Raw genomic sequence first — 56,340 nt, 5'->3', positions numbered from 1 at the left:
GGCTTTTATGTCATGATGCTGATTTTCTCCTATCTCGGCTCGTTCGGCCACGGATTGGGCATTATCAGCAATCCGCTTGACCTGATTCTGATCGCCATCGGTTCGCTCGGTATTTATTACTGGGCAAAATATACAGGACTGCCGAAGGCTATGATCGACAGTGATAAATGACGAATGCCGGAAAGAAGTATGGTCTTCTTTCCGGTATTTTTATTTTAAAGGATGACAAAAAAGCGAACACGCGATAAAATGAATGACAGTCATTCACAAAAGGAGGAACCCCTCTATTGGCAAAACAAAGCTCGGGAAAATACGAAAAGATCCTGCAAGCCGCGATTGAAGTCATTTCTGAAAAAGGATTAGACAAAGCATCCATTTCAGAAATCGTCAAAAAAGCCGGAACGGCCCAAGGGACGTTTTACTTATATTTTTCTTCTAAAAACGCACTGATATCCGCGATTGCAGAAAACCTGCTCGACAATACGCTGGACAGGATAAAAGGGAAAACGGACGGTTCTGAAGATTTTTGGACGTTGCTGGACATTTTAGTAGATGAGACATTTCACATCACCCGGCTTCATAAAGATATTATCGTTCTCTGTTATTCCGGTCTTGCCATCGATCATTCGATGGAGAAATGGGAAGCCATTTATCAGCCTTATTATTCCTGGCTGGAAGGCGTGATCAATACGGCCATTGAACAGGGTGAGGTCCACAGCGGCATTCATGTCAGATGGACGGCCAGAACGATTATCAACGTTGTCGAGAACGCGGCTGAACGGTTTTATATCGGCTGTGAACAGGATGTCGATCTTGAAGTATATAAAAAAGAAATATTCAGCTTTCTCAAAAGAAGCTTGCAGAAATGATTGGCGGAGACCGATCATTTTTGACTGCTGCAAAAATGACTGACATTCATTCATAACTAACTGAGGTGACTGTATCATGTATTGGCTGCTTGTATTGATAGCCGGACTGTTAGAAGTAGTTTGGGCGTCCGCCCTGAAGCATGCGGATTCGCTTTTTGATTGGATTGGTATTTTCCTTCTGATTGCCGTCAGCTTTCTGATGCTGATCCGCTCTTATAAAAAAATTCCGATGGCTGCCGCATATACCGTTTTTGTCGGAATAGGCACTGTCGGCACATTTGTAACGGGCGTCATTTTAGGCGAATCGTTTTCAATCGGGCAAATATTCTTTTTGGCTTTGCTGTTGTCCGGCATTTTAGGAATGAAGGTATTTACGAAAGAAACTGAAACAAGGGGTGAACATTAATGGCATGGCTGCTGTTATTTATTGCCGGAGCGGAGGAAGTTGTAGCGGCCGTTGCCATGAAACATATTGACGGTTTTAAAAAAAAGTGGCCGCTGATTGTCATGGTAACAGGCTTTATGCTTTCATTCTTTTGCCTTTCCGGAGCGATGCAGGTTCTTCCCACAGGTGTCGCGTATGCGGCTTGGACCGGCATGGGAAGCATCGGCGTTTCGGCCGTGGGCATACTTTGGTTTAAAGAAAAATTCAATCTGTCACAATTGGTGTCTCTGGGGCTTATCCTCATCGGTGTCATCGGCTTAAAACTGACAGCGTGACGGCCTGAGACAGCTTTTCAAATAAAAAACAAAGGACCCTAAGCGGGCCCTTTGTTTTTTTATGCTGTTTTGATCTGTTCTGCTTTCCCCGCTCCGACTCCGAAAATAAAAATCAGAACGGAGACTGCGATCAGCATGAATAACGGAACCGTCCAGCCGTGCGTGATGTCATGCAGCAAACCGAATACGAGCGGCCCGAACGCGGCAAGCAGGTATCCGAATGACTGGGCCATGCCGGAAAGCGCCGCGGCTTCATGAACATGCCGGGTCCGCAGGCTGAAGAACATCATCGCCAAGCTGAACGCACATCCTCCCGCGATTCCGATCAAAATGACCCATAGCGGAGTGAGAGCCGGGCTTCCGAAAAGAACGCCGGCAATGCCGATAAGGAAAAATAAAGCTGTCAGTCCGGCGAGTGCGCGCTGATTTTTCATTTTAGCGGCAGCGATCGGCACGATAAAAGTAATCGGCAGAACTGAGAATTGCATTAATGAAAGCATCCATCCCGCCTTACTTGAGCTGAGACCATTCTGCTGAAGAATTTCCGGCAGCCAAGCGATGACGGTGTAAAAAATAAGGGATTGCAGCCCCATGAACATCGTCACCTTCCAAGCAAGCGGAGACCGCAGCAGACTGCTTTTCTTCTCTCCGTTTGTCCCAGTCGTGCGGACGGGCAGTTCGCGTCCTCGCATTTGCGGAATCCACATGACGAACGCAATGAAAGAAAGGATAGCCCAGCAGCCGAGCGCGCCTTTCCAGCCTAACCCCGCTGAAGAGGCGATCGGCACGCTGATGCCGGATGCAATCGCGCCGCACAGATTCATAGAAACCGAGTAGACGCCGGTCATGATGCCTAAATTTCCGGGAAACTTATGTTTAATGAGACTCGGCAGCAGGACGTTGCATACGGCGATCGACAATCCCAACAGGATCGTTCCGAAAAAGAGAGTGCTGATTCCGGCGATGGAGCGCAGCAGAGTTCCGGCTGTCAGGACAATTAATGATGACAGTAACACAATCTCGGTCCCGAAGCGCCGGGACAATAAAGGAACAAACGGTGACAGACATGCAAAGGCCAAAAGCGGCACTGTCGTAATGGTGCCGGCAGCCGCATTGGTCATGCCGAGGCTGTCCCGAATTGAGGAAACGAGCGGCCCGACCGATGTCAGAGGCGCTCTAAGGTTGGCCCCTATCAATATGACTCCGATGACCAGCAATATCAGTTTTTTACGCTGACTTGCTTGCAGAATTTGATGTTCGTCTTTAATTTTCATGTTCATCCTCCATGTGTATTGTATCTTTAAATACTGTGATGTATTGGTTGACGGCCTCCATGGCCTGATCCGGTTTCTGTCCGATAATCGCGGCGGCAAGCTGGGTGTGGATCCGGATAGCAGGGGTGATTTCCAACAGGTTATGGACTGACGCACAAAGCGCCTCCGTCATATGCTCGTAAAGATCAGAAAGCATGTTGTTATGGGCCGCCTGTACAATGGTTTTGTGCAGCTTAATGTCGGCTTCGGCATACCGTTTTCGATCTTCATTTTGCAAGGCCGCTTCACATTCATCCAAGCATGCCTTCAGTGCTTTCAGGTCTTCGTCATTACGCCTTTCCGCCGCCAATCGTGCAGCTTCTCTTTCGAGTGCGTATCTGACTTCTAATGTTTCAAGCAAATTTGATTTTTTAATATGGCGGTAAAATGCCGCGCCGAGAACACTGGATGAGCTGACATACGTACCGCTCCCCTGCCTTGTCTGAAGCAGGCCGGCATGTACGAGCGCCCGAATGGCCTCACGCAATGTGTTTCGGCTCACATCAAATTGCTTCATTAAATCCAGCTCAGGGGGAATTCTCGTCCCGACCGGCCATTTATCCGATTGAATTAACGATTCAATTTGCGTCACCACTTGTTCTACGAGCGACAGTCTGCTTGTTTTGGATATCTCCATCAAAACACCTCTGAAATTTGTAGGATGATTCTATCATTGGGTAATATAACATAAAAGAAGCAAAGATGTAAATCAGCGGCAACAAAAAAAGAGTGAGTTTTTCTCTCACTCTTCGGCGCTTTTATGAACGTTTTATATTGACTGAGGTCACGACAAACTTGTCATGACGGTGGCGGGAAAATGAATATTCAAAGGGAGTGCCGTTGTCCAAAAAGCCTACATGCTCGACTTCAAGTATCGGGTCATCCGGCCGGCAGCCGAGATATTGCTGATCCATATCATCCGACTTGCACGCTCTGATTTTTCTGTGTGAGCCTGCGATTTTGAGCTGCAGTTCCCGCGTAATATGATCATAGATGGAATGGTTGAGCACCTCGTCATTAATGCCGGGTATAAGGCTCGCCGGCATGTACGTTTTTTCAAGAACGTACGGTTCGCCCTCAACAATTCTGAGCCTTACTACATAATAGACGGGAGTCTTTTCATCGATGGCCAAATGTGCGGCGACATCTTGAGACGGAAACTGCACTTCAAACCGGATGACCTTGCTCTTGATATTCTTTCCTTTTAACAAATTGCTCAAGCCGAGAATTTCGTTGCTGACTACGTGAACGTGCTCATCCTGCATGGCTGATTGAATGATAAACGTGCCGTGCCCTCTTTTTCTGAAAAGCATCCCTTCAGCCGCAAGTGTATCAAGCGCCCGCTTCATCGTCATCCGGCTGCACCCGAACTCCGCAGCGAGCGTCTTTTCATCCGGGATCGGCTGATCTATGTCATATACACTGCTTTTAATCCTCTTTCTCATTTCGTTGGCGATTTTTTCGTACTTATTCATCGGTTTCCTCCGGCTGTATAATGTTTGATCTGTATAGACTCCTTACGGTTATCATAAATTTTTTTCCCTGCTTCATCAATGACGTTACAGCCGCCGATATTGAAATTGAAAGGATTTCCTCGAATTTTCTATGGAATCTCCCTCACTATTATGGTAGAATTTTTGCAGAAACGGACACAACCGAATATTGCATACATTGTATAACCTCAATGATATGGTTTGAGGGTGTCTACCAGGAACCGTAAAATCCTGATTACAAAAATTGTCCCGTACACTTTTTGTAATCAGGATTTTTTATTTTCTAAAAAATAAAAAAAGGAGTATCTGTACATGAATTTTAAAGTATTTCTGCTTGCAGCATCTACCATCGCAGTCGGATTGGTTGAATTAATTGTGGGCGGTATTCTTCCGCAAATCGCTTCCGACTTAGATATATCCATCGTCAGCGCAGGGCAGCTGATCAGCGTGTTTGCGCTCGGTTATGCGGTATCCGGCCCGCTGCTTTTGGCAGTGACGGCAAAGGCTGAACGAAAGCGGCTTTATTTAATCGCACTGTTTATTTTCTTCCTAAGTAATCTGGTCGCTTATTTCAGTCCCAATTTCGCCGTACTTATGGTGTCACGGGTGCTCGCTTCCATGAGCACAGGGCTGATTGTCGTCCTTTCTTTAACGATTGCTCCTAAAATCGTGGCGCCTGAATACAGAGCGCGGGCGATCGGCATCATTTTCATGGGGTTCAGTTCCGCAATCGCTTTAGGCGTGCCTGTCGGTATTATCATCAGCAATGCCTTCGGATGGCGCGTTCTGTTCTTGGGAATCGGCGTATTATCTCTCGTTTCCATGCTGATTATCAGCGTCTTTTTCGAAAAAATACCTGCTGAAAAAATGATTCCGTTCCGTGAACAGATTAAGACGATCGGGACCGCCAAAATTGCCAGCGCACATCTTGTCACCTTGTTTACATTGGCGGGGCATTACACACTCTATGCCTACTTTGCGCCTTTTTTGGAAAGAACGCTTCATTTGAGTTCCGTTTGGATCAGTGTATGCTACTTTTTGTTCGGTCTGTCAGCGGTATGCGGCGGCCCGTTCGGAGGCTGGCTGTATGACCGTTTAGGGGCATTTAAAAGCATCATGCTTGTGACCGTTTCTTTCGCTCTGATCCTGTTTATTCTTCCGCTGACAACGGTTTCTTTAATCATTTTCCTGCCTGCGATGGTGATCTGGGGATTGCTCAGCTGGAGCCTTGCGCCGGCGCAGCAAAGCTATTTAATCAAAATTGCGCCTGAGTCTTCCGATATTCAGCAAAGCTTCAACACGTCCGCTTTGCAGATCGGCATCGCGCTCGGGTCAGCCATCGGCGGCGGCGTGATCGGACAAACCGGTTCTGTCACAGCAACAGCCTGGTGCGGCGGTTTGATTGTCATTATCGCTGTCGCGTTAGCTGTATTCTCTTTAACGAGACCCGCTTTGAAAAGAAAATCCGCATAAATGTGAGACCGCAAAAAAGCCAAAGGAGTTCCTTCGGCTTTTGCGGTCTTTTTATTTTGCGGCAGCAAGCTCGTCTTCTGTCACCCATTTATGATTGGTTACTTTTTGGCCGCCGTCAGTCGGTGTATAGTCGACCATATACACGGTTGTCTTTTTGGCTGAATCAATAACGGCTTCGGCGCCTTTCATGCCTTTCATATGGGATGCCTCGATCACGGCCTTGTCACCCGGTTTTAATGTTTTATCACCGGCGCCCTTCAGCTCTTCCTGAATGACCCATTTATGATCTTCGACGCGCTTTCCTCCCGTTTCCGGAGTGTAAGATACACTGTAAACCGTTGTATCATAAGCACCTTTTACGGTTCCTTGTGCATTTTTCATGCCTTTCATATGAGAAGCTAAAATCATGACGTCACTGCCGACTTTATAAGTCGGATTTTCGGCCTTCTTTAAACCTTTCGGCACCTTGGATGAACCTGAGTGATTCATGTCTTCGTGAGAGTGCGTTTCTTTGTCTTTCGCTTTTTCGCTTCCTCCTGAAGATTGGCTGTTGCATCCGGCAAGCGCCAGAACGGGGATCAGGAGAAACATGCTGAATAAAAATAGTCTCGCTTTCATTTCAAGAACTCCTTTGCCTTTTTGATTTTTCACTTTCCCTTTCGTTTTTTCAGTAAAACAAAAAGATGGCCTGTCATTTCTCCTAATTCTTCAAATCTCTCTTTATTGCCTTTCATCAGGTGAAATTGTTCACAAAATGTACACATTAATGGAGATGCAGTATAATTCAATTATCAGATAATAGGGGGAACTCATCATGAAAACGAAGGTTTTTGCGGTGGTATTGGGCGCTGTTTTAATGATTGCGGGGTTGGTTTTGGCTGAAGTTTCGCTTTATATGGAATACATCACAATGCTCGGAGCTATGATTTTTTCTTCTATATTTATGTCAGAGCCGAAAAGAAAATTTCGCGTCATCAAAGGGGTTTGACCTTTCTATTACCGCCGTCTTCTCAGGACGGCGGTTTTGTTTTGCATGTCACTCAATCTATCCGCACAGCCGTTTCTTCTGTGCCGTCCTGATATAAAACAAAATGCGGGGCTCTGTGTGCTTTATCACCTGCAAATTCAATTTCAAGCGGCAGCGCCCTGACAAAATAACGGGTTTCCGTCATTGGGAATAATTCGAATGGTGTCTGCCCGTCTATTGTAAGATACAATCGGTTTTCTTTTACCGCCACCGATGCATGTGTGTCATCCTGAAATGAGTAATTGCCGGTAAATCTGCTGTAAACCTCAGGATCGATATCTGCTTTTTTCTGATCTGCCGGACGTTTCGGAATCACGTATGGCTGATCAAATAAGATGTTTACAGCCGCAGCAATTACAGCTTGTTCAAATTGATACGATTGTTCCATATTGCTTAGATAAATCAATGTTTTATTCTGGTCAATATACCGGATCATCAGAGTTGAATAGCCCGGCCAGCCTCCGTCGTGACTGATAACCTTCCCTTTTTGCCGGCTGTTTTGAATCATCCAGCCAAATCCGTATCCGAATTGCTCTTCTTCATTCCAATAGCCCGGTGTAAACGCTTGATCTTTAGACTCTTTGCTGATGATTTCTTCCGTATAAAGAGCCTGATCAAACAGATATAAATCTCTTATAGCGGAGTTAACGGTTCCGTCACCTTGAATCCCATCAAGAAAGACGACATAATCGGTTTCCTCAAGTTCATCCGGCAGCACATATTCTCCGGAATGAACATCATACACATAGCCATATGCATAGTTCGGAATGTTTTCTTTACTCAGCCTTCTGTTATAAATCCGCGTATCGTGCATACGAAGCGGATGAAATACGGCTTGTTTCATAAATTCAGCAAAACTCATGCCTGATACAATTTCTATAATAACCGCTAACACCACATACCCCGTATTACTGTAAAGCCACTCCTTGCCCGGCGGGAAATAAGCATCCGGTTTATGCTGCTTAAGCATATTGATCACATCTTGATTAACGGCAATTCTGTCCCGGTCCCAATGTGTTAAGAACAACTCCATATAGTCCGGCAATCCTGACGTATGATGGAGTAAATGCCGAATGGTAATGCCCGGATAAGGAAAATCAGGAAGCCATCGCTCTATCATATCGTCATAACGCAGCTTCCCTTGCTGCTCTAAAATGATAACGCCCAAAGCTGTAAACGGCTTCGATACTGAGGCCAATTCAAAGACCGATTGGTCATTCAGCATCCTCTTTGTTTTCAGTTCTGCAGCGCCGAATGAACCCTGGTATAAGATGCGGCTGTTTTCCGCTACCAATACAGCGCCGTTTATTTCATGTCTTTCGTCTAAAGTGCTGAAAAGCTGTTCAAACGCTTGTTTTTTCTTATCGTTCATTTCACGAACCTCCATATACAAGCTGATTTACTCTTTTATACGAACAGCCGCTTTAGAAGTTTCAATATTTTTCCTTCTCGAAACACCAGTCAGTATACTGCCGTTCAGGCAGCCGCGGAGGTTTGATGAATGTCTTTTATTCACACAATACTGTGCAGGCTTCAAATTCAACATGCTTCTCGTCTTTATTTGCACCGGCAATTTCCATGGTCGAAAACATCGCGCAGACGACGGCTTTGTATTCGTTCATGACGGTTTGAATTTCAATCAGGAACCGTTCGGATGAAGCCGCATATTCCGTTACGTACTCTTTCATTTTGCCGATAATATCATCTGCCTGACGGCTGAAGCCGGCCGCCTCCAAGTCACTCTCAAACTGGTTTTTGTTGATCATATGAATATGCATTTTTTAAAGGCTCCTTTCAGCAGCATTTTGTGGTTATATCTACTGTAAAGGACAGGCTTGGATAAACTTTTAATAAAATATGAACAAAATATGAATTGGCTCATCGGCCTGACTGGCGGGCTTTCGGCTGTACTCCGTTTCATTTGGACTACATGAAAAAATGACTTCTTTACTCTGTTAAAAACAGCTCATATATGATCTAATACCAGTAAAATGTTTAGGAGGCGGCCTATGTCAGCAGCAGGAAATCGGCAAAAATTTTGGGTCATGGCGATGCTTATAGCGGTCTTTGCCGTGTTCGTTTTCTCTTTTTCTGAGAATCATTCACAAAAGGACTGGCACACGGCGGTTGACCAGGCGTCAGTGAATGTCTTCGGCCAGCAGATCTTTGAAAAAAACCGTCTGGCAAAAACACTCGACGCACGTGAGGCAGAATCTCTTCTGACTCTTGTGAAACTTGCAAATGAAGAACATCACATCATCTAAAAGCCATTATAAAAAGCCTGTTTCCCTTTGGCAGAGGAAACAGGCTTTTTCCATGTATTATTGAGCATGTTTTTGTTCAATAAACCGGTCGATCCGGGCAAGGACATCCTTCATGTCCGTACATTCTTTAAAGCTTTCATTAATGGCTTGAATGCCTTGTTTGTATTTTCCGTTATGCAGCACTTCTTCCGCGGCAAGCCTTACCTTTTCAGCGCTTACTTCATCTTTTTGCACTGTATAGCCTGCATCCAATTCAGTCAGGCGGCGCGCAACCATCGGCTGGTCTTTATCGTGCGGGATGACCACCAGCGGCACTTGATAATGAATGCCTTCATTTACACTGTTCATTCCGCCATGCGTGACAAACACGTCGGCCTGCTCCAGCACTTCAAGCTGCGGCACGTACGGAGCGATGATAAAGTTTTCCGGCGCCTGTTTGATTTTCGACAGATCGGCTTTTTCCCCGGCGGCAATGACTACTTTTCCTTCAAAATCTGAGAACGCGTCTATGCACAGATTGAAAAACGCTTCTGTGTCCCCGAGCACCGTTCCCATTGAAATATAAATGACTTTTTCATTCTTTAATGAGTCAATCGGGAAGTCGACGCGCCCTTTTCTCTTCGGAAAACTCGGACCGATAAATAAATACTCATCTCCGAATGTCTCACTTTCGGGCTGAAAATATCTGCTTGTATAGACGACGTTCAATTCACCTGTGTTGTTCATAAATTGAACCATGCTGTCAGGGGCGACACCGTATTTGTCTTTCATCTCGGCCAACAGCTCTTCACATTCCCTGTCCGGCTGAAACGGCACGCCCGATTCCGGATGGAGCGGCAGTATTTTCAGACGGTCTTCATTGAACAGGAAGGATGCTGAAGAAGAGATGCCGGGAATGTTGAGATAATCCCGCACCAGCTCTCCCGCACCGAATTTATCATAATAGACGGCGTCGAATTGAATGTCCTCTGCCAGCCGCTGCACAATATGTAAAATCTCCAGTGACGTTTTGATATGAACCTTTAAAAATGCAAGTATGCCGGACGGACTGCCGGGATCAATAGGTGTCATTCTGAGCAGATCGCTGTGAAGATGAACTTTCGCCCCTACTCCTTCCAGTCTGCTTTTGTATTTTTCCGTTGAGATATAATGAACGTGATCGCCCCGTTCGCTGAAAGCCTTTGTCATACCCAAAGTCGGGTTTACGTGTCCTTCTGCGGGAAAATTGATCATCAGAATATGTTTCGCCATTTTTCAAACTCCTTTGCCTTTTTTGCGTCTCTTCCATATCCATCATAAATGACGCGGAAAAAATCATGCAAGGAACATCCGTCAGGTCTTTATGACGGTTCGATGACATCGGCAAAAAAAAGACAAGGCTTTTCACCTTGTCTATCGTGATGATTCGTCTGTTTCTCCCGCTTTGAGCACGCCTTTCAGATGTTCTTCATCATGCTTGAGATGCTCCGTCATATATTGCACGGCTTTTGTTTTATCGCCCTTTTTTATTTCTTCAAAGACTTTCCGGTGCTCATGCAGGATAACCTCCGCACGGTCATCGCCTTTAAAATTAAGAACTCTGCAAAAATGAATCAGCACATTGACATGCTCAAGCAGCATGGCCAGCCGGCTGTTGCGGCTGAAATCCACAAGGAGCCGATGAAACGACTCGTTTAAGGAAATAATCTCAGTCTCTTTGACGCCTTTATTGATGGCTTCTTCCGTTTCCCGCAGCTGTTTTTCAATGAGGTCAATTTCACTCTCAGCCGCTTCATCAATAACCAGTTCGACCGCCAGTGATTCAAGTGACATTCTGATTTTATAAATCTCTTCAACATCCTTAACGGACAAAGAATAAATGACAAAGCCGTTTCGATCGTCTGCCGTCAAAAGCCCGTCCTTTTCAAGGAGCCGCATGGCTTCTCTGACCGGCGACCGGCTGACTCCGAAATCCTTGGCCAGCTGAGTCTCATTCAGCCGTTCACCCGGTTTAAAAATCCCGTCAAATATCATTTTTTTCAATTGGGAATAAAATTGCAGATAATACGGGATTGGCTTATCTAATTTAAAATTATCCATCTTTCCTACCTCTTCATACAATTTAGGCCTTATTGTTACCAAGATCATATAACAGTTTATCTATGGAAGCAACATTCCCGAGCTTGTCAGCATATCGGATGTGGCGTAATATGGAATTATGATGAACGACGGTCGACGGTCTGCCGTAAACCGAAAACAATTCATTCAGAGGTGACGGAAACATGAAAACATACAAGATTGCCAGCATACCGGGGGACGGTGTAGGGAAAGAAACAGTTCCGCAAGCGGAACGGGTGTTGAACGCAATCGCCGAATTACATGGAGGCATTGCCTTTGATTTCACTTCTTTTCCGTGGAGCTGCGAGTATTATTTGGAGCACGGGACTATGATGCCGGATGATGGATTAGAAACGTTACAGCACTTTGATGCTTTGTTTTTGGGAGCGGTGGGGAATCAAAAACTCGTCCCCGATCATGTTTCGCTGTGGGGGCTGCTCATCAAGATACGCCGGGAATTTGAACAGGTGATTAATGTGCGGCCGGCAAAGCTCCTGCCGGGAATCACTTCCCCCCTCGTTAACCCGAAGGATTTTGATCTGATAGTCGTCCGCGAAAACAGTGAGGGCGAGTACAGCTCTGTCGGCGGCAGAATCTATCAGGGTGAGGACGAAATCGCCATACAAAACGCGGTCTTTTCCCGCCGGGGTACGGAAAGAGTGATGCGGTATGCTTTCGAACTGGCGGCAAGTCGGCGGAAACACGTCACAAGCGCGACGAAATCAAACGGTATTATTCACTCGATGCCGTTCTGGGATGACATCTTTAAAGAGGTCAGCCGGGAGTACGCCGGGATTGAGACGGATTCCCAGCATATCGATGCACTGGCGGCCTTCTTTGTCACGCAGCCGGAACGCTTTGATGTCATTGTCGCTTCGAATCTGTTCGGAGATGTGCTGACAGATATCGGCGCGGCGATTATGGGAAGCATCGGAATCGCTCCCGCAGCCAACATCAATGTAAACGGCAAATATCCTTCCATGTTTGAGCCTGTTCACGGCTCCGCCCCGGATATTGTCGGAAAAGGAATTGCCAATCCTATAGGCCAAATATGGACGGCGAAATTAATGCTCGATTCATTCGGAGAAGAGGAACTGGGCCATCTCCTCTTACAATCTATTGAAACGGTCACAAACAGCGGCATTCTGACTCCTGATGTCGGCGGAAAACATTCAACGGAAGACGTCACTTCCGCTGTTATTTCTCAAATCAAGAACAGATAATACGAAAAAACCGCGGGCAGGAAAACTGCACAGCGGTTTTTTTCGTCTCAGACGGGACGGGCCGCGCAGAAACAGGCCGATTCACCTGTGAAGTCCGCAATACGGCCTGATTGATCCTTTTCTACAGAAAAAAACCGCTGTATATCACGAGGAGCATCCAGCATCTGTTTTTCCAGTAATACGGCTTTCTCTTCAGTCAGACCTGCCCGTTCACACCAGACGGTAAATTGAAATGGTTTCAAAAAGCAGACAGCGGATTCAATCCGGAAGCCGGCTGTCTCCAGAAAACGGAGCCATTCTGTTTTTTTCCACGCCCGAAAGTGGCTCTGATCCCGTTTCTTTTCAATGTCATTATAAAAATGGTCATATTCATCCTTTTCAGGTGCGGTATTGTCAATGAGAAGCAGTCTGCCGCCCGGTTTGACAACCCGAAACGCTTCATGAACAAAGGCTCTGACATCGGGAAAATGATGCGCCGCGATTCTGCATGTGACGATATCGAAAGCAGCATCGGAAAACGGCATCTTTTCAGCATCGCCTTTTTCGAATGACACGTTCGTCCATCCGTTTCCGGTTATAAATGCTTCAGCGGCGGCTAACATTTCTTCCGTGAGGTCATATGCGATAACAGAGCGTACGAGAGGAGCGAGAGCGTTAGCCGTATGTCCGCCTCCCGTCGCGATATCCAGCACGTCCATATGCTTTTCGGCACCGGAAGCTGAAACGAGATACGCCAAATCCTCTCCTGCAGTGTGTCCTGGACTAGTCACATATTTCGCGGCGTTTTTGGCAAATTGCCGCTGCGCCTGCTGTTTAATTGAATCCTCCATGATACTCGGGGCCCCTTTTCTTTCTGATTGCTGCCTTAATCAAAATAAACGGGTTCGTCCGGATGTTTGAGATATGCAAACATCCTTTCAATCTGACTTTCCGTATTGCGGGCTTCAGATAGCGGCGGCAGTTCCGTCTCCGCAAAAAAGCCTGCCGCGCTTGTTTCCGTTCCCTCCCTGAGCCGGCCGCCGATGATCTCGCATTTGATAAACACTTTGTAAACGTGGACGGCGGACGGCGGATGCGAATGGCATTTCTTATCCATTACAGCTAACAGTTTAACGGGCTTTACGTCGATTCCCGACTCCTCTTTTACTTCTTTGACAGCGGTCTCGCCCGGAGAAATCCCGATATCAGCCCATCCGCCCGGCAGCGCCCATCTGCCGTCGCTTTTCTCTCTTACCATTAATATGCTCTGATCTTTAAAAACTGCCGCTCTGATATCAACTTTCGGAGTGGGGTAGCCCATGTCACCGGCGAATACGTCTTTAATGATTCTTTTGTCGATGCCGGTATAATGCGCCATGATATCCACGCTTATTTTTCTTATTTCTTCAAATCTCTCAATATCATATATGTCTTTGGAATAAGCCAGCCCCGCTTGCGCCGTGGATTGAAGCTGTTTTGCCCAATCTAGCCATTTTGGCTCCATTTTTTCACCGCCCGTTATGTTAATTGACGAAACCCTGAGGGTCCGGGTATTGCACCTTGAGAGTACCGGTGCCCATGATCCGTTTCTGCTCCTTGTTTTCTGTTTATGGAGGGGCGAATCCTGCCGGGAAAACAGAAAAAAGCCATTCATTTGCTGAATGGCTTTTTTTATTTTCTATTTTTCTTTCATGACAAGAACGACGCCTGAAACAATAAGAGCCGCTCCGATCCAGAAGGTTCCTCCGATCGTCTCTCCCAGCAGCAGCCAGCCGAGCAATGTTCCGGAAAGCGGCTGAAAGAAGAAAAACAGACCGCCGCTTGCCACATTCAGCAATTGCAATCCGCGATTCCAAAGCATGAACGCGCAGGCGGTTGAGATCACACCCAAATATAAAAGTCCGCCCCATATCTCAGGCCGGGCAAGCTGAGACAAAGGAATCTCCTGAAGCGGGCCCGCTGTAAACGGGGTCAGGATGACAAATGCGACGCAAATGGAATACGTTGTGACCACAAGCGGTGAGTAATGGCCGGGAACCCGTTTCATCAGCACGGACATCAAAGCCCATGTCAGCGCCGCAGCCAGAAGCGAGAGACCGCCGAGCTGGCTCGACATATCGAGATCTCCGTTCCCCACAATGAGCAATACTCCGATCGTCGCCAGCCCTGTCGATATTCCTTTTTTCAGCGTTAACCGCTCTTTCAACATCAGCCGGGCAAATACAACCATAAATGCGGGAGTGGATGCCGTAATAATCGCACCCATCTGCGCGGTTGATAATTTCGTGCCGATTTCCTGCGTGACGATCGAAATCGTGTTGCCGATCAATCCGATCGCAGCGATCAGTAATAAATCACGTTTATGAACTTTCCAGGATTGGCGTGTAAACAAACTGAGAATCAAAAGCGAAAGAAGCGCCACCGCATATCTCAGCCATACCAGTTCAAGCGGCGGAATGACCGCTACCACAACTTTTACAACGACATACATACCGCCCCAGATACTGGCGGCCAATGCCAAATAAATCGAACCGAACAATGTATTTTTCAATTTGATGCACCCTCCGTTATCATATTAGGTCACGTTATATGCCCTAACGGAGAGAAGCGCAGTCACTTTCCTCCATTAAGGGCGGAGAAGTGCTGCCGGTACATCATGTTCAAATAAGGGCGCTAGAAACATATCGTGTTTCACCTCAATTGCAATCTGATTTTTCTCATTATACAAGGTTTGTTAAAAGACGTAAATGAACGGCGGCATCGGCTTTATGGATTGCGGACTTGCAGCTGGATTCTTGTGATCTGATTGTCAAACCCGTCCGCCACAACCTCATCAAGCATATATTCTTCATATGCATAATCGCCCATTTCCAGCCCATACTCTTCAATAAACTGCATGATGCTGCGGTAAGCCGCTTCCGCTTCATCCCCTATTTGGTACCCGACGGCATAAAGCCCTTTCGGCTTGATATGGAGGTCTCTATTCTCGATGCTTTCATCTGTCTTCATATAAAAATGGGTGTAGTTGTAGAATTCTTTTTTCAGAATCTGCTCCCGCGCAAACAGTCCGCCGACCGGATGCCCCTGATCGAGCTCATGTACCCGCATATAGCGGATCAATTCGGAAATGGCGGCAGTATATTGCCGTTCTGGCAAATGGAGTACGGGTCGTCCTATCATAAGTGTCTCTTCATCTAATCGCTGCAATGAGACGGAGGAAAAGTCTGTCTCCAAGGCTTGTTCGGTCAGCTTCACCTTTGTCTGAATCATCCCTTGCAGGTGCTCCAGCTTTTGGATTTTGCTTTCGATTTCTGAAGATCTCTCTTTTAAAAGCGTGATGATACCCTCAGGGGTTTTGTCTGTTAAGAGCGGTTTGATCTGCTTCAAGGGCACGCCGGCCTCCTTAAACAGACCGATGACCTGGAACAGTTCGAATTGATGATAGGAATAGTATCTGTATCCATTCGCTTTTTTGATTTCCGGAGAAAGCAGGCCGATCTCGTCATAATGGAACAGGGTTTGTTTTTTTACGTGGCACAGTTTTGCAAATTCACCCGTTGTGAAGTATTTTCTGACGTCTTCGCTCATAATGCCTCCTTGACTATACGGTAACCATATCCTTTATGATGATCATTGTATCCGAGAGAAGGCTGATTCACAAATGGCTTACGCAATGAAAGCTTTACCGTCTCAAAAAAAGCGGAAGAGGAGTATCAAGTATGACGATTGAAATCAGAGCAGTCACAGAAAAAAACCGTGCCGATATACTGGCGCTTCATGTAAGGGAAAGCCAGACTTCATTTATTGAAACCGCGGAAGAGTGCTTACAAGATGCTGAGGATTGCCGGCATTATCAGCCGGCCGGTCTTTATGTTAACGGGGAATTGGTCGGCTTTGCCATGTACGGATGGTTTCCGGAATATGATGAGGAAAATGAAAACGGCAGAGTGTGGCTTGACCGTTTTTTTATTGATGAACGCTATCAGGGACGGGGATTGGGCAAGCTGTTGCTTGATGCCCTTATCCGCCATCTCGTTCGAATATATGATTGCAGACGGATTTATTTAAGCCTGTTTGAAGATAACGTGCACGCATTGCGGCTTTATCAAAAATTCGGCTTCTTATTCAATGGAGAGCTGGACTCAAACGGGGAAAAAGTGATGGTGAAAGAGCTGTAAACCCTCTGTATAAAAGCGATTCGGCTTCTTGCCAATACCTTAAATTTGAGGTAACATAAAGATATTAGACGACGGTCGACGGACTACGGTCGATTATTAGAACCTGATACAGCGGAGCGGAACATGGTGATCAGGCATCTAAATGGAGGAGAAGATTGTGCTTATTATACTCGTTATGTTTCTTCTCGGGATTATTCTCGGGTTTATCGGCGCCGGGGGAGCCGGTTTTGTCATTGCACTTTTAACTATACTGTTTCACGTACCGATTCATACGGCTTTAGGCACCTCCCTCGCCGGAATGGCTTTCACAAGTTTATCGGGGGCTTTCAGCCACTACCGTGAAGGCAATATTCAGATGAAAATCGGTCTCATCGTCGGCGTTTTTGCGGCATTCGGTTCGTTTTTCGGGGCAAGGCTTACTTCCCTTATCCCCGCAGATTTGCTGCATTACTTGACGGCGGGCATGCTGTTTTTATCTGCTCTGCTTATTTTAGTCCGGTTATTTATTGTAAAAGAAACACAAGAAGATTCCGGACAGCAAAGCAATCTGAATATATGGGTGAAAGCCGTTGTACTCGGTGTCATCGCAGGAATCTTGTCCGGAACGTTCGGCATCGGCTCTGCCCCTTTTATCCAGATCGGCTTAATGATTCTTTTGCGCTTATCCATCCGCCAGTCGGTCGGCACCACCATGCTTGTCATTATTCCGCTTGCGGTCGGCGGAGGACTCGGTTATGTGACGGAAGGATTTGTCGATTATATGCTGTTGGTCAAAGTGCTGATCGGAACGATGTGCGGCGCATATGTCGGAGCGAAATTCACCAACCTCGTGCCGAAAGTCATTCTGAAATCAGCCATCTTTTTAACACCGGCCATCGCCGGTTTGATGCTTTTATTTTAAACTGAAACGGGAGGCGGCCGCCTCCCGTTTTTTTCTGTTCTTCACCTGTTTTCGAAGAGCTTTTTCAGCTTTGCTTCCGTTTCGGTATGATCTACCGGCGTATACACACTGCAGCGCAGATCACTGTTGCCCTGAACCTGAAATGAAGTCAGGTTAAAGACCATTTTTCCCGCCTTCGCATGGCGGAACTCAATTAATACTTCGGGTGCCGAGCTGACTTCGCTCTCATTCCACAGCGTATGAAATTCCGAATACGTTTTCTCCATTTCTTCTATAAACTGAGAATACCACGTATCCGCTACATACTGGCCGTAATACGTTCTGAAAATGGCGATGAATCCTTTCACAAAGTGCTCCCAGTTCACGGCTAAACTTCTTAATTCTTTTCTGGAAAACAATAGCTCTATGAGATTCCGCTTTTCAGGAGGAATTTGTTCAAAATCTAAAAATACGTGAGCCGCGGCCTGGTTCCATCCCACGATATGACACCGCCTGTCCGAGATAATGGTGGGGCAATAACGGAGCTCTTGCAGGATTTTTGAAAGCGACGGGCTGATAACCGCTTCTTCCTCCGCGGTAAACGGCTGCTTCACGCCCTCCTCAATGGCAAGCGCGTATAAATAATTTCTCTCATCTTTGTTCAGCTGCAGCGCATCGGAAACCGCGTCCAATACGGCTGCGGACACTTTAATGTCTCTGCCCTGCTCCAGCCACGTATACCACGTGGTGCTTACGCCGGCTAATTGCGCGACCTCTTCTCTTCGGAGTCCGGGCGTTCTTCTCCGTGTGCCCATCGGCAGCCCGGCCATCTGCGGAGAAATTTTAGCCCGCTGCGTTTTTAAAAACTCTGAGAGCGCCTGCAATCTTCCTTCTGGTATCATACCGAATCTCTCCTCTCTTACCCTGGTATTCATTATACTAGGATAATCTACAACTTGTAATAGGATAATTGCGAGTTACAATAAATACATACCGAAGGAGGAATGACCATGAAAAGAGTTGTGATCACCGGAATGGGAGTGATTTCACCTCTCGGCAATGATGTGCATACATTTTGGAAACACCTGACGGAAGGAAAATCGGGAATCTCTTTCATCGATTCGTTTGATGTCTCCGGCTCAAAGACAAAAATAGCCGGTACCGTCCGTGATTTTGACGCAGAAGAAAGATGGGGCAGAAAAGAAGCGAGACGGCTTGACCGTTTCAGCCAGTTTGCTCTAGCGGTAGCGGAACAGGCGCTTGAAAGCTCCGAGATTCAGCTCGATCAGATTGACCGTGAACGCCTCGGCGTGTACGTCGGCTCGGGAATCGGCGGCATCACGACTTTGATTGATAACGTTCATACTTTAAATGAACGGGGAGCGCGAAAAGTGAGCCCGAGCCTTGTCCCCATGATGATCTCAAACGCGGCCGCCGCTCAAATCAGCATCAGATTAGGCGCGCTCGGCCCCTCACTTTCTCCCGTCACCGCGTGTTCCATCGGCAATACGTCGATCGGGGAAGCATTCAACGCCATTCGGAATGATGACGCAGATATCATGTTTGCCGGGGGAGCGGAAGCGGCGATTACGAATTTGTCATTAGCCAGCTTCGGCAATGCCCACGCGCTGTCAGCGAGAAACGAAGACCCCGCCGCGGCAAGCCGGCCGTTTGACGCGGATCGCGATGGATTTGTCATGAGTGAAGGCGCGGGCATCTTAGTATTGGAATCATTGGATAGCGCAATCAGCCGAAACGCCCCGATCCTTTGTGAGGTGCTCGGCTACGGCGCGAGCTCTGACGCCTATCATATGGTGGCCTCCCATCCGGAAGGGACGGGTGCATACCTGGCGATGAAAAATGCTTTGAAAAAGGCGAACGTTTCAGCGGAAGACATTGATGTCGTAAGCGCCCACGCGACAAGCACAAAAGCCGGAGATCTTTCTGAAACATTGGCAATCAAAACATTATTCGGGGAGCTTGCGTATGACATTCCGGTTACGGCCAACAAATCAATGCTCGGCCACATGCTTGGCGCGGCAGGCGGAGTTGAAGCCATCGCTCTGACAGAAAGCCTGCGACACGGCATCATTCCGCCGACGATCAATCTGCAGCACCCTGACTCGGCATGTGATTTGGACTATGTGTCAGACGGGCCCCGAAATCAATCGTTAACGATCGGCCTTTCCAACTCATTCGGCTTTGGCGGGCATAATTCAGCGATCGTGCTGAAGAAATATGAATAGCGGGCATCAAAAAAAGGAGTGAATCATTTCACTCCTTTTTTGCTTTCTCCGGTTTTGTTGTTAAGGCGAAAAAAGCGATGGAACCGATAACGGATGTCGTGAACATAATTGCCCCCATCGGGACGGCCGTCGCTTCATTCATCCCCACAAGCGGCGACACGATGGAACCGAGAAGAAGCGGAAGCATGCCGAGCAGTGCGCTTGCGCTTCCCGCGCGGTGTCCCTGCTTTTCCATCGCCAATGTAAAGGTGCTTGTCAGCGTCATGCCGATCGTAATCATATAAATAAAAATGGAAATCACCAGTGCCGCCAGCGGCCCGTGAATGATCGTCATGACGAGCAGAACGGCAGTCGCCGTCATCGCTGTAATCACGCCGATTCTCAGCAGGCTTTTTTCGTGAATGATCCCGCCGAAACGCCCGATGATAAAGCTTCCGGTAATGATCGCCAGACCGTTTATGCCGAATAAAACACTGAATACCTGAGGCGATACTCCGTAAATATCCTGATACACGAAAGGCGTTCCGGAGACATACGCAAAGCTCCCGCCGTGAATAAAACCGACCGTCAGCGCATAGCCGATAAATGACCGATCCTTCAGCAGGCTTCCCATTGTCCGCACGGAATTTCCGATGGAGCTCGGAATCCGCTTTTCCGGCGGCAGGGTTTCTGTCAGCTTGAGCGCAATGATGAGAACAAGCAAAAACCCGATAAAGGTTAAAAAGAGAAAAATCGTATGCCATGATGCAAACGGAAGCAGTAAAATCGCGCCTCCCGTCATCGGCGCCACCATCGGCGCTACGGCGGTAATGACCATCAGCAGCGAGAAAAATTTAGAAAGCTCTCTTCCCGTAAACACATCTCTGACGATTGCACGGGATAAAACGAGTCCTGCCGAAGCGGTGAATCCTTGAAGAAAACGGGCAATCACTAGTGTTGCAATGTTCGGTGCAAGTGCGCAAAACAGAGAAAACAACGCAAATAAAAAAATACATAGTAATAACGGTTTTCTTCTTCCCTTCGCGTCACTTAACGGGCCGACAACAACCTGTCCGATTGTCAGTCCGATCAGACAAGCGGTTAAACTGAGCTGGACAAGCGATGCGCGGGCGCTTAAATCTTCAGCGATTTCAGGGAAACTCGGCAGATACATATCTATATTGAGCGGCCCCAGTATCGCAAGCATTCCGAGAAGAAAAGCCAGCGCAAGCCGCTCCTTACCAGTCGGATTATGCAGCATATCGTTCCCACCTTTCCTTTGTCAATCTCTCAAAACATTTGTATATTGTATCATAATTTTTTCTTTATTTTTAAAAGTTTTCAAAGGGCATAAAAAAACCAAGGGCTGCAACAGCCCTTGGGTCCGGGTCACGCGGTAAAAGGTTTTACGCGTGTTTTTCTTTAAATGCTTTTGCGTATTGATCAGCCGCTATAATGGCATCCGCCACGTCGTCAGCCGTCACGTCAAAAGCGGCATGAATTGTTTCTTCTTCAATCGTCGCGGCTTCTGCCACTTTCATAATGTCCTCTTTAGATGCGTCTTTCAATTTGATGTCTTCAAGTGTGACAGGCAGCCCCAAGCTGATATAAAACGCGATATACCGCTCAATTTCCTCAAGCGAACGTTTTTCCAGCGCCAATTGAACGAGCGTGCCGAATGCCACTTTTTCACCGTGGGTCAAGTGATGGATTTCACCTTCAAGCGCGGTAAATCCGTTATGAATGGCATGCGCCGCAGCTAAGCCGCCGCTTTCAAATCCCAGTCCGCTCAGAAGTGTATTGGCTTCAACCACCGCTTCCAATGCGGGCGTAACGGCTTTCGCTTTCACAGACTCATAAGCGAGACGGCCGTATTTGAATAATACCGCTTCACATTTTTCCGCGATAGCTTCTCCGGCGATTGTAGGAATTCCGCCTGCCATCGTTTTACCGCCATTGGCGATGACACTGCGCGCCTCTATCCACGTCGCCATCGCATCGGCAATCCCTGATGCTAAAAAGCGCGGCGGAGCTTCCGCGACGATTTTCGTATCGACCAGAACCAAGTCAGGATTCTTATGATAGAAACGATAGTTTTCGAACGCGCCTTGTTCAGAATACACGACAGACAGCCCGCTTGTCGGAGCATCCGTTGAAGCGGCCGTCGGCACGATAACGGTATAGCCGTTTATTTCATCTGATACGGCTTTGGCCGTATCAAGCGTTTTACCGCCGCCGACTCCGATGACAATAGTCGCGCCTGCTTTTTCTGCGATGCCGGCAATTCTTTTCATTTCTTCCTGGGAGGCTTCGCCGTTGAAAACCGCCTCTTCAGAAGAAATATTGCTTTTCTTTAATTCAGCCGTCACCTTGTGGCCCGCGATATCCCATACGGTTTTGTCCGCGATGACGACGGCTTTTTCACCAACGCCCTCCAGATGTCCGCCGATCGTTTCAATGGCGTTTTTTCCCTGCACGTATTTGGCCGGACTGATAAAAATTCGTTCCAATGTCATCATCCCTTCTTCGTTGTCTCTCATTACATTTCTCTTATTGATAGAGCAGAAATGAAAACTCTTCTGATATAATTCCTCGTTTTAACTTGATTTAAACCTCATATACACTGCAGAAAAATCAATTTTCACGGCATTGACAAGATGTGAAGGTGTCTATATAATCTTCGATATTGAAGCTGATCATTCTTTACTGAATGAACAAACGAGATTGTGAATGATTCGTCTTAAAAATTATTTAGTTCTTCTGGATAATTTTTGAGGCGTTTTTGTTTTATATATATTTTTGACTGCGGAGGAGGTTTGCACATGAAGAACATTTGCAAGGATATACTGATGATTATGGCCGGAGCCTTTCTTATCGCGGCGTCCGTGGAATTTTTCGTCATCCCGAATCATTTAGGGGACGGCAGCACCGTGGGAATCGCTCTCGTGTTATATTATCTTTTCCATATACCTGCAAGTATTACGACTCTGGTTGTAAATTTGATTTTTATCGGGCTTGCTTATAAATTTTTAACGAAAAAAACGATTTTATACACGATACTCGGGACGGGAATGACTTCTGTTTTTCTCAGCATCGTCAGCTTTATTCCGTTCGGCGTGCACGACATGGTGCTCGGGATTGTATTCGGCGCTCTGCTGATGGGAGCGGGGCTGGCATTGATCTTTATCGCTGACGGATCTACCGGCGGAACCACGCTTTTGGCGTATTTATTAAATTACACAAAGGGCTTTAACATCTCGAAAAGCATGTTTTATATGGATTGTGTCATCATTTTCGCATCCGTTTTAGCGATCGGCCTCAACCATATGCTGTATACGTTTATATTCGTTTATCTGTGCGCCAAAATCGTCGATATTGTCATTGAGGGTTTCCATAATAAAAAAGCCCTCACCATTATGTCTGACCAATACGAAGAAATCGCCAAAGCCATCACCTCCGAGTACGGAAACGCGGCGACGATTTTTTACGGATACGGCTATTACGGCAGCAAAGACAAGCGCATTATCTATGTCGTCATTAAAAAGAACGAATTGCTGAAAATCAAAAAACATGTTCAAAAAATTGACCCGAAATCATTTATCGTTATTCATGAAGTAAAAGAAGCTGTCGGAGGGCAATTCGGGTTTACAAACCTGCCCGCCGCCGCAAATGAAAAATAACCGCCTGCAGTGTATAGCTGCAGGCTTTTTTTATTCGGCTCTTCCCCGCTCAAAGGTTTTTACACCTTTCAATCGAAGTAGTAAATGAAACCTTTTTTGATGGAGGAACATAAAAAATGAATATCAAAACTGACAGGCTCGTCATTCGCACATTTGAACCGGAAGATTGGCAGGATGTCTATGCGTACACATCAAATCCGAATGTCATGAAATACATACCAGAAGGTGTCTTTACCGAAGATGATGCCAGGAAATTCGTTACTGAAAACAGCGGTGAACATGCCGGGAAGTTTCCCGTTTTATTGAAGGATGAGAAAACGGTCATTGGCCACATTGCTTTTTTTCAGTATTTTGGCGATCATACGTATGAAATCGGCTGGGTGTTTCACCCGGAATATCAGGGCAAAGGATATGCTTCAGAGGCGGCGCGAGCCGTGCTGGCATTCGGGTTTAACAAGATGAAATTACATCGGATCATTGCGACATGTCAGCCGGAAAACACGGCTTCGCACCGGGTGATGGAAAAGATCGGGATGAGACGGGAAGGCTTTTTTAAAAAATGCATCCCCCATGATAATGAATGGTGGGATGAATATTATTATGCCGTTTTAGAAGAAGAGTGGGAAGTCTCCAATCTGGAATAAAAAGGCTTATACCCTTTGCTTTTACAGATAAGTGTGTGCTACACTGTTCGTAACAAATACGAAGGGATGATGGGTGGACAATGATTAACTAATCTTATTTTGACCGTTTGAAATCAAATATTTCAAATCAGAAAAAATAGGATTAGTCTGCCCATTTTCTATACGATACGAAAGCTATGTAAAAATAGCTTATTTGATCATGCACAGGTACGGCTAATCCTTCCAAATCAATTGGGAGGATTTTTTTTGTCCTCCCTTAAAAGCGAGGGATTGACATATGAAAGAAATGTTAAAGTTAAGCGGCATCAGTTATGAAATCAACAGCGTTCCCCTTTTTGAACAGATCAGCGCGAGCGTTCAGCAAGGTGACATCATCGGCGTTATCGGTAAAAACGGCGCCGGCAAATCTTTATTGCTGCAATTGATATGCAATCAAAAAGCGCCGTCACAAGGACAGATCCAGATGATGCAAGATGTGAACGTATATATGGTGGAACAAGAAACGGAAGCTTATGATTCCGGCCATTCGGAGCCTGCGGAGGCAGCCTTGTTAGAAAAATGGAACGTGCCCGCACGCGCCTTTTCGCAATTGAGCGGCGGAGAAAAACTGAAAGCCCGTCTTGCCAAAGGTTTCTCCTCCTCAAGCAGCCTTTTGTTATTAGATGAGCCGACGAACCACCTCGATCAGCACAGTTTAGAAATACTGCTAAATCAGATCAAGAATTACAAAGGCACCATTATTTTTGTTTCGCATGATCGTGCTTTTATAGATGCAGCGGCGACAAAAATCTGGGCCATCGAAGGAAAGAAACTCATTGAGCATAAAGGGAATTATTCAAGCTATATGGAGGTCCGCAAACAGAGAAGGCTGACACAGCAGCGGGAATATGAGAATCAGCAGCATATGATCAGACGGATTGAAGCTCAAATGAACGAGCTGAGCGCCTGGTCAAAAAAAGCCCATGCCCAATCAACGAAAATAGAAGGATTTAAAGAATACCATCGCGTAAAAGCAAAACGCACGGACGCCCAGATTAAATCAAAGCAGAAGCGTCTTGAAAAAGAGCTTGAAAAAGCGAAAGCAGAACCGGTTGAAGCGGAGTATGAAGTCCGTTTTTCCATTGAGCACCGCAAAAAAGCGGGAAAGCGTTTTTTAGAAGTAAGGGATGTCTCAAAGTCATATGACGGCCGAACGCTTTTTAAAAACGTGAATTTCACTATGATGCACGGTGAAAAGATTGCGATTACAGGTCCGAACGGCAGCGGGAAAACAACATTATTGAAGGTCATCCTCGGTCAGGAAAAAGCGCAGGGCGGCATATGGATTTCTCCGTCTGCAAATGTCGGATATCTAACCCAGGAAGTATTCGACCTTCCGCTTGATAAAACCCCCGAACAGCTTTTTTACAAAGAAACGTTCGAAGCAAGGGGCAATGTTCAATCCCTCATGAAGCATTTAGGATTTACCGCAGCGCAATGGACGGAACCCATCGGCAAGATGAGCATGGGAGAGCGGGTCAAATGCAAACTGATGGCGTTTATTCTGGAGGAGAAAGATGTGCTGATTCTGGATGAGCCGACAAACCACCTTGATCTGCCGTCACGCGAGCAGCTTGAAGACACTTTGGCCCGATACGACGGAACGCTCATCATCGTATCTCATGATCGTTACTTTGTCGAAAAGACGACGGACATCCGGCTTGATATCTCAAACAGCAGCGTCCGAAAACAATGGAAAGAATCTCCCTCCGTCAGGGACGATGCTGAAGAACTGCGATTAAAGCTTGAAACCGAACGGCAGGAAGTCCTCGGAAAACTCAGCTTCATGACTCCGGCTGATAAACAATATCGTGAGCTTGATCAAAAATTCAAAGAGCTGACGGAAGAAATCAAGAAATTGAAATGAATGTAAAAACCCGTGATTGTCACGGGTTTTGTTTTGGAAAGCTCCCGTATCATGAAGAATAATTTCAAACTGATTTGTACAACCTACGTTCAGATTAATTATGAGCATGGTTCAGGGGGGCGAAGAATGGCCAAACGCATTGGAATTACGGGAAACATTATGGCTGATCAATCCGGCGCTTTCCCGGGTTATAATCGGGCATATGTCAATAATGATTATATTCAGTCTGTTTCTGAGGCCGGCGGTGTGCCGTTTATATTGCCGGTGATTCAAGAGACGGCGCTTTTAAAGGAACAGGTCTCTCATGTTGACGGGATCATTCTGTCCGGCGGCCAGGATATAGACCCGCTGTTTTACGGCGAAGAACCTTTACAGGCTTTAAGAAAGACCTTTCCTGATCGGGACGCCTACGAGAAGGAGCTGATTCTCACGGCGGTTGCTTTAGAAAAGCCGATTCTGGCCATCTGCCGGGGGATGCATATGTTAAACGTCACTTACGGGGGAACTTTATATCAAGACCTGACACACGCTTCGTTTGCTGACATTAAGCATGACCAAGAAAAAGATCCGCCATTAAAAACCCATCATGTTTCTTTTGAAAAAGGGACACGTCTCCATTCCTTGTTTGGCGATTCAGCGCGGGTGAATTCATTCCATCACCAGATCATAAAAGAGACGGCGCCTTCGTTTAAAGCCGCGGCTTATGCGAAAGACGGGGCCATTGAAGCGATTGAACGGACGGGTGAATTATTTGTCGTCGGCGTGCAATGGCATCCTGAAATGCTGACAAAAAAACATGAAGACATGAAAAAGCTTTTTTCTCTTTTCATGAATGCGGTCAGCACATAAAAAAAAGCAGATCATAACGATCTGCTTTTTCATTTTATTCTTCCGGTTTCTCCGGTGTTTTGCCTTGTGTCAGCTTATGGCCTTCGATATCCACATTCGGAATGATCTTATCCAGCCACTTCGGCAAGTACCAGGCCGCATGTCCCATCAGCTTCATGACACTCGGAATGATGGTCATTCTTACAATGAACGCATCGAAAAGAACACCGAAGGTCATTGCCAATCCCATGGATTTGATCATAGAGTCCCCAGCGAAGACAAATCCCGCGAAGACGAAAATCATGATCAGCCCCGCCGCTGTTACGACAGGCCCGCTATGCTTCAATCCGGCATGGATGGCTTGTACCGGATTTTTTGTTTTGACATATTCTTCTCTCATTCTGCTGACAAGGAATACTTGATAATCCATCGCCAGTCCGAAAAGAATACCGATTGCTAAAATAGGCAGGAAGGCGAGAATCGGGCCTTTTTCCGGAATGCTCAGCAAGCCGGTGAAATGTCCATCCTGCAGGACGAATACCGATAACCCGAGTGTTGCGGTCATTGTCAGCAAAAAGCCAAGAACGGCCGCAAGCGGCACGAGAAGAGAACGGAAAACGACGGTCAGCAATACAAATGCAAACCCGACAATAAGAATGGCGAATTCCGGAATGGCATCGTTTAACCGATCTGAAATATCAATGTTCACCGCGGTTGACCCGGTGACGAGCAGGCGGATGCCGTTTTTGTCTGACAGTTTCCGTATATCCTGCACTAACTCTTTCGTTGCCGTATCGTTCGGCCCGGTTTCAGGCACTGCCGTAATGATGGCATAGTGCCCTTTTTCGTTCGGCATGGCAGGGGTGACGCTCGCCACATTATGCAAGTTCTTCATTTCTTTCACGGCGTCTTGGAATGCTTCATTTTTATTGCCCTTAACATCTTTTGCATCGGCAACAATTGTCAGCTTGCCGTTAAAACCTTCGCCGAATCCTTTAGACAAAAGATCATAGGCGCGGCGATCCGGGGTGTCTTTCGCTTTCATTCCCGCATCAGGCAGCCCCAGCTCTAAATGCATGGCCGGCAGACTGATGACGGCTAAAAGAATAATGCTGAAAATGCTTAACAGAATTGGCCTCTTTGTAACAAAGCGCCCCCAGGCATTCGTGTCGGCGCTTTTCTTTTCTTTCTTCTTATTTGATGTCGGAATCATCCGTTTTCCTGCGACCGATAACACTGCGGGCACCAGCGTTACTGATGCCAATACAGCCATCAGCACACTGAGTGCCGCTGTCAACCCCATGGCAGACATGAACGGAATGCCGACAACGGTCAATCCGCAAAGCGCGACGATCACGGTCAGTCCTGCAAAAACGACGGCGCTGCCTGCCGTTCCCGCGGCTTTAGCGATCGATTCATTTTTTTGTACACCTTCGCCCAAAAACTGACGATGCTTCGTAAAGATAAACAGCGCATAATCAATCCCGACGGCCAGGCCGATCATTCCGGATAATGAGAGACTGACCGAGGCTATCGTAAAGAAATGTGTCCCGATTAACGTCAGCGCGACGCTTACGCCTAATCCGATCAGGGCCGTGACAATCGGCAGCCCCGCTATGACTAATGAACCAAACGTAATAGCCAGTACGACGAATGCCAGCACAACGCCGATAATTTCTGATACACCGCCGACTTCAACACCGGCCCCCGGCACATCACCGCTGAGCTCCGTCTGCAGGCCCTTGTCTCCTGCGGCAGACAGACTGTGTTTCATATGTGAAACAGACGCGGCCGAAATGTCATCCGCCGCTTTTTTATACGTAATATCGGCATATGCCACTGATCCGTCTTTAGAAATGGTTCCTGTCTCAAAAGGACTTGCAATCGAAGCGACTGAATGATCTGTTTTGATCTTCTTTAATGTCTCTTCGATCGCTTGTTTTTCTGATTTTGACGTCAGTTTTTTCCCATCTTCAGCACCGAAAATAACCCGTATGCTTCCTTTATCGGGACCCTTTGAAAATTCTTTTTGAATGATATCCATTGCCTTTTCAGAAGGTGTGTCAGGTATTGACATATCATCAGAAAAAGCAGGTTTTAACGAGATGGCGATCACAACCGAAGCGATCAGTATCACGAGCCACGCACTGATCATTTTTAATCGGTTGCGGGCAGACCATCCCCCTAATTTATATAAAAATCCAGACATCGAATACTCCTCTCCAATCATTACTTTCTGCCTAATTGTAGTTCACATTCACATAAAAAAAACGTACATAGGGGCATGTACGTTTGGGCAGTTTTTCATTATATATTCAGTTTCAGAATGCCTTTTTGCATGGCAATGGTGACGGCTTCCGTCCGCGAATCAGCGCCTAATTTGTTATAAATCGATGTTAATCTCGCTTTTACCGTCCGCTCTGAGATTCCTAAATCGAAGGCGATCGCTTTGCTTTTATGTCCTTTCGCAACGGCTTCTAGAACTATGATTTCCTTTTCCGTCAGCTGTGTTTCATTGGCATTTGCCCGTTCCATTTTCATTTCCCGGAAACGGCGCAAGATGTCCGGCTGCAGAAGCACTTCTCCCCTGACCGCCGCATCCATCGTATGAAATAAGGTTTCTGAGCTTGTGTCTTTCAGCAGATAACCGTTTGCGCCTGATTCGATGCCTTCTATCATCAGATGATCTTCATTATAGGTGGTCAGAATAATGATCGGCACATCAGAATGCTCTTTTATCTGTTTAATGGCTTCCAGCCCGCTCATTTCCGGCATGTACAGATCCATGAGAATGACATCGGGCTTTAGTTCCTCTGCGAGGCGGACGGCGGTTTTCCCGTTTTCCGCCTCTCCCGTTATGGTGTAATGTTCATTTGTTTCTATCAAAAGCTTCAGACCTTCTCTGACGACAAGATGGTCATCTGCTATTAACACTTTATACATGTTCTGCCTCTCCTTGAATTGGTATGATGATCTCAATTTGAGTCCCCGCTGATCTGGCGCTTGTTATACGGAAAATGCCGTTCATCATATTGACGCGTTCTTGTATCCCAAGCAGCCCGTAATGTCCGCTTTTTCTCATTTCTGTTCCGGCATCAAAGCCTTTCCCGTCATCTTTAACTGTTATGCGGACCTGTCCCTCTTCTTCCTGAACGGATACCCAGACATTCTTTGCTTCTGCATGCTTGGCGGCGTTTGTCAGGCCTTCTCCGATCATGTAATGGCAATTCTCCGCCGTATGAACGTCAAGCACATGATGCACGCTGTACTCTAAAAAACAAGACAGCCCGGAGGCTTCTGTAAAATGGTTGATTTGTTCAGTGATGCTTTCTTTTAAGAAGCCGATCTCTTCTGATTTGCTGCGAAGGTTGTCAATGGCCGAGCGCGCATCAGCCAATGTGCCCTTCACTCTGTCCATTGACTGGCTGATGATGTCTTTCGCTCTGTCAGTGTTATCTTTCGAAAGATGAACTTGCACCGCTTCAAGCTGCATATGCAAGCTGACCAGCCCTTGTGCAAGCGTATCGTGCAAATCCCTCGCCATCCGCTGTCTTTCATTTTGAAGCGTCAGCTGTTTCACTTGCCGGTGAGCGAGCTCTAATTTTTCAAGCGTCAGCTGTGTTTTTATTTTTTCATCAACTTGCGCGAAAAATGTTGCCGCATACGTGATAATCACGATCATGATGGGAGCGGCGATAACGATGAAACGTAGCAGATGATGCGGATGCTCCTGGTGCAGGGCTGCTATGGACATTAAAATGAAAAGATAGAGTATGAGCAGCGTTTTTCCCTTATCCGCCATTCCGATAATCTGCCCGATTAAAAAGGCATAGAGACCGACGACTACCGCGATATAACCGCCGGCCATCAAGTTAGCCGATGTATATATGATAAATCCCTGTATGATGAAATAAAGAAACGTTTTTTTCTTGACCCAGCGATGGGAATGCCAGTGCAGCACGGTAAAAATGACGATCAATATCGTGAATAACAGCAGCAAAAAAACCGTCCAGCTTTCATAAATGTACTGCAAAGAGACTGATGCGGCATATACCATAAAAATAAACGCCAGACCGGGCACCCGAAGCGCAAGCATATGCAATGAGCGTCTGTCACGGGAGACGTAGTCTTCTTGATGTTTTGTACCAAACAATCTCTGTCCACTTCCTTTTAGCCGACCGGCCTCACGAGGTTTTATTCTATTTGTCATCATACCATAAGTGCCTTATTCTCACCTTCCCCTTCTGTTCCTGCATGACGGGTGAAAGAAAAAACAGCCTGCGGGATTGTGCGCAAGCTGCTTTTGTTCATATCTTTTTTATGACCTTTCCCGGGTTTCAGCGGTCTCGTCTCCCGCGCGGCAAAACCGCCCGCGCATCAGAAAAACGTTCATGACACCAACAGCCGTTCCATGTGAACAAGAGGAAGCGATTGTGCTTCCTCCTTTTTTTGATGCACCTTCAGGCTTTTTATCCGCTTTTCTGATAAACAAATTTTGTAAGACTAGACCTCTTTTCTCAGGGGAAATTAACTACGTATTTCTACAAAGGGAGGTTTCAGACGATTATGGATAAGCGTGAATTAGCGGCTCACGAGTCGTTGGACTTACATGAAATCATTAACTTCAAGACGCTTTGTGTCGCGAAATCCAAGCTCATGCAAGGGCTTGTGTTTGATCAGGATCTGAAAACGTTAATGGAGAAAGATGTTCAGCAAGCCTCGCAAGACCTGGCTGATCTGCAGGCGGTTTATGAACGGGCATCTTTTCAGGCTCCTGTTCCTCAAAACCGGCCGACTTCGATCATCAATTGAAAGGAAGGTAAGCATCGTTGAATCATGACCATTTAGATCCAATCAATTCATTACACGTCCCTGAACTCGCAGATACGACATTCGCAATGGATTTTCTCATAAGGGCAAAAGAAGGCGTCAGAAATACCGCCGTCGCTTTGACAGAAACCGCTTCACCTGATGTAAGAGCTTTGCTGCGCAAACAGCTCATGCAGGGAATCACGATGCATCAGGAGATAACAGACTTGATGGTCAGCAAAAAGTGGTTTCACCCGCATGATCTGAGCGAACAGTATAAATTGGATCAGCTCTCTGCGAAAAATACCCTCATGGTCGGAAGCATGAACCTGTTTCCCGTTGAAACAAACAGAAAAGGGATGTTTGACCGCACACCTGATGAACACTAACACTGGAGGTATTACAGCATGAAGGCCGTAACGTATCAAGGAGTGAAAAACGTCGTTGTCAAAGACGTGCCTGATCCGAAGATTGAAAAACACGATGACATGATTATAAAAGTCACAAGTACGGCAATTTGCGGATCAGATTTACATTTAATCCACGGACTCATCCCGAATTTGCAGGAAGACTATATTATCGGGCATGAACCGATGGGCATTGTGGAAGAAACCGGTCCCGGCGTGACGAAAGTCAAAAAAGGCGACCGCGTCATTATTCCTTTTAATATCGCCTGCGGAGAATGCGTTTATTGTAAAAATCACCTGGAAAGCCAATGTGATCAATCAAATGAGAACGGCGATATAGGCGCTTATTTCGGCTATTCAGGAAATGCCGGCGGCTATCCGGGAGGCCAGGCGGAGTATTTGCGCGTTCCATTTGCGAACTTTACTCATTTTAAAGTTCCCGAAACATGCGAAGAACCGGATGAGAAACTGAGTGTTATTTCCGATGCGATGACAACCGGCTTTTGGAGCGTTGACAATGCCGGCGTAAAAGAAGGCGATACAGTTATCGTTCTCGGCTGCGGGCCCGTGGGCCTTTTCGCTCAAAAATTCTGCTGGTTAAAGGGAGCGAAACGCGTAATAGCCGTAGACTATGTCAACTACCGTCTCCAGCATGCGAAACGGACGAATAAAGTGGAAATCGTGAACTTCGAAGACCACGAAAATACGGGCAGCTACCTGAAGGAAATCACCAAAGGCGGCGCTGATGTGGTCATTGACGCCGTCGGCATGGACGGAAAAATGACGGATCTTGAGTTCCTCGCCAGCGGATTAAAACTTCAGGGCGGGGCGATGAGCGCATTGGTCATCGCGTCCCAAGCGGTGCGAAAAGGCGGAACGATCCAGATTACGGGTGTGTACGGCGGCAGATACAACGGGTTTCCCCTTGGCGATATCATGCAGCGAAACGTCAATATCCGATCAGGACAAGCTCCGGTCATCCACTATATGCCGTATATGTTTGAACTGGTGTCAACCGGCAAAATTGATCCGGGCGATGTTGTAAGCCATGTCATTCCGCTTAGTGAAGCGAAGCACGGCTATGAGATGTTTGACACGAAAACAGATGATTGTATTAAAGTTGTACTCAAACCTTAGAGAACGGAGGCTACAGAAATGACCAGCGCCTTACATGAATTACTCGAAATTCAGGAGATGGCTTCTTTTAAGTCACTTTGTCTGACGAAATCTAAAACCATGAAAGCGCTCGTATCCGATCCGCAGCTGAAAGAAATCATGCAGCAGGATGTGGATACATCAACAAGGCAATTGCAGGAATTTGCCTCAATTTTATCTGATGCACAGCATGAATGAGGAGATGAATGACGAATGAATCCGATTATTGAATACTTGACGGGAATGAATGCGCTGACAGACCAAATTGTCGCAATGGATTTATTGAATTCGGCAAAAAGCGGTGTGAGAAACTATGCGATGGCGGCGACGGAAGCCGGAACGCCTGAAGTGAAAGCGATCCTCACCCGGCACTTAGAAGAAGCCCTCGACATGCACGAGCAAATCTCACGCTATATGATGGAAAAAGGCTGGTATCACCCGTGGAACACAAATGAACAAGTCCGGCTCAATTTGCAAAATATTGATACGGCGCTCCACCTGCCCGTCCTATAAATCGTTTTGCTGCTGAGACAGCACCCCTGACTCAAGCTTCAGTATTTCAAACTGAGAGCTGCCTTTTACAGCGCCCAGGCAACGAAACTCCCGCGAATCAGCTCTGCAGCTTCTCCAGCCTTTCTTCGGGCTGTTATTAGGGCTTGCGGCGGTGAATACGTGCGTGGCGGCCGCCGGGTGGTTCGCAAATAGAGCGAAGAAGGCAGAACAATTTGTTCTGCCTTTTCATTATTTTCTGCCCCATAGGCACAAATACTTTGCACCCGATTCGAGCGATTATTCACGTAGCTTGAACTCCCTTAAACGCACTCATCACCAGATCATGCACATAAGAATCATTCACCTCATCACCTGTGATCAACAGGCGATAGAAAATCGGTCCGTAAATGAGATCGATGCTAACGTCAATATCAAGATTCTCTCTTAATTCACCTTTTTGAATTCCCTTTTCCAGAAGGCCTTTCGCTTGGAGGCGGCGGGGCTGGAAAAATCGCGTGCGATATTCTTCCGCCAATTTTACATCCAGCTGCCCCGCACCGATTAATTCCTTAATAACGGTTCCTTCCCGGCTCGTCAAAAACCTTGCTAAATTCGTGGCGTGGGTCAATATATCTTGCACTGTTGATCCTGTATCGGGCACAGGCAGTCTGTCCGTAGCGGTCGAAAGAAAGCTGTCCATGATAACGGCAGCCTTGTTTGACCACCATTTATAAATCGTTGCCTTACTCACTTTGGCACGCTCAGCAATTTTATCGACTGTCACCGCGTCAAAGCCATTTTCCAACAATAGGTCATACGCTGCAGAAAGAATTGCCTTATGTGTTCCTTCATCGCGCGGCCGTCCTCGTTTACTCTGCACATGAATCATTCCTTCCCGAATTATAAACGATACGTTCAGTATACTTAACCTGTATAAAAAAAGAAAACAGAAACCCATTTACAAAACTGAACGTTTAGTATATTATTTGTTTATAACAAAAAAACTAAACGTTTAGTTTACAAAATAATTTGAGGGAAGTCTTGATGAAACACAGACTCCAAAAGCCTCTGCGTAAAGGAGATGAATCAGCAAATCATTTATCAAGCATCATAAAAACCACTTAAAAAGGAGTTCATTCATATGGCTAAAGAAAACAAACAAACAGCAGATCAGGGAATTTCACCTGGTTTAACCCTTCTTCTCGCAACGGCATGCGGTATCATTGTCGCTAATCTTTACTATGCACAGCCCTTGGCAGGATTCATTAGTGCGGCAATCGGGCTTTCTCCAAGCAGCGCCGGACTGATTGTCACGCTGACCCAAATCGGATACGTTGCCGGCTTACTGTTTCTCGTCCCTTTGGGAGACATTATCGAAAACAAAAAACTTGTCGTTGTATCGCTCCTTCTAAGCGCAGCCGCTTTGACACTGACAGCATTTGCAAAGCATGGAACACTGTTTTTAGCCGCTGCGTTTTTCATCGGACCGGGATCAATTGCAGCCCAAGTGCTAGTTCCATTCGCATCATACCTTGCGCCAGACGCCGCACGCGGCCGGGTTGTCGGCAATGTGATGAGCGGCCTGCTGCTCGGTATTATGCTTTCCCGTCCGATATCCAGTCTGGTCGCTGATATATGGGGGTGGAATGCCATATTTGCTTTATCCGCCGCGTTAAGTGTTGTCCTGGCAATCGTCTTATCAAAAGTGCTTCCTGCCAGAAAACCAACAGCAAACACAAGCTACACCGTCTTACTCGGTTCAATGTGGAAGCTGCTGCGCACGACTCCGGTCCTACGCCGCCGTGCCATTTATCATGCGTTTGTATTTGGAGCTTTCAGCTTGTTCTGGACGACTGTACCTTTATTATTGTCCGGTCCTGCTTTTCATTTTTCTCAAAAGGCAATCGCGCTGTATGCATTAGCGGGCATTGCAGGTGCAGCGGCTGCACCGATAGGCGGCCGTCTGGCTGATCGCGGCCTGACCCGGCTTGCCACCGGAATTGCTCTCGGTGTTGTCATCGTTTCTTTATTACTCCCGCTCATGATTCAGAGCAGCTCCCCCGTCGGCATAGCAGTTCTGGTGGCCGCAGCTATCCTGTTGGATATGGGTGTATCTGCCAATCTCGTACTCAGTCAGCGTGCCATTTTTTCGTTGGCACCTGAATTTCGCAGCCGATTAAACGGATTATTTATGGCCATCTTCTTTCTGGGCGGTGCTATAGGATCATCAATCGGAGGATGGGCATACGCCTCAGGCGGGTGGAATATCACATTATGGATTGGAATCGCTTTTCCGGTCATCGCATTGCTTTATTTCACCACGGAGAAATAAGCCTTTCCCCAAAAATAAGCCGTCAGGACCAAGCTGACAGCTTTTTTTGGTGTATTCTTCTTTACATCCATCCGAACAAAAAATCCGGATTCATGAAAAGATGATATTGATTCTTTACGCCCCGCTCACATAGCCGGACTTCCAATTCTTTCAGCAGCGGTAAAACCATGTCATAATATGTTAAGAAATAATTGCGCCATAGGCAGGTGAACACATGAAGAAGTATTTATATAAACACCTTTTGTTAGCTCTCGTTTCGTCCGTTTGCTTTTTATTAGTCTTTTACGTGAGTTTAAAAATGACACAAGAGGACACACCGCCGTTGTCTTCTTACCCGTTTTACCTTTTTATTTATCTGTACATAGCAGCCGGATATTTGACGGTCGGCCTTGTTTTAGCTTGTATGACTGATATCTTGAAGAACCGCTGGACATTCAATAAACCGTCTACCATTCTATTGAAACTTATCGTTTACTTACTCATACCGTATGCTATTTTTCATTCTTTCTTCATTTTAATGGCGCCGTTGATTTATGTGCTGTTTGAGTCGTTATTCATCCTGAGAAAAGCTTCATAACCTGAAAAAACATACCGCATGCTGCCGGTATGTTTTTAATATGCTTGTCAGTTGTTCGCAGTGATCCGTTTGATGTTTTCTTCCATCAAGCCGGAAATGAGCTGTTCGTTTGTATGAGGAATCTGTTTGAGCTGTTGTACGACCAGCCCTTGTCTTGCGGCTGAATGATTTTGACTCAGCTTTGCTTTCCCCTCTATTTTGCTGATTTTGATTTTAAACCCTTTTACCCCTTTGTTCATGCCTGCCAGCAATTTCGCATCGACATCCTCTAATTTGTACGGGCTGTCGGGGCTTTCGTATTTCAATACGAGATCACTCATCGACTGCACGGTTTCTTCCTCATCCAAAAGCTCCGCCTCTCCGTAAACATGAACCGCCACATAATTCCAAGTGGGTACAGCCTGATTCGTCTCATACCATTTAGGCGAGATATAACAATGAGGCCCTTGAAAAACGGCTAACACGTTTTGGCCATCAATCTCTTTCCATTGGGGGTTCGGCAATGCAAAATGACCGTATAAGCATTCGTTATCCTTACTCATCATCAATGGCAGGTGGGTTGCATACGGCATGCCTTCCGCCGTTGAAAACAATGCTGCGAAACCATACTCTTTGATTACATCGCACGCTTCAGCTTCACTCAGCTGAAATGGAGCGGGAATATACATACAAAACTCTCCTCTCTGAACATGGATTGATAAAGCGCTTTCCGCTATAATAAGATATCAACTGACATTTAAAAAGATACAGTTTTGAATAAATACACATGTCAGAGGAGAACATCTGATGAAAAATATGATTTTCGCTTTCGGAAGCGACACCCCGAAATACAAACAAATTTACGAGCAATTTAAAACATTGATTGAGCAGGGAAATATTCAGGCAGATGAGCGGCTGCCTTCGATTCGGGAGCTGGCAGATTCCCTGCGGGTAAGCCGTAATACAACGCTGATGGCTTATGATCTTCTTTTAGCGGAGGGATACATTCGCGGAGAAACACGCAAAGGTTATTTTGCAAATGAAGTAGAACCTTCTATATTTCAAAAAGAAAACGATGTTGTTTACGCTGAAAAAACCGAATCAACTCAGCCGGTCCTGATTGATTTTCGCGCCGGGGCCGTCGATCAAAAGCATTTTCCTCTCAAAACATGGAGAAAATTATACAATCAAGTTTTGACATCAGAGAAAAGCTTTCTGTACGGTGAACCGTTCGGCGAGAGAGACCTGCGTGAACAAATTGCCGCTTATCTCTTGGAATCCCGCGGAGTGAAAACAGATGCGGATTCCATTATCATCGGCAGCAGCACCCAGCAGATGCTGATATATCTCAGCCGGATTCTGAAAGAGGATTTTTCGGGAATGATCGTTGAAGACCCCGGATTTGACGGTGCCAGAGCGGCATTTCAATTTCACGGGCTTTCTCTGGAAACGATGCCTGTCTATGAAAACGGAGCTGATTTTTCTCAATTACATGCAATGAAGGAAAAATTAATCTATGTGACCCCATCCCATCACAGCCCTTACGGCGTAAGCATGTCCATTCAGCAGCGCCAAACTCTGATCAATTGGGTGAATCATAGAGAGGGTTATATTCTTGAGGATGATTATGACAGTGAATTCCGTTATACACAGCAGCCGTTTCCCGCTCTTGCTTCCATTCAATCAGACCGGGTGATTTATTTAGGGAATTTCTCAAAATCCTTTCTTCCGGGCATCCGCATAAGCTATATGGTTTTGCCGCATCGCCTTTTGCACCGGTATAAAAAACGGTTTATTCATTTCGAAAGCACCGCTTCTTCGCTTAACCAGCTGACCATGGCTGAATTGATGAAGGCCGGTGAATGGACCCGCCATATTAAGCGCATGCGCATTGTTTACAGGCGAAAAATGCAGCACTTGATTTCACATGTAAAGCAGCAGTTCGGCGATCATGTGACGATCATCGGCGAGCAGTCGGGATTGTATATATTGGTGAGAGTTCACCTGAATTATACAGAAGAAACATTAATCGAACGCGCTTTTCAGTACGGAGTGAAGGTATATCCTACCGCCGTTTATTTCGTTGCCGAAAAACCCGAACCGCCGATCATAAAGCTAGGTTTCGCCCATCTCGATACGGATCAGATCACACAGGGCGTACAGCTTTTGAGAAATGCTTGGTTGTCATGAAAGAAAAAAGGCGCCGAACGGCGCCTTTTTTTATTTCGTATTTCTTGTGAATTTCGGCAGTCCAAATATGATGGCGGCGATGCCGCAGATTCCGATTAAAACGGGATAGAAAGAGTATGGCAGGATGCTGACTGGTGAAATATTCCCGAATTTCCCGGCTGATAACAGCTGCGCGCCGTAAGGAATCAATCCTTGAATCATGCACGAAAAGATATCCAGAATACTTGCCGATTTTCTGTTGTCGATGTTGAATTTATCAGCGATATTCTTTGCAATCGGCCCGGCTGCGATAATCGAGATCGTATTATTGGCCGCAGCCAGATTCGTCACGCTGACCAGTCCGGCAATGCCGGCTTCGGCTCCTTTTTTCGAACGGATTCGTTTCGTGATGAACTCCAGTAAAAAGTCGATCCCGCCGTTTTGTTTCATCACGCCGACCACCCCGCCGATCAGCATGGACAGGATGATCAGATCGCTCATTCCGGCAATTCCATCCGTAATCGCCTTAAAATAAGAATCAAACGTCAGGCTGCCGCACGCTAACCCTATGATTCCCGTCAAAATCAATCCGCCGAATATGACAGCCATCACATTAATACCGATTAACGCAAAAACCAACACGGCGATATAAGGAAGCACCTTAATCCAGCTGTAAGATGCAGTTCCCGTATGGACGGCGTGGCCTGCCGGAATAAAAAATAAGATAATAACAGTCACAATGGCAGCGGGCAAAACAATCAGAAAGTTCGTTTTGAATTTATCCCTCATTTGTGTTTTTTGCGTCCGGACTGCCGCAATGGTCGTATCGGAAATAAAAGAAAGATTATCTCCGAACATAGCTCCGCCGACCACAGCCGCAATCGGAATCGCGGCGGAGATGCCAAGCTCGCCGCTCAAACCCGCGCTGATCGGCGCAACCGCCGCAATCGTGCCCATTGATGTTCCCATCGATATAGAAATAAAACAAGCAATGATAAACAGCCCCGGCAGCAAAAACTGCTGCGGGATAAAGCTCAAAGCAAGATTGACAGTTGAATGCACCGCCCCCATCGCTTCAGCCGCTGAAGCAAAGGCACCTGCCAATATAAAAATCATAACCATAATGATAATATCAGGATGTCCCGCACCGGAAGCGAACCATTCTATTTTTTGATTGAGCGATTTCTTCCGGTTAAATAACAGCGCAAAAGCTGACGCAATGATCGCGGCAATCAAGATCGGCAATTTATAAAAATCTCCGGTCACCAGACCAGAGCCGACAAAAAGCCCTACGAATAAGACTAAAGGCAATAACGCCCAAGGGTTCTTTTTATTGTTCATCTGGGTAAACCACCTCTTTTCAGCATTAAAGTCGCTAATCACAGTCTAAGCAACATTTCACACTTTAAAAGTCTGCAGTAAAAAAGTCAAGCTGAAAAAAGGATAAGTAATGATTGATAAGATAGAAAAAGCTGTTTTGTTTCCTCTCTTTAGAAAATAAAAAAAACCAAGGCTCGTTTCCCTTGGTACATTTCATGCGGCCCGGCGTCCGGGACACCTTCTCTTCATTCAGAAATACATTCAGCTTTCAATCTGTTTTTAAGTTTCGCTTCATTTTCAAGGATATCTTCGTAATCCTCAATCTTCCTGTTTAATCGTTTTATGGTTTCATCAATTTCCCTCTGTTTCTCCGTCAGCCTTTTCCTTTCATTTATAAGGATGTTTTTTCGGGGTTCGATCGTATGATCGGCTCCTTCAATAAATAAAGCGGTATATTCAATCAGCGCCTCAATCGACAGCCCGGCATTTCTCATGCATTTTATAAATTGAATCCAATTCACATCATCTTCGTCATAATCGCGGATGCCGCTTTCATCGCGTTTTACCGGAGGAATCAGACCTATACTTTCATAATACCTAAGCGTCGCGGCTGATAACTCAACCTGCTTTGCAGCCTGCGCAATCTTCATATTCTTATCACCCGTCCTTCAAACCTTCATAAGCGTGCCATTATAGAATATCATTTCATAAAAAAATAAACCAAACTCCTTGACTTAAAGTCCGCTTTAACATTTAAAGTAAAATCGAACAGAGGATTCATCACTTTATCTTGGAAAGGAAGATAACCATGTGTAATAATCATCCGACTCGTGTATTAAGCGCTCCGCATGCAAAAGCTAAATTTGAACGGACGACGATTGAGAGAAGAGCATTACGGCCGCACGATATCCTGATTGATATTAAGTACAGCGGGATTTGTCACTCAGACATCCACAGTGCATTCGATGAATGGGGCGGCGGAATCTTTCCGATGGTTCCCGGGCACGAAATTGCCGGAGTTGTGGAAGCCGTGGGTGAAGAAGTCACCACATTTGCCGTCGGCGACCGTGTGGGTGTCGGCTGTTTTGTAGACTCCTGCGGGGAATGTGAATACTGCCTTAACGGAGACGAACAATATTGCACAAAAGGCGTTGTTCAAACTTATAATAACCTGGACTACGACGGAAACCCTACGTACGGCGGCTACAGCCAGAAAATAGTTGTCACTGACAGATTCGTTGTCCGGATTCCGGATCAGCTGGATTTGGATGCTGCCAGCCCGCTATTGTGCGCGGGCATTACCACCTATTCTCCGCTGAAACACTGGAATGCCGGCCCCGGCAAAAAAGTGGCGATTGTCGGAATGGGCGGGCTCGGACACTTAGCTGTTCAATTCGCGCACGCTTTAGGCGCAGAGGTCACCGTCCTCAGCCGCTCAATGAACAAAAAAGACGAAGCGCTTGAATTTGGAGCCGATCACTACTTTGCAACAAGCGATCCGGATACATTTACTGAGCTGGCCGGACGATTTGATCTTATTTTAAATACAGTATCCGCGAACCTTGACGTAGATGCCTACTTATCTCTGCTTCGAATTGACGGTACATTGGTAAATGTGGGAGCGCCAGCTAAGCCGGACTCATACAGTGTGTTCTCCTTAATCACGGGCCGCCGCAGCATTGCGGGTTCACTCGTCGGCGGTATTCCGCAGACTCAGGAGATGCTTGATTTCGCCGCCGAGTACGGCATTGCTCCTAAAATTGAAGTGATACCCGCCAATCAAGTCGACGAAGCGTACGAACGGGTTCTCCAAAGCGATGTCCGCTACCGTTTCGTCATTGATATTTCAACTTTATAATTCACATAAAAAACATACCAATATCTATTGGTATGTTTTTTTCAGTTCAAATTATTTTTTATTTCAGCAGCCAGCCGGGCACCGCTTTTATATAAACCAACTCGCCTATCAATTCAACGATCGTCTGTGTGACGATAACAGCGGCGGCTAATGAGGCCCAAGCATCCGGCAAGGCCAGTGCTAACGGAAGGACTGCGAGAGAATTTCTTGTGCCCGTGCTGAAGATCAATGCTCTTCCTTCGCCTGTATCCAGACGGAACGCATATGCGATAAACCGGGAAACAAACGGCATAATGAGCAGGAATAACAAATAGATTGGGATCACACGTATAATGATGTGAGCATCACTGATGACCTTGCCGATTTGTGTGGCGACGACCGCCAGTAAAACCAGAGCCATAAAAGGAACAGGCAGCCACGCCGTCCATTCCAACACCTTTTCTCCCGCCGGCTTCTTATCAGCCCATAATTGAGTCATCACCGCCGCCAGCAGCGGCACCGCTATTAAACATAAGAATGCTTCCAGAAACGGCCCCGCATGAACAGCTCCTATCACTTCTTTCCCGATAAACAGCCACAGGTATAACGGAAGCAATACCATCTGAACGGCGAACAAAACCGGCGTGGAAGCCAGTATTAATCTCTCATTTCCTTTGCCGAGCTGAGTAAAGACGATGACGTAATCAATACAAGGTGTAAGCAATACCAAACAAACCCCTAATAATATAGGAGGAGATTGAGGAAAAATGGCGGTTAACATCCATACAACGACAGGTACAGCTAAGAAATTACCGATCAGTAAAGCCGCCATAAACTTGAGGTTTGACATGGCTTCCCTCAGCTTCAAGAATGGGATTTGGGCAAACATGGCATACATGAGAACAGCGATAAGCGGTGATATCGTCCATCCCCAGCGAAGTCCTGAATCTTTCCCGGCGATCCCCGCTATTCCTCCGATCACAAGAGTCACACCATATATCCAAATTTGCTGTTTTTCTAATGTCTCTCTGGTTATTTTCATTGGCTGACACCTCTTCCCCGCCCATTATACCTTTTTTTCTGCCGCTCTTGCATTATGGTTCTGCCGGAATTAAAAAACACCAAGGGTCTGTGACACTTGGTGTTTTTGGAACGCGGCCGAGAAAAACAGGTTGAAAACCGTTAATCCTTGTAAATAACCCCCAAAAAGTATTTTTGACATACTGTTCCTTATCGAATAAAAGCATTCTCTTTCATTTCCAAAGCATCATCCAGCCATCTCGGGTGCATCGGCAAGAGATGTTCAGGTAATTCATGGATATCAAAATATCTGATTTCCATAGCTTCCTCTGTGGACTTTTTCAAAGTGCCGCCGATGACGTCACATTGAAAACAATTGGTAATAAAATGGCTGACTCTGCCGTCAGGGTATATAAAGGTTTGTGAACTCGGATCAGAATAAACGCCTATCATTTTAGAGACTTTCACCACTAATCCAGTTTCCTCTTCTATTTCTCTTATAATTGCTTGTTCAACTGTTTCACCAGGTTCCACATGTCCTGAAGGAATGCCCCATAAACCATTATCAGCACGCTTCATTAATAAAACGGAACTTGATTCTTTAATTATAATTCCAGCGACTCCGGCTTTCACTTGTTCTGTCCATTGGAAATCCGGTTTTTTCCGTACTTCTGCCTTTATTTCATTATCGAACAAGTCTTTCAGATCGCGGATCACAACATCCGGATTTCTAAAATCATGTTTTGCAGGAAATAAAGTATTTTGTTCAGAAACTAATACGGAAGTTATGCCTATTTGGTTTGCTCCGACAATATCTGTTTCAGGCGTATCCCCAATCATAACGCATCTCTCTTTATCTTCAAAAGACTCGAGTACTTTTTCAAATATTGAAGACGCCGGTTTTCCAATTATAATCGGCTCTTTAGCAGCTGCTGTTTTAACAGCCGCGACTATAGCGCCTGTCGCGGGAGCTGGTCCGTTAGCGGCAGGAAATGTTTTATCCCCGTTTGCAGCGATAAATGAAGCCCCGCAGCGGATGAGGTTTACTGCCTTATGCACATCCTGAAATGTAATATTTTGATCCCATCCAATGACAACAGCCTCCGCCTGATCTTCCGTAAGATCAATACCGGCCTTTTGAATTTCACTTTTAAGTTGGTCATTTCCCAATATATATGCCTTCTTTATTCCTTCACTGACAAGGTAATCAGCTGTTGCCCACCCCGCAGTAAACACTTCATCAATACTTGCTGAAATCCCCAGTTTATGAAGGCGTTTCACAATCGTTTCTCTTGTAACACAAGGATCATTCGTTAAAAAGCGAATGGCTTTCTTTTCTTCACGGAGTCGTTTTAAAGAGGCCACAGCTCCTGGTAAAGCTTTATCTCCTATATATATCACTCCGTCTAAATCAAATAAAAATACATCATAATTCTTGGAGATCATCGTAACACTCCTTAAGCGGTTGTCTCTTGGTTAATAGTTGAGCGATACGCAAAATGATTTGTAGGGCCTTGTCCTTTCCCGATTCCTAAGGGATGTTTAATGGCTGCTGAAATGAATTCCTTTCCAGTTGCCACTGATTCCGGTATGCTGTGCTGCTTTGCCAGCTCTGCAGTTATCACAGCTGAAAACGTACAGCCTGTTCCATGAGTATGCTTTGTATCAAAGCGGGGAGAAACAAATTCCTCGAAGTCCTCGTCAAAGTACAAAATATCACGGGCTTCTCCGTTCAGGTGCCCCCCTTTTACGACAGCACTTTTTGCCCCGTATACCTCCACTATTTCTTTCGCCGCATCACGCATCTGCTGTACAGTCTCGATTGATTTGCCGATGATTACTTCCGCTTCCGGAATGTTCGGTGTAATAACAGTTGTTTGGGGTATTAATAATTTCTTCAAATAATCAATGGCGTCCTTATGGAGCAGATGATGTCCGCTTTTAGCAATCATAACCGGATCCATCACATACGATTGAATATTTGCGTCTTTTAACTTTTCTGCCAGCAATTCAATAATTCCTATACTTGCAAGCATACCGGTTTTGACAGCATCCGGTTTTATATCATCCATGACACAGTCTATTTGCTGAGATATATTCTGAAGAGACATCTCCTCAAAACTTTTCACACCAAGTGTATTTTGTGCAACAACTGAAGTAATAACTGCCATTCCATATACCTTTTGTTCCTGAAATGTTTTTAAATCCGCGTGAATTCCCGCCCCTCCGGAAGGATCAGTCCCAGCAATCGAAAGCGCTTTATAAATATCCGTCAACTTACACTCCTCCTTCAGGCAGGTTTCACTGCTTTAAAAATGACAAAAGGCGGATATTCCTTTTCACATTTCCAATTATTAAATTGAAACTCTTTCTCTATGGCTTTTACATGCTCTTGGTCAATATCGTTTAACGTTGGTTCTGATAAAGTTACATTTTCAAAACCTGCATGAGTTAATAGTTTATAATACATTGACTTCGGCCAATGAAAATCATTTAAAATTAAATCTGCTTGTCCGGGAACATGGAGCCATTCATTTCTTTCTTCTCCGTAAGAATATTCTTTCCCCGGTATTCCATTGCGGAAGGTTGAAAATTCAATTCCGGTTGAATCAGGATTCGTATCGAGTATGACAAATGAAGCTCCTGGTTTTAACACACGAAAAATTTCATCTATGATACCTTTGATACGCTGGTCACTATCCGTATTAATAAAAACATAACAGGCCATTGCAGCATCAACTGAGTGATCTGGTAAGAAGGAAAGATTATCGTGTTCAATTAAATGATAGTCCACATGAGGATGTTGTCTTTTTGCCTTTGCTATATCTAACATCTTCCTTGATTCATCGACTGCGATCACATTGCAGCCTATTCTGTCAGCCAGCCTATAAGCTACCTTTCCTGGACCGCATCCGAAATCGAGCACCTTTTTAATCTCCGCTTTATCAAAAGTACGAAAAACAAACTCAAAACCTAACGTTTGTTCTAAAACGTCATTATAAGCATCGAATTTACCAGCAACACTGTCTTCTTTCCATGAAGTTTTCATTGAATTTCCTCCTTTTGCTCAGTTGAGAAATAATGAAACCACTTATTCCTGACGAAAAATTGATATACAGGAAGTAAACTTTGAAATAGAGAATGATCCATATCCCGTTTATATGCAATATACTGGTATATACTGAAAAGGAAAAGAATCTGTTTCCAGTAATCAGGTAAATCGAGCATTTCAATATCGTTTTTTGTCATAGAAATTTGATCTTTCCTAAGTAATTCTTCGTACTTTAAGACTGTTTCAATGGACGGCCAGTTATTTCCCTCAGGCATTTTCGGAAATTCAAATTCCGGAATATCATGGTGATTTTCAGCTTCTTCAAGCACCGTTTTCGCCCATTCATGATCTGAATCATAAATATGGATTGATCCCGCATTATGAAAATATTCTCCGACTTCTACACGCAGTTCTCTGGCCATTAATTCCTGCATGAAGGTAAATGAGAAAAGATCACTGATCATCCCGCGAAAAGCATCATTTGCACGCATGACAGAAGACATGTATAATTCGCCTTCCCTCACAAAAAACTGCAAACCGATTGTGCAGGAAACATCTATATTTTCTGAAACGAAGAGTTCCGAAGCATCGAATATTTGAATAAATGCCCTTTTTGAATCAATATCTTCTTGTGTCAAAAGATTTTTTATTCTATTCCATTGATTTAGTTTTGCATTTCCGAATTCAAATATTTTAGGCCCATACGCAGTGCCTGTTAATGTTTTTTTATTCATTGAGTATGAAGGCATTTTTTTATTGTAATAACTGATAAAATCTAAGTCGTTACTCCCCGATAAATACCATAGCACTTCAGCAAAATTAAACACGATATTGGTTTTTCTTGAGGATAAATAAGTGACACGTTCTATTGGATTTTCCAGAGTCAGATGGTAGTTCAATTGTTCTCTGCTTTTTTGTCCGCGCGGTGAATTGAAAAATTCAGGGTTGTGATAGATGTCATACAGCGTTTCCGTATATGCTTCATGAAAAGTTCTCTTTCTCATTGAGATTCCGCCTTATATGCTGCAAAGGTATTTTTAATGTTCTCTAATAAATCATCTGTATCTTTATAGCTGATGTACTCAACATCCGCCACTGCATTTAACCCTTGAATTAAGAAAGCATAATCCTTGTCCTTTTCTAGAAATAGCACGATCTTTTTTTTCAAGGCGGAAGCCCATCCAATTTCTATATGTGTTCCAGGAGAAGCGGGTGATCCGGGAAATGCTGCAAAAAGGTCGCAAGTACTTATTTCATCAAAATCAATTTTAGTGCATTGAAGGGGTGTCATGAAATCTTTCCCCCACCCTTCCCGCTTGTGAGCATTATGAACCAGCCATCCTTCATTCTCAAAAAAGGAAATTAATGATTCCAGCTTTCCCCTCTCATACGTACTCATCAATCCAGTTTTCTCATCTACTAAACTTTTAAAAGGCCCTGCCAGAAAAACTTTTTTAGTCGCCACTTCATATCACCCTTTCAAAATAAATAAAGCCACTTTCCCCTATGGAAAGTGGCTTAAATATAGATAAGATAAAGAATCTCTCTAATTTTTCACTTCCCTACGCTGGTATTAACCAAATCAGGTTCAAAGGGTCAGGACGTATTGTCTCTTCTCAGCTATTAAAGCTCCCCTAGTGACTTTTTATAAATATTTACTTTAATTCTATGCTATTCCATATAAATAGTCAAACAATGACTTTCCCTTCAATATTGCAGCTTACCCACTAGTTTTAAAACCTTCCGGCCTCTTTTTTCCTGCCAACGAATAAGGTGACCACAACACTGGCTAAACTGACCAAAGTCCCCAGTACGGCAGCAAGAATTGTCAAAAAGCCATTGGGGATCAGAAATCCAATCGGAATGAGCCCCGCAAACGTGAGGACGATAAAACATTGATAGACTCCGGATATGATTCTCACAACCAAACTGCCAAAAAAGGACATGACGAATGGAGGAATGAACAAACATAAGATGATTCCGAGTGAGATCAATAAAATCATAGGCTCGTCAAAAGAAATGACACGATCGCCGGGAGACTCTTCAGCAGCCGCGAATACAGCAAATATAGACATTATCAGCGTAAGAAAAACAAGAAAAAACCTTTTCAGCAACGTTATGACTCCTTTTTTTATAAAAACGGGTATCTTTTTTTCAATCACGATAACCATTTTATGTTATCAAATGAAATAATATGAAGTCAAACCGAGTTCTGCACCTGATTTATTGGTTCTTATTTTTTTGATAATTTCCATATAATTGTCCGCAAGCAGCATCTATATCAATGCCAAATTGACTTCTGACGGTCACGTTAATTCCTGCTGACTTTAATTTTTTATAGAAGTTTACAACTTGTTTCTCATTTACTTCTTCAAATCTCATAGGTGAACTAACAGTCGGGTTATATCTAATGATGTTTACATGGAACAAGTTCCCTCTCTTATATCTGCTTCTTAAAAGATTTACTACTTCATTCGCATGATCAATAGAATCATTAACTCCCGGCAGCATAATATAAGCAATATAAACTTTTCTTGAGGTCACACGTATATGCTCATCTAATGTGTCCATTACCTCCAATAACGGGTAGCGTTCATTAATCGGCATTAACTTGCTTCGCTGTTCATTAAAAGGAGAATGTAATGAAAACGTCAGGTTGACCTGCGGATAATCCTGAGTGATTTTTTTAATGCCCGGAATAATACCTATGGTCGAAATAGATAACCTGCGAGGGCTTAAAGCAAACAACTCCGGATTTGTAAGCACATGTAAAGCATCAAAAACTTGTACATTCGCTAATGCTTCTCCCATTCCCATAAAAGAAATACTGTCAATTGAATGTCCTTTTAAGTGAAAGTACAAAATTTGGTCAGTCATTTCATCTGACGTTAAATTGCGTTTTAAACCAATATCTCCTGTTGCACAAAATTTACAGCCAAAATGACAGCCGCACTGCGAGGATATACAAAATGACTCCCAACCGGCTTTATATTTCATATTAACCGTTTCTATTTTTTCGTCTCCTGAAATTTCAAATAAGACTTTTGTAACTTGCTCAGAATGCTGCACTTTTAAAGGAGCAATATTTAAAATTGACTCTCCGAACTCCTCTATTAACAATTTTCTCAAGGATTTAGGAAGAACCGTTATTTCATTGAAATGATTTATTCTCCCTTGGAATACAGCATTTTTGATTTGATTCATTCTAAAATCAGGAAATTTATTTTGCTTCAGGAACTCTTGAATTCTTATATACTTGTTTTTTTGTTGCATGTTTTCTCATCCTTCCATAATACTCTTGTTTGTTTGAGTAAATAGAAGGGAGTGATCATCTAACCTTTTTTTAAAATCAGGCACAAAAAAACACCGACACAATTATCGGTGTTACGCTTAAATAACATCATGCACAAATAAACAAGGACATTATGTCATTGGATTATCGTTTATTTGACATAGAGAAAAAGCACCGATAACTGTTTTTGTATGGTGATTTGGCTTAAAAAAGGACAGACTGCTCCCTTTGTCCGCCAAGATGTTTCCAATTTTTGCATTTTTACCATACAAAATTCCATAAATCGTTATCATCGCTTTCACCTCTTTCTTGTCAATATTAGCAATAATCACCATATCATAAGGTTTCCCTTATGTAAAGCTAAACAAATGCTTACGCCCCCGCTAATGACAGTATTATATAACTTGCTTATTAAGCCTAATCCAAGTACAGAAAGCGCGCTGATCACATTTTTCACTTATCCGCGACGGAACATTTCTTATATAATGGGTGACCGGCAGCTGCCTGCTTGAATCCCAATCTTCCTATAGTGATTTTTTATATTCATGACAGTATGATGATTTGTCACTTCAGCAATCAGATCGTTTATTCGATCCAGATTAATCGGTTTATTTTCTGATAAGCTGCTGAAGCTTTCTCTGATTTCTTCAGGATAGACATTTCCGGCCATGCTTGACAGGCCGTTACACCCGTTACTCAGCATCTTCGGAAATTCAACGTCTCCTGCCGCAAACAAAATAAAGTGATCAGGGAACTCTGTTTGTTTATGACGCAGAACGTCTCCTCCTTCTTTCAGCCCCCTTATCCGGGGATGCCGGCTTATTAAGTCTTTAAGCGCTTTCTCACTCAGATTAAAACCGGTCCGGCCGGGGTTATTATAAAGCACAGCCTCTTTAGAGGTATGACTGAGAAGTTCGTCAACGTAATAAACGGCTTGCTGCTGTGTCGGTCTTATATAAGGAGGAAAACCAATCAGTACAGAATCAATATTGGTTTTCTCGATGTGTTTCATCAGTTTGACAGCATCACTGGTTCTTACGGCTGAAACACCGAACATCAGTTCAACATCTTCAAATTTTCGCTGATTAACATACTCAATGATCTGAAGACGCTCATCTATGCTGAGTGAATGCTGTTCACCAGTCGTGCCGCATATGAGTAACGAATGGATACCGCTGTTTTTCAAATGTTCGACAATAGCATCAAATCCTTCTAAATATAAACTTTCATCTTCATGAAAAGGCGTAGGGATAGCAACATTAAAATTTCGCATGAGAATGTCCTCCAAGTACATATTCTTGAATATCTGCAGAGTATCATATAACACTGTCTGACATTTAAAAAGGTACAGTTTCAGATAACTGAACATGTCAGATGTAAAGGCCGACACACAAAAAAAGCAGGCAAAGAGAGCCTGCTTCATTGCTTCGGCCATAATTGTTTTATCCAATTGGTTTTGGAGGGCTAAAATATTCAGACTCATCAACATTTGATGGATTAATTTAGGCACATGCCCTTATCAAAAACAATCTGGGTGCATATCCTGCTCCTAAAAGTCATTCATAAAGGGAGTTTAGATATGTATTATTATTATCCGTATTATGTATATGATTACAGACAGCAGCCTGATTTAAGCCAGGCAAATCATAAAATGCGAAGCCATTTATCTGCGATTCAACAAATTCCAATACACTCATCCTCCTTTCAACAATCAATGGCTGCAGTAGTGAAACACTTGCAGGCTGTCAGCAGAGCACTCGCTCTGGGATGCGGTATGAGTTCAGAATTCAGATTTCTTCCAGACACTTGGGGATTACGAGAACTTCATATTGTACACGCGAAATATCTTACTCCGTTGAGCTATCACGTTTATTCCGCTTTAGGAGCAGCAGAGCTTCTCGCCTCCGGACAAGGCCGGGCTCCTCATTTTCCTCTTATGGTTGGCTGCATGAATTCAATACTTCGTCTATGGTCAAACTTCCCCGCAGCGATAGCAGACCTGCGAAGAGCAGCCGGTCACCAATACGCGTCATCTGTAGACGAGGCGGAAAATCTCCTAAGACCAATGGTTCCAGCCACACAACAGGCATTATCCATCAGTCAATCTGCAGTGAGTCCGGCTATTTGGCAGGCTTCCTTACGTGCCGCGCAGTTAGCTCGGGAAGTACGTCAGAATGTTGCACAATCAATGAGTCAGGGATCTTCTTATTAATTAAGCCAAAAGATTTTTTCGGCTTTACACAGTCACATAACCGGACTTAATCAACACAAAAAAGAGCAGTAAACACATAAGTTACTGCTCTCCTCAGTCTATCCACCGTTCATTTGTTTTACAATGTATTCAGCATCATTTCCTACACCTTGAAGCAGCGCTGAACCTCGCCTATGCTGCCAAGGCAAACCAATAAAATACAATCCTTCCACAGATGAAACACCCCGGTGATGTATAATTCGGCCTTCCTTATCCAAAACACCTTCTATTTTCATCCAACAAAGCGGATTCTTAAAACCAGTTGCCCAAATGATATTGTTTACTTCTAATGAAGATGAGTCTTTAAAAAAGATTTCATTTTGCTTTCCGGCCATGACTCTTTGTTTTAAGATGATCTTCTTCTGTCTTATTGCATGTTTTAATTCATACCCAAAGATGGGGTCGCCTTTCTTTTGAATGAACTTGCCTAATATTGATGTATGACTTGCACGTAAAACTCCTAATTTATCAAACCACCAAAAGATGCTTCTTTTTCCAATCCATAAAGGGAAATAAGCCGGTTTATTACTGCAAGCCAAATATGTAACTCTTTCTTTGGATAATTCAACAGCTATCTGAGCCCCGCTATTCCCGCCGCCGACTACCAGTACATTCCCAGGCGCCAGTTGTTTTGAATGTTTATATTGTGAAGAATGTAATTGATGAATATGATCGGCTACATCCCTTGATATTGATGGAATGTTAGGGGTATGAAAAGGACCTGCGGCCATCACAAGATTCTTCGTTTGATATTCTTCCCGGTTTGTTTTTATTAAGAAATAGTTCTTTAATTTTTGGACACTTATTACTTCTGTCCGTAATTGGATTGGGATTTCAAATCTTTCAACATATTTTTTCAGATAAGCAGCAATTTCATTTTTTGAAGGGAGTCCATGCTTGTCTCCTTCAAGCTGCATTCCAGGCAAAGAGCTGTACATTCGAGAAGTAAATAAAACCAATGAGTCATACCGGTTTTTCCAGCTTTCTCCCACTTCATGACTTTTATCCAAAATGATAAACTTTTGTTTCGACTTCTTTAGATAATATCCTACTGAGATTCCTGCCTGACCAGCTCCGATCACTATCGTGTCGTACATATGAATCCCCCCTCCGGTTTTATCTTAATTGTCAGCAGACAAAGTGAACCCCTATCTCCTCCTTTAATGATGATGATGGTCACGCGGATTCTCAGTTTGGGCCTGACAAAGAATCGTATTGTCGTGATTATGCGTTGCTGTTTCCATTTGAATGGTTACATGTGTAATGCCTTTATCTCCAAGTTCATGTTCAATTTTGCGTAAAATACTTTCACTTTCAGAAATGGTCAGTTGATCGTTAACAACTGCGTGGCAGGAAAGAGCATTCAATCCGCTTGTGATAGACCATATGTGCAAATCATGAATGCTTTGAATTCCTTCTGTCTCTTCAATTGTATGAATGATGTCAGTGACATCGATATTTCCCGGAGTTCCTTCCATTAATACGTGAATGGAGTCTTTCGTCACATGGTAACCGCTTCTCAGAACAAGAATAGCCACAATGACACTGGCCACTGGATCTGCCCAGCTCCACCCGAAGAAGATGATAAGGATCGCAGCCAGTATGGCACCTACAGATCCGAGCATGTCACTTATCACATGTAAGTAAGCCCCTCTTATGTTCAGGTTATTCTTTGTATCTCCGCCGTTCAGCATAATCCAAGCGACCAATATATTTACAGCTAACCCGATGATACTAATCGTCAGCATGCCGGTTGTTGCTACCTCCGGCGGATGAGAGAAACGTTTGATTGCTTCATAAATGATGTAAAGGGAAATCAATATTAATGCAACACCGTTTATCACAGCTGCGAGAATCTCAAATCGTTTGTAGCCGAATGTCTTATGATGACTTGCCTTTTTTTCGGCCAATTTAAAAGCAATCAGAGCAACCATTAATGAGATTGAGTCACTCAGCATATGACCTGCATCTGATAAAAGCGCTAAACTATTGGTTAAAAATCCGCCTATCGCTTCTATTATCATATAACCTGTAATCACGATAAAAGAGATCAATAAAACCTTCTTATTGGATCCGCCAGCGTGATTGTGATTGTGACCCATAAAAATCTCCTCCTTATCTCATACACTGCATTTATTATTTCTTTTCTGTTATGAAGCATTCTAACATGGACACAAAAATAACTGTATATGATTATGTGCTCATATATGAATATATAGGTTCTTTACTGAAATGTCAAAATATTTTCGGTGAAAATGTCCAATACTTTATATTGCTCTTAATCAATGATTGCTATGAAGCCGCGGATTACAGTAATTACTTTAGGCGCAGACACTTTAGAAAAATCGCTGCACTTCTATCGGGATGGCTTGGGTCTGCCTACAGAAGGAATAGCCGGTACAGAATTTGAAGATGGCCCAGCTGCTTTTTTTGACTTGCAAACGGAACTGAAACTTGCCCTTTGGGACTGCAAAAACATCGCACATGAATCAAACGTTACGTTAACTGCTCCAGGCCCTGCGGAATTTACATGAGGACATAACGTCAGCAGTAAAGCTGAAGTCGATAAAGTCATAACAGGCAGGAGCAACGATAACTGATCCCGCTCATGATACTTTTTGGGGCGGATATGCCGGTCACTTCCAAGACACCCCCCGATGGACACTTATGGGAAATCGTTTGGAATCCACACTGGGATGCAATTGAATAACCAAATTTAGCAACAATAAAAACACACCTGAATGTTCTGGTGTGTTTTTTATTTGTTTCCCAAAACGATCAAACTATTTATACGATGGCGGGATGCTTTGCGGAAAACGGAATACATTTTCGGGATCGTATTTCGCCTTTATTCTTTGAAGCCTTGCAAAGTTTGAGCCATAATATGCTTTCCCGAAGTTCTCGATATTTTGATCCGGAACATTCACATATGAACCTGTTACATATGGTTTCATCAGCTGACGCACTCTTTCAACTGATGCAAGATTCGAAGCTTCTTGTGATTTATTTTTCCAACTAGCCGTCCATTCCGTATAAAACAATGGCCGGCGCCAATAGAAGGCTGTTTCACTGCTTGGAACTCTGCTTATCGCGCCGCCCCAATTGATAAAAAAGAAATTGGTTTCTGTCCCGGTCGCTTTTTCTAAAAATTTTCTCATTACTGCAATAGGTTCTTCCGGCCAAAGATTGAGCGCCCACGCCGAGGAGAATTTAACACTCTGATCAGATCTGCCGGGAATCGGTTCGTCAGGATCTAAGAAATCTATACAATCCGGGTAGTATAGTGTTTTGATTACTGTTTGTGCCGGCGTTCCGGCATTTAATAAAGGTTTTAATAATTGAACCAGCTCTGGTTTTGAACCGAGGAACAATCCTTCCACATGGCACAAGCCATTTACTTTGCTGTAAATCTCAAGGTAGCATCCTAATCGTTCGTCTGTAAACGGCGCCCATTTTTGCCACGCTTTAAATACCGTTTCTAACTGTTCCCACGGCCAAATAATATTAAAGACGGTTGCGGTTTTAGGGGCACGGTGAACTTTGAACGTATATTGGGTGTTATATCCGAAATTGCCTCCCCCGCCGCCTCTGGAAGCCCATAGTAAATCTTCATTGCGGGATTGATTTGCTTGAATAATCCTGCCTTTGGCATCTACCATTTTCAGTGCGAGAAGGTTATCGCTTATCAGGCCGATCGATCGGGAAAGCACTCCAAATCCGCCTCCCATTGTGATTCCTCCGATTCCGACGGTTGGACTGTCTCCGAACGGGGCCATAAAACCTTCCCGAGCTAAACCTTTTACAAGCGGGCCGACGTGAATGCCGGTTTGAACGGTTGCTACCGCGTTTTTTTCATCTAAGAAAACTTTATTCATGTCACTCACATCAATAACAATCCCATCACTTACCGTGGAAAGATTTTTATCCAGAGCATGGCGGCCGCTTCTGACACGCATAGGCACATTCTTCTCACGAGCCCATTTAATAGCATTACTTACATCGTATGAATTTTGTGCAAAAACAAAGACAAGCGGACAGACATCAACATAAGGGTTCCAATTCTTAACCGCCTCTGTATAGCCGGGGTCCCCTTTGAAGATGACGCGTCCCGTTAACTGTGCTGATCCCATCTATTTCACTCCCAATAAGCATTTGATTCCGATACCAGTATATGTAGGAATTGGACAAATTCTTAGACAGATGTTCTGCAAACTTAAAAATAGACACATATACGCGAAGATGATATAAAAACAAAAAAAGACAAGAGCGGCAAGCTGCCGAAACTCTTGTCTCTCCTGCCTTTTTTATCATGATAGGCACTTACATTTATTGGCGTGATATCCCGACTTAACTATGGAAGTCCATAGAAATTATGTTTGCCCTGCCATGCGCGGTTCTGATGAGACACCCGCTGAGCAATCTTTCTGCTTGACCCCCGACAAGAATCTTATTCTTTATCGTTTTTGCACCCCTGTACGGATAACATCAATACACATTGAATCTTATCTTTTACATGATGAAAAGCTCTTATTTTTTCTTCTTGTGCTTACGTTTGCAATCCTGTTTTTTCTCTTTCTTATGATGTTTTTTACATTTCGCTTTTGCTGCTAATTTTGCCGCTTTTACCTTTGCTTCTGCTGTTGCTCTTGCCGCTTCTGCTGCTCTGGCTCTTGCTTCTTCCGCTCTTGCTATTGCCTCTTCCGCTCTGGCTCTCGCTTCTGCTTCTCTTGCTGCTTCCGCTCTTGCTGCGTCGTCCGCCATATCAAAATCATGGCCAAGGTCACAGGCTTCGTTGTATGGCTTTTTCTTCTGAACGTACTGTTGATCTTCACCTTCGTTATAATACATT

61 protein-coding genes, 2 pseudogenes and 2 riboswitches (1 of these 65 cut by a window edge) are annotated in these 56,340 nt (G+C 44.8%); of the genes and pseudogenes, 27 read left to right on the top strand and 36 right to left on the bottom strand.

The features are described 5' to 3' along the window. The 4 genes from SB847_RS18270 to SB847_RS18255 all read left to right on the top strand — a co-directional run. A protein-coding gene (locus tag SB847_RS18270; RefSeq protein ID WP_282999954.1) for an APC family permease crosses the window boundary here: on the top strand, positions 1–171 show its 3' portion. The gene continues 1,392 nt to the left of window position 1, outside the view; 171 of the gene's 1,563 nt are visible here — the last part of the coding sequence; the start codon falls outside the window, past its left edge; its stop codon occupies positions 169–171. 116 nt (positions 172–287) lie between these two features. Continuing rightward, positions 288–869 carry a TetR/AcrR family transcriptional regulator gene (locus SB847_RS18265; protein WP_044803144.1) on the top strand — a complete coding sequence of 194 codons (582 nt, stop codon included), beginning with the start codon at positions 288–290 and terminating at the stop codon, positions 867–869. A 76-nt stretch (positions 870–945) separates the two neighbouring features. Further along, complete coding sequence (locus SB847_RS18260; protein ID WP_410564805.1) at positions 946–1,275, top strand: DMT family transporter; 330 nt, start codon at positions 946–948, stop codon at positions 1,273–1,275. Further along, positions 1,275–1,589, top strand: coding sequence for a DMT family transporter (locus tag SB847_RS18255; RefSeq protein ID WP_003156024.1), 315 nt, complete (start codon positions 1,275–1,277; stop codon positions 1,587–1,589). The genes SB847_RS18260 and SB847_RS18255 overlap by 1 nt, the downstream gene beginning before the upstream one ends. A 59-nt stretch (positions 1,590–1,648) precedes the next feature. Here SB847_RS18255 and SB847_RS18250 read toward each other — a convergent pair whose 3' ends face one another. The 3 genes from SB847_RS18250 to SB847_RS18240 all read right to left on the bottom strand — a co-directional run bounded on the left by SB847_RS18250 (position 1,649) and on the right by SB847_RS18240 (position 4,377). After that, positions 1,649–2,863, bottom strand: coding sequence for a CynX/NimT family MFS transporter (locus SB847_RS18250; protein ID WP_410564804.1), 1,215 nt, complete (start codon positions 2,861–2,863; stop codon positions 1,649–1,651). Further along, positions 2,853–3,539: a FadR/GntR family transcriptional regulator gene (locus SB847_RS18245; RefSeq protein ID WP_007609773.1), complete on the bottom strand. Its 687-nt coding sequence runs from the start codon at positions 3,537–3,539 to the stop codon at positions 2,853–2,855. Before SB847_RS18245 ends, SB847_RS18250 begins: the two co-directional genes overlap by 11 nt. Before the next feature lie 121 nt (positions 3,540–3,660). Beyond that, entirely contained in the window at positions 3,661–4,377 is a 717-nt protein-coding gene (locus tag SB847_RS18240) for a GntR family transcriptional regulator (protein WP_007409298.1), read from the bottom strand. A gap of 176 nt (positions 4,378–4,553) precedes the next feature. Next, a riboswitch (purine riboswitch) is annotated at positions 4,554–4,653 on the top strand. A 54-nt stretch (positions 4,654–4,707) separates the two neighbouring features. On the opposite strand from SB847_RS18240, the gene SB847_RS18235 reads away from it, so the two are divergent. Then, complete coding sequence (locus SB847_RS18235; protein WP_038457090.1) at positions 4,708–5,868, top strand: MFS transporter; 1,161 nt, start codon at positions 4,708–4,710, stop codon at positions 5,866–5,868. Positions 5,869–5,919: 51 nt separating this feature from the next. Here SB847_RS18235 and SB847_RS18230 read toward each other — a convergent pair whose 3' ends face one another. Continuing rightward, the gene (locus SB847_RS18230; RefSeq protein ID WP_045206893.1) at positions 5,920–6,486 is read right to left on the bottom strand and encodes a YdhK family protein; all 567 of its coding nucleotides are present in this window, start codon (positions 6,484–6,486) and stop codon (positions 5,920–5,922) included. 196 nt (positions 6,487–6,682) lie between these two features. Between SB847_RS18230 and SB847_RS18225 the strand changes: the two genes are divergently transcribed. Then, positions 6,683–6,856: a hypothetical protein gene (locus tag SB847_RS18225; protein WP_007409301.1), complete on the top strand. Its 174-nt coding sequence runs from the start codon at positions 6,683–6,685 to the stop codon at positions 6,854–6,856. Positions 6,857–6,908: 52 nt separating this feature from the next. Here SB847_RS18225 and SB847_RS18220 read toward each other — a convergent pair whose 3' ends face one another. Continuing rightward, positions 6,909–8,267: a serine hydrolase domain-containing protein gene (locus SB847_RS18220; RefSeq protein ID WP_410578278.1), complete on the bottom strand. Its 1,359-nt coding sequence runs from the start codon at positions 8,265–8,267 to the stop codon at positions 6,909–6,911. Between the two features lie 136 nt (positions 8,268–8,403). After that, entirely contained in the window at positions 8,404–8,673 is a 270-nt protein-coding gene (locus SB847_RS18215; protein WP_007409303.1) for a hypothetical protein, read from the bottom strand. A gap of 231 nt (positions 8,674–8,904) precedes the next feature. Between SB847_RS18215 and SB847_RS18210 the strand changes: the two genes are divergently transcribed. Then, on the top strand, positions 8,905–9,159 hold the full coding sequence (locus SB847_RS18210; protein WP_031378602.1) for a hypothetical protein: 255 nt from the start codon (positions 8,905–8,907) through the stop codon (positions 9,157–9,159). A gap of 57 nt (positions 9,160–9,216) precedes the next feature. On the opposite strand, the gene SB847_RS18205 is transcribed toward SB847_RS18210, so the two are convergent. Together SB847_RS18205 and SB847_RS18200 are read right to left on the bottom strand one after the other, a co-directional pair. Beyond that, positions 9,217–10,410: a macrolide family glycosyltransferase gene (locus SB847_RS18205; protein WP_044803015.1), complete on the bottom strand. Its 1,194-nt coding sequence runs from the start codon at positions 10,408–10,410 to the stop codon at positions 9,217–9,219. Positions 10,411–10,551: 141 nt separating this feature from the next. Continuing rightward, on the bottom strand, positions 10,552–11,238 hold the full coding sequence (locus SB847_RS18200; protein WP_022552677.1) for a GntR family transcriptional regulator: 687 nt from the start codon (positions 11,236–11,238) through the stop codon (positions 10,552–10,554). A 182-nt stretch (positions 11,239–11,420) separates the two neighbouring features. Here SB847_RS18200 and SB847_RS18195 point away from each other — a divergent pair, with 182 nt between their 5' ends. Next, on the top strand, positions 11,421–12,479 hold the full coding sequence (locus SB847_RS18195; protein WP_105938033.1) for a tartrate dehydrogenase: 1,059 nt from the start codon (positions 11,421–11,423) through the stop codon (positions 12,477–12,479). Between the two features lie 47 nt (positions 12,480–12,526). Here SB847_RS18195 and SB847_RS18190 read toward each other — a convergent pair whose 3' ends face one another. From SB847_RS18190 to SB847_RS18175, 4 genes are all read right to left on the bottom strand, one after another. Next, positions 12,527–13,309 (bottom strand): class I SAM-dependent methyltransferase, encoded by a 783-nt coding sequence (locus SB847_RS18190; protein WP_410578276.1) that lies wholly within the window; start codon positions 13,307–13,309, stop codon positions 12,527–12,529. Between the two features lie 35 nt (positions 13,310–13,344). After that, the gene (locus SB847_RS18185; protein WP_044803012.1) at positions 13,345–13,962 is read right to left on the bottom strand and encodes an NUDIX hydrolase; all 618 of its coding nucleotides are present in this window, start codon (positions 13,960–13,962) and stop codon (positions 13,345–13,347) included. 174 nt (positions 13,963–14,136) lie between these two features. After that, entirely contained in the window at positions 14,137–15,009 is an 873-nt protein-coding gene (locus SB847_RS18180; RefSeq protein WP_410578273.1) for a DMT family transporter, read from the bottom strand. A 215-nt stretch (positions 15,010–15,224) separates the two neighbouring features. Beyond that, on the bottom strand, positions 15,225–16,046 hold the full coding sequence (locus SB847_RS18175; protein WP_101670060.1) for a MerR family transcriptional regulator: 822 nt from the start codon (positions 16,044–16,046) through the stop codon (positions 15,225–15,227). A 131-nt stretch (positions 16,047–16,177) separates the two neighbouring features. On the opposite strand from SB847_RS18175, the gene SB847_RS18170 reads away from it, so the two are divergent. Together SB847_RS18170 and SB847_RS18165 are read left to right on the top strand one after the other, a co-directional pair. Continuing rightward, positions 16,178–16,636, top strand: a complete 459-nt coding sequence (locus tag SB847_RS18170; protein ID WP_044803009.1) for a GNAT family N-acetyltransferase — start codon at positions 16,178–16,180, stop codon at positions 16,634–16,636. A 157-nt stretch (positions 16,637–16,793) separates the two neighbouring features. Further along, on the top strand, positions 16,794–17,537 hold the full coding sequence (locus SB847_RS18165; RefSeq protein WP_015416927.1) for a sulfite exporter TauE/SafE family protein: 744 nt from the start codon (positions 16,794–16,796) through the stop codon (positions 17,535–17,537). Positions 17,538–17,578: 41 nt separating this feature from the next. Here SB847_RS18165 and SB847_RS18160 read toward each other — a convergent pair whose 3' ends face one another. Beyond that, positions 17,579–18,418, bottom strand: coding sequence for a helix-turn-helix transcriptional regulator (locus SB847_RS18160; protein ID WP_014417044.1), 840 nt, complete (start codon positions 18,416–18,418; stop codon positions 17,579–17,581). 108 nt (positions 18,419–18,526) lie between these two features. Here SB847_RS18160 and fabF point away from each other — a divergent pair, with 108 nt between their 5' ends. Next, positions 18,527–19,762 (top strand): beta-ketoacyl-ACP synthase II, encoded by a 1,236-nt coding sequence (gene fabF / locus SB847_RS18155; RefSeq protein WP_410578270.1) that lies wholly within the window; start codon positions 18,527–18,529, stop codon positions 19,760–19,762. Positions 19,763–19,790: 28 nt separating this feature from the next. On the opposite strand, the gene SB847_RS18150 is transcribed toward fabF, so the two are convergent. Further along, positions 19,791–21,002, bottom strand: a complete 1,212-nt coding sequence (locus SB847_RS18150; RefSeq protein WP_017419177.1) for a Bcr/CflA family efflux MFS transporter — start codon at positions 21,000–21,002, stop codon at positions 19,791–19,793. A 145-nt stretch (positions 21,003–21,147) separates the two neighbouring features. Beyond that, complete coding sequence (locus SB847_RS18145) at positions 21,148–22,281, bottom strand: glycerol dehydrogenase (RefSeq protein WP_014304447.1); 1,134 nt, start codon at positions 22,279–22,281, stop codon at positions 21,148–21,150. A 282-nt stretch (positions 22,282–22,563) separates the two neighbouring features. Between SB847_RS18145 and SB847_RS18140 the strand changes: the two genes are divergently transcribed. The 4 genes from SB847_RS18140 (at position 22,564) to SB847_RS18125 (ending at position 26,820) form a co-directional block, all read left to right on the top strand. Beyond that, the gene (locus SB847_RS18140; protein ID WP_007609718.1) at positions 22,564–23,421 is read left to right on the top strand and encodes a YitT family protein; all 858 of its coding nucleotides are present in this window, start codon (positions 22,564–22,566) and stop codon (positions 23,419–23,421) included. Between the two features lie 116 nt (positions 23,422–23,537). Next, positions 23,538–24,065: a GNAT family N-acetyltransferase gene (locus SB847_RS18135; RefSeq protein ID WP_014417039.1), complete on the top strand. Its 528-nt coding sequence runs from the start codon at positions 23,538–23,540 to the stop codon at positions 24,063–24,065. Positions 24,066–24,342: 277 nt separating this feature from the next. Next, complete coding sequence (gene abc-f, locus SB847_RS18130) at positions 24,343–25,971, top strand: ribosomal protection-like ABC-F family protein (protein WP_410578267.1); 1,629 nt, start codon at positions 24,343–24,345, stop codon at positions 25,969–25,971. Positions 25,972–26,097: 126 nt separating this feature from the next. After that, entirely contained in the window at positions 26,098–26,820 is a 723-nt protein-coding gene (locus tag SB847_RS18125) for a gamma-glutamyl-gamma-aminobutyrate hydrolase family protein (RefSeq protein WP_410578265.1), read from the top strand. 34 nt (positions 26,821–26,854) lie between these two features. Here SB847_RS18125 and SB847_RS18120 read toward each other — a convergent pair whose 3' ends face one another. The 3 genes from SB847_RS18120 to SB847_RS18110 form a co-directional block, all read right to left on the bottom strand. Continuing rightward, the gene (locus tag SB847_RS18120; RefSeq protein WP_410578263.1) at positions 26,855–29,008 is read right to left on the bottom strand and encodes an MMPL family transporter; all 2,154 of its coding nucleotides are present in this window, start codon (positions 29,006–29,008) and stop codon (positions 26,855–26,857) included. 98 nt (positions 29,009–29,106) lie between these two features. Next, the gene (gene ydfI, locus SB847_RS18115) at positions 29,107–29,742 is read right to left on the bottom strand and encodes a two-component system response regulator YdfI (protein WP_032873088.1); all 636 of its coding nucleotides are present in this window, start codon (positions 29,740–29,742) and stop codon (positions 29,107–29,109) included. Continuing rightward, positions 29,735–30,952 (bottom strand): sensor histidine kinase, encoded by a 1,218-nt coding sequence (locus SB847_RS18110; RefSeq protein ID WP_410578261.1) that lies wholly within the window; start codon positions 30,950–30,952, stop codon positions 29,735–29,737. Before SB847_RS18110 ends, ydfI begins: the two co-directional genes overlap by 8 nt. Before the next feature lie 413 nt (positions 30,953–31,365). On the opposite strand from SB847_RS18110, the gene SB847_RS18105 reads away from it, so the two are divergent. The 6 genes and pseudogenes from SB847_RS18105 to SB847_RS18080 form a co-directional block, all read left to right on the top strand. Then, positions 31,366–31,611: a hypothetical protein gene (locus tag SB847_RS18105; RefSeq protein ID WP_032873084.1), complete on the top strand. Its 246-nt coding sequence runs from the start codon at positions 31,366–31,368 to the stop codon at positions 31,609–31,611. A 17-nt stretch (positions 31,612–31,628) separates the two neighbouring features. Beyond that, a complete protein-coding gene (locus SB847_RS18100) occupies positions 31,629–31,997 on the top strand; it encodes a spore coat protein (protein WP_410564785.1) in 369 nt (122 codons plus the stop codon). 18 nt (positions 31,998–32,015) lie between these two features. Beyond that, positions 32,016–33,152 (top strand): zinc-dependent alcohol dehydrogenase, encoded by a 1,137-nt coding sequence (locus tag SB847_RS18095; RefSeq protein ID WP_014417028.1) that lies wholly within the window; start codon positions 32,016–32,018, stop codon positions 33,150–33,152. Between the two features lie 18 nt (positions 33,153–33,170). After that, the gene (locus tag SB847_RS18090; RefSeq protein WP_029974162.1) at positions 33,171–33,368 is read left to right on the top strand and encodes a hypothetical protein; all 198 of its coding nucleotides are present in this window, start codon (positions 33,171–33,173) and stop codon (positions 33,366–33,368) included. 15 nt (positions 33,369–33,383) lie between these two features. Continuing rightward, positions 33,384–33,683 (top strand): spore coat protein, encoded by a 300-nt coding sequence (locus tag SB847_RS18085; protein WP_410578258.1) that lies wholly within the window; start codon positions 33,384–33,386, stop codon positions 33,681–33,683. A 103-nt stretch (positions 33,684–33,786) separates the two neighbouring features. Further along, positions 33,787–33,870 (top strand): annotated as a pseudogene (locus SB847_RS18080) (hypothetical protein); the annotation flags it as partial. 93 nt (positions 33,871–33,963) lie between these two features. Here the strand turns inward: SB847_RS18080 and SB847_RS18075 are convergent. After that, on the bottom strand, positions 33,964–34,542 hold the full coding sequence (locus SB847_RS18075) for a TetR/AcrR family transcriptional regulator (RefSeq protein ID WP_326150541.1): 579 nt from the start codon (positions 34,540–34,542) through the stop codon (positions 33,964–33,966). 261 nt (positions 34,543–34,803) lie between these two features. On the opposite strand from SB847_RS18075, the gene SB847_RS18070 reads away from it, so the two are divergent. Together SB847_RS18070 and SB847_RS18065 are read left to right on the top strand one after the other, a co-directional pair. Then, positions 34,804–35,994 carry an MFS transporter gene (locus SB847_RS18070; RefSeq protein ID WP_410578256.1) on the top strand — a complete coding sequence of 397 codons (1,191 nt, stop codon included), beginning with the start codon at positions 34,804–34,806 and terminating at the stop codon, positions 35,992–35,994. A gap of 214 nt (positions 35,995–36,208) precedes the next feature. Further along, entirely contained in the window at positions 36,209–36,571 is a 363-nt protein-coding gene (locus SB847_RS18065) for a hypothetical protein (protein WP_007609693.1), read from the top strand. 47 nt (positions 36,572–36,618) lie between these two features. Here SB847_RS18065 and SB847_RS18060 read toward each other — a convergent pair whose 3' ends face one another. Beyond that, entirely contained in the window at positions 36,619–37,239 is a 621-nt protein-coding gene (locus tag SB847_RS18060; protein WP_061861897.1) for an FMN-binding negative transcriptional regulator, read from the bottom strand. A gap of 118 nt (positions 37,240–37,357) precedes the next feature. Between SB847_RS18060 and pdxR the strand changes: the two genes are divergently transcribed. Then, positions 37,358–38,740: a MocR-like pyridoxine biosynthesis transcription factor PdxR gene (gene pdxR / locus SB847_RS18055; protein ID WP_410578253.1), complete on the top strand. Its 1,383-nt coding sequence runs from the start codon at positions 37,358–37,360 to the stop codon at positions 38,738–38,740. A 30-nt stretch (positions 38,741–38,770) separates the two neighbouring features. Here the strand turns inward: pdxR and SB847_RS18050 are convergent, their stop codons facing one another. After that, on the bottom strand, positions 38,771–40,060 hold the full coding sequence (locus SB847_RS18050; RefSeq protein WP_410578251.1) for a Na+/H+ antiporter NhaC family protein: 1,290 nt from the start codon (positions 40,058–40,060) through the stop codon (positions 38,771–38,773). A gap of 224 nt (positions 40,061–40,284) precedes the next feature. Next, on the bottom strand, positions 40,285–40,689 hold the full coding sequence (locus SB847_RS18045) for a MerR family transcriptional regulator (RefSeq protein ID WP_094296424.1): 405 nt from the start codon (positions 40,687–40,689) through the stop codon (positions 40,285–40,287). A gap of 158 nt (positions 40,690–40,847) precedes the next feature. Here SB847_RS18045 and SB847_RS18040 point away from each other — a divergent pair, with 158 nt between their 5' ends. Further along, complete coding sequence (locus SB847_RS18040) at positions 40,848–41,897, top strand: NAD(P)-dependent alcohol dehydrogenase (RefSeq protein WP_410578249.1); 1,050 nt, start codon at positions 40,848–40,850, stop codon at positions 41,895–41,897. Positions 41,898–41,955: 58 nt separating this feature from the next. Here SB847_RS18040 and SB847_RS18035 read toward each other — a convergent pair whose 3' ends face one another. The 10 genes from SB847_RS18035 to SB847_RS17990 all read right to left on the bottom strand — a co-directional run bounded on the left by SB847_RS18035 (position 41,956) and on the right by SB847_RS17990 (position 50,513). Further along, a complete protein-coding gene (locus SB847_RS18035) occupies positions 41,956–42,918 on the bottom strand; it encodes an arsenic resistance protein (RefSeq protein ID WP_410578248.1) in 963 nt (320 codons plus the stop codon). A 188-nt stretch (positions 42,919–43,106) separates the two neighbouring features. Then, positions 43,107–44,342, bottom strand: a complete 1,236-nt coding sequence (locus SB847_RS18030) for an HAD-IIA family hydrolase (protein ID WP_007409543.1) — start codon at positions 44,340–44,342, stop codon at positions 43,107–43,109. A gap of 11 nt (positions 44,343–44,353) precedes the next feature. After that, positions 44,354–45,172 (bottom strand): bifunctional hydroxymethylpyrimidine kinase/phosphomethylpyrimidine kinase, encoded by an 819-nt coding sequence (thiD, locus tag SB847_RS18025; RefSeq protein ID WP_007409544.1) that lies wholly within the window; start codon positions 45,170–45,172, stop codon positions 44,354–44,356. Between the two features lie 14 nt (positions 45,173–45,186). Next, the gene (locus SB847_RS18020) at positions 45,187–45,945 is read right to left on the bottom strand and encodes a class I SAM-dependent methyltransferase (RefSeq protein WP_007409545.1); all 759 of its coding nucleotides are present in this window, start codon (positions 45,943–45,945) and stop codon (positions 45,187–45,189) included. Then, the gene (locus SB847_RS18015; RefSeq protein WP_094296420.1) at positions 45,942–46,952 is read right to left on the bottom strand and encodes a thymidylate synthase; all 1,011 of its coding nucleotides are present in this window, start codon (positions 46,950–46,952) and stop codon (positions 45,942–45,944) included. The genes SB847_RS18020 and SB847_RS18015 overlap by 4 nt, the downstream gene beginning before the upstream one ends. Continuing rightward, positions 46,949–47,413 carry a TIR domain-containing protein gene (locus tag SB847_RS18010; RefSeq protein ID WP_007409547.1) on the bottom strand — a complete coding sequence of 155 codons (465 nt, stop codon included), beginning with the start codon at positions 47,411–47,413 and terminating at the stop codon, positions 46,949–46,951. The genes SB847_RS18015 and SB847_RS18010 overlap by 4 nt, the downstream gene beginning before the upstream one ends. Positions 47,414–47,490: 77 nt before the next feature. Then, positions 47,491–47,594: riboswitch (TPP riboswitch) on the bottom strand. A gap of 87 nt (positions 47,595–47,681) precedes the next feature. Next, a complete protein-coding gene (locus tag SB847_RS18005; protein ID WP_039062680.1) occupies positions 47,682–48,062 on the bottom strand; it encodes a hypothetical protein in 381 nt (126 codons plus the stop codon). 109 nt (positions 48,063–48,171) lie between these two features. After that, positions 48,172–49,221: a 23S rRNA (adenine(2503)-C(8))-methyltransferase ClbA gene (locus SB847_RS18000; RefSeq protein WP_012116915.1), complete on the bottom strand. Its 1,050-nt coding sequence runs from the start codon at positions 49,219–49,221 to the stop codon at positions 48,172–48,174. Between the two features lie 150 nt (positions 49,222–49,371). After that, positions 49,372–49,575 (bottom strand): hypothetical protein, encoded by a 204-nt coding sequence (locus tag SB847_RS17995; RefSeq protein WP_007409550.1) that lies wholly within the window; start codon positions 49,573–49,575, stop codon positions 49,372–49,374. Positions 49,576–49,718: 143 nt separating this feature from the next. Further along, the gene (locus SB847_RS17990) at positions 49,719–50,513 is read right to left on the bottom strand and encodes a dihydrodipicolinate synthase family protein (protein WP_094296450.1); all 795 of its coding nucleotides are present in this window, start codon (positions 50,511–50,513) and stop codon (positions 49,719–49,721) included. A 306-nt stretch (positions 50,514–50,819) separates the two neighbouring features. Between SB847_RS17990 and SB847_RS17985 the strand changes: the two genes are divergently transcribed. Beyond that, positions 50,820–51,452: a hypothetical protein gene (locus tag SB847_RS17985; protein ID WP_032873053.1), complete on the top strand. Its 633-nt coding sequence runs from the start codon at positions 50,820–50,822 to the stop codon at positions 51,450–51,452. Between the two features lie 98 nt (positions 51,453–51,550). Here the strand turns inward: SB847_RS17985 and SB847_RS17980 are convergent, their stop codons facing one another. Both SB847_RS17980 and SB847_RS17975 read right to left on the bottom strand, forming a co-directional pair. Further along, positions 51,551–52,588: a flavin-containing monooxygenase gene (locus tag SB847_RS17980; protein ID WP_410578245.1), complete on the bottom strand. Its 1,038-nt coding sequence runs from the start codon at positions 52,586–52,588 to the stop codon at positions 51,551–51,553. Between the two features lie 63 nt (positions 52,589–52,651). Further along, on the bottom strand, positions 52,652–53,593 hold the full coding sequence (locus tag SB847_RS17975; RefSeq protein WP_410578243.1) for a cation diffusion facilitator family transporter: 942 nt from the start codon (positions 53,591–53,593) through the stop codon (positions 52,652–52,654). A gap of 192 nt (positions 53,594–53,785) precedes the next feature. Between SB847_RS17975 and SB847_RS17970 the strand changes: the two are divergent. Then, positions 53,786–54,201, top strand: a pseudogene (locus tag SB847_RS17970) (VOC family protein). 73 nt (positions 54,202–54,274) lie between these two features. Here the strand turns inward: SB847_RS17970 and SB847_RS17965 are convergent. Both SB847_RS17965 and SB847_RS17960 read right to left on the bottom strand, forming a co-directional pair. Then, a complete protein-coding gene (locus SB847_RS17965) occupies positions 54,275–55,621 on the bottom strand; it encodes an FAD-binding oxidoreductase (RefSeq protein ID WP_061581811.1) in 1,347 nt (448 codons plus the stop codon). Positions 55,622–56,018: 397 nt separating this feature from the next. Next, positions 56,019–56,339 (bottom strand): hypothetical protein, encoded by a 321-nt coding sequence (locus SB847_RS17960; protein WP_061581810.1) that lies wholly within the window; start codon positions 56,337–56,339, stop codon positions 56,019–56,021. Between the last annotated feature and the right edge of the window lies 1 nt (position 56,340).

The sequence above is a fragment of the Bacillus sp. SIMBA_026 genome (genome assembly GCF_046535335.1).
Classification (GTDB): Bacteria; Bacillota; Bacilli; order Bacillales; family Bacillaceae; genus Bacillus; species Bacillus velezensis.
The sequence above is the reverse complement of the archived record's forward strand: the minus strand, read 5'-3'. Positions and strand labels throughout refer to the sequence as shown.

Excerpts from the sequence above, each read along its gene's own strand:
- SB847_RS18260 (WP_410564805.1), top strand. The coding sequence starts at position 946 with ATGTATTGGCTGCTTGTATTGATAGCCGGACTGTTAGAAGTAGTTTGG.
- SB847_RS18255 (WP_003156024.1), top strand. The coding sequence starts at position 1,275 with ATGGCATGGCTGCTGTTATTTATTGCCGGAGCGGAGGAAGTTGTAGCG.
- SB847_RS18250 (WP_410564804.1), bottom strand. The coding sequence starts at position 2,863 with ATGAAAATTAAAGACGAACATCAAATTCTGCAAGCAAGTCAGCGTAAA.
- SB847_RS18245 (WP_007609773.1), bottom strand. The coding sequence starts at position 3,539 with ATGGAGATATCCAAAACAAGCAGACTGTCGCTCGTAGAACAAGTGGTG.
- SB847_RS18240 (WP_007409298.1), bottom strand. The coding sequence starts at position 4,377 with ATGAATAAGTACGAAAAAATCGCCAACGAAATGAGAAAGAGGATTAAA.
- SB847_RS18235 (WP_038457090.1), top strand. The coding sequence starts at position 4,708 with ATGAATTTTAAAGTATTTCTGCTTGCAGCATCTACCATCGCAGTCGGA.
- SB847_RS18230 (WP_045206893.1), bottom strand. The coding sequence starts at position 6,486 with ATGAAAGCGAGACTATTTTTATTCAGCATGTTTCTCCTGATCCCCGTT.
- SB847_RS18225 (WP_007409301.1), top strand. The coding sequence starts at position 6,683 with ATGAAAACGAAGGTTTTTGCGGTGGTATTGGGCGCTGTTTTAATGATT.
- SB847_RS18220 (WP_410578278.1), bottom strand. The coding sequence starts at position 8,267 with ATGAACGATAAGAAAAAACAAGCGTTTGAACAGCTTTTCAGCACTTTA.
- SB847_RS18215 (WP_007409303.1), bottom strand. The coding sequence starts at position 8,673 with ATGCATATTCATATGATCAACAAAAACCAGTTTGAGAGTGACTTGGAG.
- SB847_RS18210 (WP_031378602.1), top strand. The coding sequence starts at position 8,905 with ATGTCAGCAGCAGGAAATCGGCAAAAATTTTGGGTCATGGCGATGCTT.
- SB847_RS18205 (WP_044803015.1), bottom strand. The coding sequence starts at position 10,410 with ATGGCGAAACATATTCTGATGATCAATTTTCCCGCAGAAGGACACGTA.
- SB847_RS18200 (WP_022552677.1), bottom strand. The coding sequence starts at position 11,238 with ATGGATAATTTTAAATTAGATAAGCCAATCCCGTATTATCTGCAATTT.
- SB847_RS18195 (WP_105938033.1), top strand. The coding sequence starts at position 11,421 with ATGAAAACATACAAGATTGCCAGCATACCGGGGGACGGTGTAGGGAAA.
- SB847_RS18190 (WP_410578276.1), bottom strand. The coding sequence starts at position 13,309 with ATGGAGGATTCAATTAAACAGCAGGCGCAGCGGCAATTTGCCAAAAAC.
- SB847_RS18185 (WP_044803012.1), bottom strand. The coding sequence starts at position 13,962 with ATGGAGCCAAAATGGCTAGATTGGGCAAAACAGCTTCAATCCACGGCG.
- SB847_RS18175 (WP_101670060.1), bottom strand. The coding sequence starts at position 16,046 with ATGAGCGAAGACGTCAGAAAATACTTCACAACGGGTGAATTTGCAAAA.
- SB847_RS18170 (WP_044803009.1), top strand. The coding sequence starts at position 16,178 with ATGACGATTGAAATCAGAGCAGTCACAGAAAAAAACCGTGCCGATATA.
- SB847_RS18160 (WP_014417044.1), bottom strand. The coding sequence starts at position 18,418 with ATGATACCAGAAGGAAGATTGCAGGCGCTCTCAGAGTTTTTAAAAACG.
- fabF (WP_410578270.1), top strand. The coding sequence starts at position 18,527 with ATGAAAAGAGTTGTGATCACCGGAATGGGAGTGATTTCACCTCTCGGC.
- SB847_RS18150 (WP_017419177.1), bottom strand. The coding sequence starts at position 21,002 with ATGCTGCATAATCCGACTGGTAAGGAGCGGCTTGCGCTGGCTTTTCTT.
- SB847_RS18145 (WP_014304447.1), bottom strand. The coding sequence starts at position 22,281 with ATGAGAGACAACGAAGAAGGGATGATGACATTGGAACGAATTTTTATC.
- SB847_RS18140 (WP_007609718.1), top strand. The coding sequence starts at position 22,564 with ATGAAGAACATTTGCAAGGATATACTGATGATTATGGCCGGAGCCTTT.
- SB847_RS18135 (WP_014417039.1), top strand. The coding sequence starts at position 23,538 with ATGAATATCAAAACTGACAGGCTCGTCATTCGCACATTTGAACCGGAA.
- abc-f (WP_410578267.1), top strand. The coding sequence starts at position 24,343 with ATGAAAGAAATGTTAAAGTTAAGCGGCATCAGTTATGAAATCAACAGC.
- SB847_RS18125 (WP_410578265.1), top strand. The coding sequence starts at position 26,098 with ATGGCCAAACGCATTGGAATTACGGGAAACATTATGGCTGATCAATCC.
- SB847_RS18120 (WP_410578263.1), bottom strand. The coding sequence starts at position 29,008 with ATGTCTGGATTTTTATATAAATTAGGGGGATGGTCTGCCCGCAACCGA.
- ydfI (WP_032873088.1), bottom strand. The coding sequence starts at position 29,742 with ATGTATAAAGTGTTAATAGCAGATGACCATCTTGTCGTCAGAGAAGGT.
- SB847_RS18105 (WP_032873084.1), top strand. The coding sequence starts at position 31,366 with ATGGATAAGCGTGAATTAGCGGCTCACGAGTCGTTGGACTTACATGAA.
- SB847_RS18095 (WP_014417028.1), top strand. The coding sequence starts at position 32,016 with ATGAAGGCCGTAACGTATCAAGGAGTGAAAAACGTCGTTGTCAAAGAC.
- SB847_RS18090 (WP_029974162.1), top strand. The coding sequence starts at position 33,171 with ATGACCAGCGCCTTACATGAATTACTCGAAATTCAGGAGATGGCTTCT.
- SB847_RS18085 (WP_410578258.1), top strand. The coding sequence starts at position 33,384 with ATGAATCCGATTATTGAATACTTGACGGGAATGAATGCGCTGACAGAC.
- SB847_RS18070 (WP_410578256.1), top strand. The coding sequence starts at position 34,804 with ATGGCTAAAGAAAACAAACAAACAGCAGATCAGGGAATTTCACCTGGT.
- SB847_RS18065 (WP_007609693.1), top strand. The coding sequence starts at position 36,209 with ATGAAGAAGTATTTATATAAACACCTTTTGTTAGCTCTCGTTTCGTCC.
- SB847_RS18060 (WP_061861897.1), bottom strand. The coding sequence starts at position 37,239 with ATGTATATTCCCGCTCCATTTCAGCTGAGTGAAGCTGAAGCGTGCGAT.
- pdxR (WP_410578253.1), top strand. The coding sequence starts at position 37,358 with ATGAAAAATATGATTTTCGCTTTCGGAAGCGACACCCCGAAATACAAA.
- SB847_RS18050 (WP_410578251.1), bottom strand. The coding sequence starts at position 40,060 with ATGAACAATAAAAAGAACCCTTGGGCGTTATTGCCTTTAGTCTTATTC.
- SB847_RS18045 (WP_094296424.1), bottom strand. The coding sequence starts at position 40,689 with ATGAAGATTGCGCAGGCTGCAAAGCAGGTTGAGTTATCAGCCGCGACG.
- SB847_RS18040 (WP_410578249.1), top strand. The coding sequence starts at position 40,848 with ATGTGTAATAATCATCCGACTCGTGTATTAAGCGCTCCGCATGCAAAA.
- SB847_RS18035 (WP_410578248.1), bottom strand. The coding sequence starts at position 42,918 with ATGAAAATAACCAGAGAGACATTAGAAAAACAGCAAATTTGGATATAT.
- SB847_RS18030 (WP_007409543.1), bottom strand. The coding sequence starts at position 44,342 with ATGATCTCCAAGAATTATGATGTATTTTTATTTGATTTAGACGGAGTG.
- SB847_RS18020 (WP_007409545.1), bottom strand. The coding sequence starts at position 45,945 with ATGAAAACTTCATGGAAAGAAGACAGTGTTGCTGGTAAATTCGATGCT.
- SB847_RS18015 (WP_094296420.1), bottom strand. The coding sequence starts at position 46,952 with ATGAGAAAGAGAACTTTTCATGAAGCATATACGGAAACGCTGTATGAC.
- SB847_RS18000 (WP_012116915.1), bottom strand. The coding sequence starts at position 49,221 with ATGCAACAAAAAAACAAGTATATAAGAATTCAAGAGTTCCTGAAGCAA.
- SB847_RS17995 (WP_007409550.1), bottom strand. The coding sequence starts at position 49,575 with ATGGTGATTATTGCTAATATTGACAAGAAAGAGGTGAAAGCGATGATA.
- SB847_RS17990 (WP_094296450.1), bottom strand. The coding sequence starts at position 50,513 with ATGCGAAATTTTAATGTTGCTATCCCTACGCCTTTTCATGAAGATGAA.
- SB847_RS17985 (WP_032873053.1), top strand. The coding sequence starts at position 50,820 with ATGTATTATTATTATCCGTATTATGTATATGATTACAGACAGCAGCCT.
- SB847_RS17980 (WP_410578245.1), bottom strand. The coding sequence starts at position 52,588 with ATGTACGACACGATAGTGATCGGAGCTGGTCAGGCAGGAATCTCAGTA.
- SB847_RS17975 (WP_410578243.1), bottom strand. The coding sequence starts at position 53,593 with ATGGGTCACAATCACAATCACGCTGGCGGATCCAATAAGAAGGTTTTA.
- SB847_RS17965 (WP_061581811.1), bottom strand. The coding sequence starts at position 55,621 with ATGGGATCAGCACAGTTAACGGGACGCGTCATCTTCAAAGGGGACCCC.
- SB847_RS17960 (WP_061581810.1), bottom strand. The coding sequence starts at position 56,339 with ATGTATTATAACGAAGGTGAAGATCAACAGTACGTTCAGAAGAAAAAG.